General features: G+C 64.5%; 52 protein-coding genes, 1 tRNA gene and 1 pseudogene (2 of these 54 only partly in view). 31 read left to right on the plus strand and 23 right to left on the minus strand.

All coding sequences use genetic code 11. The features are described from left to right. From XH85_RS00795 to XH85_RS00825, 7 genes are all read left to right on the plus strand, one after another. Window positions 1-1,355, plus strand: partial view of a bifunctional diguanylate cyclase/phosphodiesterase gene (locus tag XH85_RS00795; RefSeq protein ID WP_164940267.1) — the 3' end only. The gene continues 1,735 nt to the left of window position 1, outside the view; 1,355 of the gene's 3,090 nt are visible here — the last part of the coding sequence; its start codon lies off the left edge, out of view; it ends in the stop codon at window positions 1,353-1,355. Then, entirely contained in the window at window positions 1,355-2,410 is a 1,056-nt protein-coding gene (locus tag XH85_RS00800) for a sensor domain-containing diguanylate cyclase (RefSeq protein WP_128930336.1), read from the plus strand. The genes XH85_RS00795 and XH85_RS00800 overlap by 1 nt, the downstream gene beginning before the upstream one ends. A gap of 162 nt (window positions 2,411-2,572) precedes the next feature. Further along, a tRNA-Arg gene (locus tag XH85_RS00805) sits at window positions 2,573-2,649 on the plus strand. Between the two features lie 329 nt (window positions 2,650-2,978). After that, window positions 2,979-3,146 (plus strand): DUF305 domain-containing protein, encoded by a 168-nt coding sequence (locus XH85_RS00810; RefSeq protein WP_276486213.1) that lies wholly within the window; start codon window positions 2,979-2,981, stop codon window positions 3,144-3,146. 208 nt (window positions 3,147-3,354) lie between these two features. Continuing rightward, window positions 3,355-4,188 (plus strand): alpha/beta fold hydrolase, encoded by an 834-nt coding sequence (locus XH85_RS00815; protein ID WP_128930338.1) that lies wholly within the window; start codon window positions 3,355-3,357, stop codon window positions 4,186-4,188. A gap of 232 nt (window positions 4,189-4,420) precedes the next feature. Further along, a complete protein-coding gene (gene dinB, locus XH85_RS00820) occupies window positions 4,421-5,521 on the plus strand; it encodes a DNA polymerase IV (protein ID WP_128930339.1) in 1,101 nt (366 codons plus the stop codon). Between the two features lie 103 nt (window positions 5,522-5,624). Then, a complete protein-coding gene (locus XH85_RS00825) occupies window positions 5,625-7,043 on the plus strand; it encodes a sensor histidine kinase (RefSeq protein WP_128930340.1) in 1,419 nt (472 codons plus the stop codon). 614 nt (window positions 7,044-7,657) lie between these two features. Here the strand turns inward: XH85_RS00825 and XH85_RS00830 are convergent. Together XH85_RS00830 and XH85_RS00835 are read right to left on the minus strand one after the other, a co-directional pair. Beyond that, on the minus strand, window positions 7,658-7,951 hold the full coding sequence (locus XH85_RS00830; RefSeq protein ID WP_091898453.1) for a hypothetical protein: 294 nt from the start codon (window positions 7,949-7,951) through the stop codon (window positions 7,658-7,660). Window positions 7,952-8,169: 218 nt separating this feature from the next. Next, window positions 8,170-8,856 carry a DNA-3-methyladenine glycosylase I gene (locus tag XH85_RS00835; RefSeq protein WP_091898451.1) on the minus strand — a complete coding sequence of 229 codons (687 nt, stop codon included), beginning with the start codon at window positions 8,854-8,856 and terminating at the stop codon, window positions 8,170-8,172. 158 nt (window positions 8,857-9,014) lie between these two features. Here XH85_RS00835 and XH85_RS00840 point away from each other — a divergent pair, with 158 nt between their 5' ends. Next, window positions 9,015-9,842 (plus strand): metallophosphoesterase family protein, encoded by an 828-nt coding sequence (locus XH85_RS00840; protein ID WP_128930341.1) that lies wholly within the window; start codon window positions 9,015-9,017, stop codon window positions 9,840-9,842. Here XH85_RS00840 and XH85_RS00845 read toward each other — a convergent pair. The 4 genes from XH85_RS00845 to XH85_RS00860 form a co-directional block, all read right to left on the minus strand. Then, on the minus strand, window positions 9,781-10,266 hold the full coding sequence (locus XH85_RS00845) for a Crp/Fnr family transcriptional regulator (protein WP_128930342.1): 486 nt from the start codon (window positions 10,264-10,266) through the stop codon (window positions 9,781-9,783). The two genes, XH85_RS00840 and XH85_RS00845, sit on opposite strands and share 62 nt — an antisense overlap. Before the next feature lie 83 nt (window positions 10,267-10,349). After that, on the minus strand, window positions 10,350-11,090 hold the full coding sequence (locus XH85_RS00850) for a di-trans,poly-cis-decaprenylcistransferase (protein WP_091898445.1): 741 nt from the start codon (window positions 11,088-11,090) through the stop codon (window positions 10,350-10,352). 26 nt (window positions 11,091-11,116) lie between these two features. After that, window positions 11,117-11,491 (minus strand): transcriptional regulator, encoded by a 375-nt coding sequence (locus XH85_RS00855; protein WP_130212267.1) that lies wholly within the window; start codon window positions 11,489-11,491, stop codon window positions 11,117-11,119. Then, window positions 11,478-12,095 (minus strand): hypothetical protein, encoded by a 618-nt coding sequence (locus XH85_RS00860; protein ID WP_128930344.1) that lies wholly within the window; start codon window positions 12,093-12,095, stop codon window positions 11,478-11,480. The genes XH85_RS00855 and XH85_RS00860 overlap by 14 nt, the downstream gene beginning before the upstream one ends. 195 nt (window positions 12,096-12,290) lie before the next feature. On the opposite strand from XH85_RS00860, the gene XH85_RS00865 reads away from it, so the two are divergent. Next, the gene (locus XH85_RS00865) at window positions 12,291-13,535 is read left to right on the plus strand and encodes a S1C family serine protease (RefSeq protein WP_128930345.1); all 1,245 of its coding nucleotides are present in this window, start codon (window positions 12,291-12,293) and stop codon (window positions 13,533-13,535) included. Window positions 13,536-13,715: 180 nt separating this feature from the next. On the opposite strand, the gene XH85_RS00870 is transcribed toward XH85_RS00865, so the two are convergent. The 5 genes and pseudogenes from XH85_RS00870 to XH85_RS00890 form a co-directional block, all read right to left on the minus strand. Further along, window positions 13,716-14,453 carry a DUF899 domain-containing protein gene (locus XH85_RS00870; protein ID WP_128930346.1) on the minus strand — a complete coding sequence of 246 codons (738 nt, stop codon included), beginning with the start codon at window positions 14,451-14,453 and terminating at the stop codon, window positions 13,716-13,718. Between the two features lie 21 nt (window positions 14,454-14,474). Then, window positions 14,475-14,807 (minus strand): annotated as a pseudogene (locus XH85_RS00875) (SRPBCC family protein); the annotation flags it as partial. Window positions 14,808-14,818: 11 nt separating this feature from the next. Then, window positions 14,819-15,283: an ArsR/SmtB family transcription factor gene (locus tag XH85_RS00880; protein WP_164940266.1), complete on the minus strand. Its 465-nt coding sequence runs from the start codon at window positions 15,281-15,283 to the stop codon at window positions 14,819-14,821. Window positions 15,284-15,390: 107 nt separating this feature from the next. After that, window positions 15,391-15,666, minus strand: a complete 276-nt coding sequence (locus XH85_RS00885; protein ID WP_128930348.1) for a DUF3551 domain-containing protein — start codon at window positions 15,664-15,666, stop codon at window positions 15,391-15,393. A 148-nt stretch (window positions 15,667-15,814) separates the two neighbouring features. Continuing rightward, window positions 15,815-16,789 carry a Bug family tripartite tricarboxylate transporter substrate binding protein gene (locus tag XH85_RS00890; RefSeq protein WP_128930349.1) on the minus strand — a complete coding sequence of 325 codons (975 nt, stop codon included), beginning with the start codon at window positions 16,787-16,789 and terminating at the stop codon, window positions 15,815-15,817. A gap of 125 nt (window positions 16,790-16,914) precedes the next feature. Between XH85_RS00890 and XH85_RS00895 the strand changes: the two genes are divergently transcribed. After that, window positions 16,915-17,325: a VOC family protein gene (locus XH85_RS00895; protein ID WP_128930350.1), complete on the plus strand. Its 411-nt coding sequence runs from the start codon at window positions 16,915-16,917 to the stop codon at window positions 17,323-17,325. A gap of 225 nt (window positions 17,326-17,550) precedes the next feature. Beyond that, a complete protein-coding gene (locus XH85_RS00900; protein ID WP_128930351.1) occupies window positions 17,551-19,131 on the plus strand; it encodes an AMP-binding protein in 1,581 nt (526 codons plus the stop codon). Between the two features lie 52 nt (window positions 19,132-19,183). Here the strand turns inward: XH85_RS00900 and XH85_RS00905 are convergent, their stop codons facing one another. From XH85_RS00905 to XH85_RS00915, 3 genes are all read right to left on the minus strand, one after another. After that, window positions 19,184-20,278, minus strand: a complete 1,095-nt coding sequence (locus XH85_RS00905; RefSeq protein WP_128930352.1) for an HD-GYP domain-containing protein — start codon at window positions 20,276-20,278, stop codon at window positions 19,184-19,186. Window positions 20,279-20,685: 407 nt separating this feature from the next. Continuing rightward, a complete protein-coding gene (locus XH85_RS00910) occupies window positions 20,686-22,971 on the minus strand; it encodes a xanthine dehydrogenase family protein molybdopterin-binding subunit (protein ID WP_128930353.1) in 2,286 nt (761 codons plus the stop codon). Next, window positions 22,968-23,459: a (2Fe-2S)-binding protein gene (locus XH85_RS00915; RefSeq protein WP_036002624.1), complete on the minus strand. Its 492-nt coding sequence runs from the start codon at window positions 23,457-23,459 to the stop codon at window positions 22,968-22,970. The genes XH85_RS00910 and XH85_RS00915 overlap by 4 nt, the downstream gene beginning before the upstream one ends. Window positions 23,460-23,949: 490 nt before the next feature. Between XH85_RS00915 and XH85_RS00920 the strand changes: the two genes are divergently transcribed. The 4 genes from XH85_RS00920 to XH85_RS00935 all read left to right on the plus strand — a co-directional run bounded on the left by XH85_RS00920 (window position 23,950) and on the right by XH85_RS00935 (window position 26,618). Then, on the plus strand, window positions 23,950-24,714 hold the full coding sequence (locus XH85_RS00920) for an alpha/beta fold hydrolase (protein WP_128930354.1): 765 nt from the start codon (window positions 23,950-23,952) through the stop codon (window positions 24,712-24,714). Window positions 24,715-24,738: 24 nt separating this feature from the next. Beyond that, the gene (locus XH85_RS00925) at window positions 24,739-25,074 is read left to right on the plus strand and encodes a hypothetical protein (protein ID WP_128930355.1); all 336 of its coding nucleotides are present in this window, start codon (window positions 24,739-24,741) and stop codon (window positions 25,072-25,074) included. A 169-nt stretch (window positions 25,075-25,243) separates the two neighbouring features. Beyond that, window positions 25,244-25,918: a dienelactone hydrolase family protein gene (locus tag XH85_RS00930; protein ID WP_128930356.1), complete on the plus strand. Its 675-nt coding sequence runs from the start codon at window positions 25,244-25,246 to the stop codon at window positions 25,916-25,918. A gap of 217 nt (window positions 25,919-26,135) precedes the next feature. Next, window positions 26,136-26,618 carry a hypothetical protein gene (locus XH85_RS00935; RefSeq protein ID WP_128930357.1) on the plus strand — a complete coding sequence of 161 codons (483 nt, stop codon included), beginning with the start codon at window positions 26,136-26,138 and terminating at the stop codon, window positions 26,616-26,618. A gap of 168 nt (window positions 26,619-26,786) precedes the next feature. Here XH85_RS00935 and XH85_RS00940 read toward each other — a convergent pair whose 3' ends face one another. The 3 genes from XH85_RS00940 to XH85_RS00950 form a co-directional block, all read right to left on the minus strand. Continuing rightward, window positions 26,787-27,533, minus strand: a complete 747-nt coding sequence (locus XH85_RS00940) for a polysaccharide biosynthesis/export family protein (protein WP_128930358.1) — start codon at window positions 27,531-27,533, stop codon at window positions 26,787-26,789. Between the two features lie 263 nt (window positions 27,534-27,796). Then, complete coding sequence (gene msrA, locus XH85_RS00945) at window positions 27,797-28,453, minus strand: peptide-methionine (S)-S-oxide reductase MsrA (RefSeq protein ID WP_128930359.1); 657 nt, start codon at window positions 28,451-28,453, stop codon at window positions 27,797-27,799. A 158-nt stretch (window positions 28,454-28,611) separates the two neighbouring features. Further along, a complete protein-coding gene (locus XH85_RS00950) occupies window positions 28,612-28,929 on the minus strand; it encodes a hypothetical protein (protein ID WP_091898220.1) in 318 nt (105 codons plus the stop codon). A gap of 361 nt (window positions 28,930-29,290) precedes the next feature. On the opposite strand from XH85_RS00950, the gene rpsT reads away from it, so the two are divergent. The 12 genes from rpsT to XH85_RS01020 all read left to right on the plus strand — a co-directional run bounded on the left by rpsT (window position 29,291) and on the right by XH85_RS01020 (window position 43,961). After that, the gene (gene rpsT / locus XH85_RS00955; RefSeq protein ID WP_027549990.1) at window positions 29,291-29,557 is read left to right on the plus strand and encodes a 30S ribosomal protein S20; all 267 of its coding nucleotides are present in this window, start codon (window positions 29,291-29,293) and stop codon (window positions 29,555-29,557) included. 1,245 nt (window positions 29,558-30,802) lie between these two features. Further along, a complete protein-coding gene (gene dnaA, locus XH85_RS00965) occupies window positions 30,803-32,212 on the plus strand; it encodes a chromosomal replication initiator protein DnaA (RefSeq protein WP_027572414.1) in 1,410 nt (469 codons plus the stop codon). Window positions 32,213-32,601: 389 nt separating this feature from the next. Then, window positions 32,602-33,720, plus strand: coding sequence for a DNA polymerase III subunit beta (gene dnaN / locus XH85_RS00970; protein WP_091898217.1), 1,119 nt, complete (start codon window positions 32,602-32,604; stop codon window positions 33,718-33,720). A gap of 127 nt (window positions 33,721-33,847) precedes the next feature. Continuing rightward, on the plus strand, window positions 33,848-34,213 hold the full coding sequence (locus tag XH85_RS00975; protein WP_128930360.1) for an endonuclease domain-containing protein: 366 nt from the start codon (window positions 33,848-33,850) through the stop codon (window positions 34,211-34,213). A gap of 90 nt (window positions 34,214-34,303) precedes the next feature. Next, a complete protein-coding gene (gene recF / locus XH85_RS00980) occupies window positions 34,304-35,440 on the plus strand; it encodes a DNA replication/repair protein RecF (RefSeq protein ID WP_128930361.1) in 1,137 nt (378 codons plus the stop codon). A gap of 109 nt (window positions 35,441-35,549) precedes the next feature. Continuing rightward, entirely contained in the window at window positions 35,550-36,290 is a 741-nt protein-coding gene (locus XH85_RS00985; RefSeq protein ID WP_128930362.1) for a hypothetical protein, read from the plus strand. A gap of 256 nt (window positions 36,291-36,546) precedes the next feature. Then, complete coding sequence (gyrB, locus tag XH85_RS00990) at window positions 36,547-38,982, plus strand: DNA topoisomerase (ATP-hydrolyzing) subunit B (protein WP_128930363.1); 2,436 nt, start codon at window positions 36,547-36,549, stop codon at window positions 38,980-38,982. A gap of 298 nt (window positions 38,983-39,280) precedes the next feature. Then, window positions 39,281-39,748 carry a hypothetical protein gene (locus tag XH85_RS01000; protein WP_128930364.1) on the plus strand — a complete coding sequence of 156 codons (468 nt, stop codon included), beginning with the start codon at window positions 39,281-39,283 and terminating at the stop codon, window positions 39,746-39,748. 124 nt (window positions 39,749-39,872) lie between these two features. Beyond that, entirely contained in the window at window positions 39,873-41,168 is a 1,296-nt protein-coding gene (gene murA / locus XH85_RS01005) for a UDP-N-acetylglucosamine 1-carboxyvinyltransferase (RefSeq protein ID WP_128930365.1), read from the plus strand. Between the two features lie 266 nt (window positions 41,169-41,434). Beyond that, complete coding sequence (locus XH85_RS01010) at window positions 41,435-42,829, plus strand: MATE family efflux transporter (protein WP_128930366.1); 1,395 nt, start codon at window positions 41,435-41,437, stop codon at window positions 42,827-42,829. Continuing rightward, window positions 42,826-43,314 (plus strand): DUF2867 domain-containing protein, encoded by a 489-nt coding sequence (locus tag XH85_RS01015; RefSeq protein ID WP_091898205.1) that lies wholly within the window; start codon window positions 42,826-42,828, stop codon window positions 43,312-43,314. The genes XH85_RS01010 and XH85_RS01015 overlap by 4 nt, the downstream gene beginning before the upstream one ends. Beyond that, the gene (locus XH85_RS01020; protein WP_128930367.1) at window positions 43,311-43,961 is read left to right on the plus strand and encodes a 2-hydroxychromene-2-carboxylate isomerase; all 651 of its coding nucleotides are present in this window, start codon (window positions 43,311-43,313) and stop codon (window positions 43,959-43,961) included. Before XH85_RS01015 ends, XH85_RS01020 begins: the two co-directional genes overlap by 4 nt. Window position 43,962: 1 nt before the next feature. On the opposite strand, the gene XH85_RS01025 is transcribed toward XH85_RS01020, so the two are convergent. Then, window positions 43,963-45,078, minus strand: coding sequence for an FUSC family protein (locus XH85_RS01025; RefSeq protein ID WP_128930368.1), 1,116 nt, complete (start codon window positions 45,076-45,078; stop codon window positions 43,963-43,965). A gap of 122 nt (window positions 45,079-45,200) precedes the next feature. Here XH85_RS01025 and XH85_RS01030 point away from each other — a divergent pair, with 122 nt between their 5' ends. Next, window positions 45,201-46,571: an MmgE/PrpD family protein gene (locus XH85_RS01030; protein WP_128930369.1), complete on the plus strand. Its 1,371-nt coding sequence runs from the start codon at window positions 45,201-45,203 to the stop codon at window positions 46,569-46,571. Between the two features lie 70 nt (window positions 46,572-46,641). Here XH85_RS01030 and XH85_RS01035 read toward each other — a convergent pair whose 3' ends face one another. Together XH85_RS01035 and XH85_RS01040 are read right to left on the minus strand one after the other, a co-directional pair. Then, the gene (locus tag XH85_RS01035; protein WP_128930370.1) at window positions 46,642-48,066 is read right to left on the minus strand and encodes a serine hydrolase domain-containing protein; all 1,425 of its coding nucleotides are present in this window, start codon (window positions 48,064-48,066) and stop codon (window positions 46,642-46,644) included. A 318-nt stretch (window positions 48,067-48,384) separates the two neighbouring features. Further along, entirely contained in the window at window positions 48,385-49,449 is a 1,065-nt protein-coding gene (locus tag XH85_RS01040; protein ID WP_128930371.1) for an AraC family transcriptional regulator, read from the minus strand. 317 nt (window positions 49,450-49,766) lie between these two features. On the opposite strand from XH85_RS01040, the gene XH85_RS01045 reads away from it, so the two are divergent. Continuing rightward, entirely contained in the window at window positions 49,767-50,684 is a 918-nt protein-coding gene (locus XH85_RS01045) for a pirin family protein (RefSeq protein WP_128930372.1), read from the plus strand. Between the two features lie 61 nt (window positions 50,685-50,745). Then, window positions 50,746-51,660: a phosphoribosylaminoimidazolesuccinocarboxamide synthase gene (locus XH85_RS01050; protein WP_128930373.1), complete on the plus strand. Its 915-nt coding sequence runs from the start codon at window positions 50,746-50,748 to the stop codon at window positions 51,658-51,660. Window positions 51,661-51,824: 164 nt separating this feature from the next. Here the strand turns inward: XH85_RS01050 and XH85_RS01055 are convergent, their stop codons facing one another. Both XH85_RS01055 and XH85_RS01060 read right to left on the minus strand, forming a co-directional pair. Further along, entirely contained in the window at window positions 51,825-53,315 is a 1,491-nt protein-coding gene (locus XH85_RS01055; RefSeq protein WP_128930374.1) for an NAD-dependent succinate-semialdehyde dehydrogenase, read from the minus strand. A gap of 110 nt (window positions 53,316-53,425) precedes the next feature. Beyond that, window positions 53,426-53,746 carry a hypothetical protein gene (locus tag XH85_RS01060; RefSeq protein ID WP_091898185.1) on the minus strand — a complete coding sequence of 107 codons (321 nt, stop codon included), beginning with the start codon at window positions 53,744-53,746 and terminating at the stop codon, window positions 53,426-53,428. 346 nt (window positions 53,747-54,092) lie between these two features. Here XH85_RS01060 and XH85_RS01065 point away from each other — a divergent pair, with 346 nt between their 5' ends. Next, window positions 54,093-55,289 (plus strand): serine hydrolase domain-containing protein, encoded by a 1,197-nt coding sequence (locus XH85_RS01065; RefSeq protein ID WP_164940674.1) that lies wholly within the window; start codon window positions 54,093-54,095, stop codon window positions 55,287-55,289. Between the two features lie 304 nt (window positions 55,290-55,593). Here the strand turns inward: XH85_RS01065 and XH85_RS01075 are convergent, their stop codons facing one another. Continuing rightward, on the minus strand, window positions 55,594-56,547 hold the 3' portion of the coding sequence (locus XH85_RS01075; RefSeq protein ID WP_128930376.1) for an adenosine kinase. 48 nt of this gene lie beyond the right edge of the window; the window shows 954 of its 1,002 coding nt (coding positions 49-1,002); the start codon falls outside the window, past its right edge; the stop codon is at window positions 55,594-55,596.

Here is a 56,547-nt window from a genome sequence, read left to right on the forward strand (position 1 = left end):
TCGATGACGTCACCGAGCGGCGGCGCGCCCACGAGAAGATCGCGCATATGGCGCACTACGATGCGCTGACCGACCTGCCAAACCGCACCCTGTTCCGCGAGCAGATCGAACGCGAGCTGGCGAAGGTTGCCAGCGGCGGGCAGTTCGCGCTGCTTTACATCGACGTCGACGAATTCAAGGGCATCAACGATTCGCTCGGCCACCATGTCGGCGACGAGCTGTTGAAAGCGATCGCGGGCCGTCTGCGCGGCTGCCTCAAGCAGGACGACCTGATTGCGCGGCTCGGCGGCGACGAATTCGCGGTCATCCAGACCGGGATCCAGTCCTCCGCCGACGTGGTGTCGTTCGTGACGCGGATCTACGAAGCGATCCGGCAGCCCTATCACTGTCTCGGCCATCAGCTCTCCACCGACGCGAGCATCGGGATCGCGCTGGCGCCGCAGGACGGCTCCGATCTCGATCAGCTCATCAAGAATGCCGACCTTGCGATGTACGGCGCCAAGGCCGAAGGACGCCGCACCCACCGCTTCTTCGAGCCGGCGATGGACGCCTGCGCCAAGGCGCGCCTGGCCATGGAGCAGGATCTGCGCCAGGCCCTGGTCAACGGCGGCTTCGAGATTCAGTACCAACCGCTGGTCGATCTGCGCTCGGGCGAGGTCTCCGGCTGCGAGGCGTTGCTGCGCTGGCGCCATCCCGAGCGCGGCATGGTGTCGCCGGCGGAGTTCATTCCGGTCGCCGAAGACACCGGCCTGATCAACGAGCTCGGCGACTGGGTGCTGCGCATGGCCTGCAACGAGGCCGCGACCTGGCCTGCGCATGTCCGCGTTGCGGTCAATGTCTCGCCGGTGCAGCTCAAATGTGACACGCTGGCCTTGCGGATCGCCGGCGCGCTCGCCGCCTCCGGGCTCGACCCGCGCCGGCTCGAGCTCGAGATCACCGAGGCCGTGCTGATCCGCGACGACGAAGCGGCGCTCTCGATCCTGCACCAGCTTCGCGCCATCGGCGTGCGCATCGCGCTCGACGATTTCGGCACCGGCTACTCCTCGCTCAGCTATCTGAAGCGCTTCCCGTTCGACAAGATCAAGATCGACCGCTGCTTCGTCGCCGACATCGCGGAGACGAACGGCGCGCCGGTCATCGTGCAGGCCGTGGTCAACATCGCCGCCGCCAGCAGCATGACCACGGTCGCCGAGGGCGTGGAGACCGAGGCCCAGCGTGAGATGCTGCGCAACCTCGGCTGCACGGAGATGCAGGGTTATCTGTTCAGCGCGCCGAAGCCGGCCACCGAAGTGCGAAAGCTGTTCGGCACCGGCGATGGCTTGCCCGGAGTCTTGCCGGTGGCGGCGGTGGCCTGATGGCGAAGCCAGGGAAGACGCTGACCAAGACCGTCGATGTCGCCGATTCCTATGCCGTGCGGCTGATGCAGCATCTGGTGGTGCCGACCTTCGTGATCGACCCGAAGCGCCGCGTCGTGATCTGGAACAGAGCCTGCGAGCGGCTGACCGGCGTCACCGCCTCGGAGGTGATCGGCACCAATAAGCATTGGCAGGCCTTCTACGAGACCAAGCGCCCCTGCCTCGCCGACCTGGTTGCACTGGACCGCCCAGAGCAGCTTCCGGAGTACTATTCGGAATATGCCGCGCGCGGCCATAACGGCCTCGGCTTCAGCGCCGAGAACTGGTGCGTGATGCCGAAGCTCGGCAGCCAGCTCTATCTCGCCATCGACGCCGGCCCAATCCACGACGAGGCCGGCCAGCTGATCGCCGTGGTGGAGACGCTGCGCGACCTCACCGACCAGAAGCGCGCCGAGATGGCGCTGAAGGAGCTCGCCACCAAGGACGGGCTGACCGGCCTGTCGAACCGCCGCGCCTTCGACCAGATGCTGATGAGCGAATGGGCCCGCGCCCAGCGCACGCAGAAGCCGCTGGCGCTGTTGTTCGTCGACGTCGACCATTTCAAGCTGTTCAACGACCGGCACGGCCACCAGAGCGGCGACGAATGCCTGCGCGCGGTCGCCGCTGCCGTCAGCCGCCACGCCATGCGCCCGCTCGACCTCGCCGGCCGCTATGGCGGCGAGGAGTTCGCGCTGATCCTGCCGGACATGGATTGCGATACCGCCTGCGCCGTCGCCGAGGAGATCCGCTGCGCCGTCCTGGCCTTGCAGATCGCCCACGGCGCCATCGGCGCCAGCGAGCACGTCACCCTCAGCGTCGGCGTCGCAAGCCACATTCCCAGTGGTGCCGATGGCGGCCCCGACCGGCTGCTCGGCGCAGCCGACGAGGCGCTCTATGTGGCCAAACGGCTCGGCCGCAACCGCGTCATCTGCGCTGAACGGGTGCTGGCCGAGTTCGCCGCCCTCGGCCGGGAGGCCGCAGCGGTTCCGGCCCCTGTCCGACGCAAATCGGCCTAATGCCATTTCCGTTCCGATGGAATCGGAACGGGCTCTATATTCTTGTTTTGGCGCGTTTTCTTCACGCGAACCGGATCCACTTCGCTCGAAAGCGCTTCTCGCGCGAGCCGGTGAGAACCGGTTGCCCGCCCCTCACCAATCGGCTACATGAAGCCTCGACTAGCACCCGTAGCTCAGCTGGATAGAGCGTTGCCCTCCGAAGGCAAAGGTCACACGTTCGAATCGTGTCGGGTGCGCCAATAAATTCAATTGGTTAGGGGCCGTCCGGCCGTTCGATCTCTTCGCTTGCGTAAGCGATGGGTAAGCAAATCAATGGAATTAGGCTCTTTCGACGATCATCGAGTTTGATCTCCGCCTCCATCGTTGCATCGGTTAATCGCGATCCCAGCAGGCCACTACGAGATCAAAGCTACCACCATCACAGCGGCTATGAAGGCAAAGGCACTCGCCCACCTGTCGCAGAGCTTCCGCCGCGCCAGTCAAGAACCCAACCAATTGTCCGCGGCCCGATGAGTAGCCCAGCATCGAATGCACCGCGCGCGTGGTGCCGTAGTGCGCCGTTTCATGAATCCCCCAACACTCAGGCGCCGTACTCATGTGCCGCAAAGCCAATCTTACCGACGACCGCATCAAGGAGCTCTGCAGCAGCATCACCGAAAGCCAGCTTTCTGAGATTGCCCAGATGAAGGACTTGCTCAACAGCGAGCAGAAATCAGCGCAAAGCAGCTCGCGCTAATCTGCCCATCGGCCCGAGTTCCTTCGTCTTGTGCTCGGCGCGCTGAACCGTGGAACACATCGCGATGTCGATATGTTCTCTAAAGCGGAGTGGCAACCCGCTCCATGTTCCTTATCGAGGTTGTGCTCGCCCACATCAGAACTGACCTCGGCACTCTGGCCGCAGCGTTACCTGAATCGCGGTGACTCCTGGATTCGAAAGGACGGCAATGGCGCGATGGGATTTACGGGATCGGTTCTCATTTGAGGGACAGAGCATCGCCTGGGGCGTTGCGGGCGAGGGGCGGCCGGCCGTTGTCGTGCATGGCTCGCCCTTCTCCTCGCGTGAATGGCGTCGGATTGTGCCCTGGCTCGCTCGGCACCGACGCGTTTTCTACTACGATCTTTTGGGCTACGGCCAATCGGCCAAGCCAGATGCGGACGTCCTCCACGAAGCCCAGAACGGCCTGCTCGCCGCTCTCGCGCGTCACTGGCGCATCGACCGGCCAGACATTATTGCCCATGACTTCGGCGGTTCGGCCGCGCTGCGCGCGCATCTATTGGACGGCGTCGAGTACCGCAGCCTCATGCTGATCGATCCCGTCGCGATCAGCCCGCAAGGCTCGGTGCTCGTCCAGGCAGCGAAGGCGCACCCGGGTGTGTTCTCCGGGTTGCCAGCCTACGTTCACGAGGCGATTCTGCGCGCCTACATAGGCGCCGCGGTGAAGTACCGCCTGCGCGAGGAAGATATGCGGGCCTACATAGAGCCATGGCTTGGCGACGAGGGGCAGAATGCCTTCTGGCGGCAGATCGCACAGATGGACGACAAATATTCGCATGAGGTGGAAGGGCGGTACGGCGAGATCCGGTGCCCCGTCGCCATTCTGTGGGGCGAGGAGGACGAGTTCATTCCATTGGTGGATGGCAAGGAACTCGCCCGACGCATTCCGGACTCTTCGTTCACAGTCATTCCCGATGCGAAGCACCTCGTCCAGGAGGACGCACCGGAGGCGATCGTCGCCGCGGCCCTTGACTTTTGGGGCCGGCTGGACCCGAGGAGCTAACCGCATCGCTGCGAAAGCGCTTGTTTAAAGACCTGTTTGTTCTGAATCGCGTTCCTTGCGAGAGCGCATGCCGCAGGATGAAGTCAGCTTCGGGCACCTGCCGCATCGGCAAACGGCGCACCGGGCTCGAACGGGCCGCAGAAATGCATCATGCGGCACATTCGAAAGCGTCCATTGAAGCGTGGGCACGGGCCACCTCGCGCTTCGCTCCGCTCAATTGTATCATCTTTCCATGAGCGAATCCGACACGGTGACCGGCGAAGCCTCGCCCGTCCGCAAGATCATCCATATCGACATGGATGCTTTCTATGCGTCCGTGGAGCAGCGCGATAATCCGGACCTGCGCGGAAAGCCGGTCGCGGTCGGAGGCTCTGCGGAACGCGGCGTGGTCGCGGCCGCCAGCTATGAAGCACGCAAGTTCGGGGTTCGCTCTGCCATGCCTTCCGTGACTGCGAAGCGGCAGTGTCCCGATCTGATCTTCGTGAAGCCGCGCTTCGAGGTCTACAAGGCAATCAGCCGGCAGATTCGCGATATCTTTGCCGAGCATACGCCCATCATCGAGCCATTGTCGCTCGACGAGGCCTATCTCGACGTGACGGAAAACCTGCAAGGCATCCCGCTGGCGCGGGACATCGCCCTGCGCATCCGCGAGAAGATCAAGGCCGAGACGGGCCTCAACGCTTCGGCGGGCATCTCCTACAACAAGTTTCTGGCAAAGCTCGCCTCCGATCATCGCAAACCCAACGGTCAGTTCGTGATCTCGCCGGAAATGGGCCCCGCTTTCGTCGAGGCGCTGCCCGTTGGCAAGTTCCACGGAATAGGCCCGGCGACGAGTGCGAAGATGAACGCGCTCGGCATGTTCACCGGCCTCGACATCCGCAACCAGACGCTGGAGTTCATGAATGCGAATTTCGGCAAGTCGGGCGCCTATTACTACTGGATCTCGCGCGGTGTCGACGAACGTCCGGTCCGGGCCAACCGGATCCGCAAGTCCATCGGCGCGGAGAACACGTTCTCAACCGATCTCACCGAGTTCGACGCGCTGGCCGCCGAGCTCGAACCTCTCGTCGACAGGGTATGGCGGCATTGCGAGGCCACCGGCAACCGCGGCCGCACCGTCACCCTGAAGATCAAGTTTGCCGACTTCGAGATCATCACGCGCAGCAGGTCCGTCGCAGCGGCGGTTGCAGGACGGGACGATTTGGAACGGCTGGCCTGCGGCCTGCTCGAAGCCGAGATGCCGCTGCCCAAGCGGGTCAGGCTACTGGGGGTCTCGCTGTCTTCGCTCCAGGTCGGCGGCGATTCGGAGCCTCAGCTGACATTGGGTATTTGAACGCGACCGGTGGGCCCCGGCGAACGCGACATCTTTATCCGCGACGCGGCGCCAAACCTGTCGTAGAGACATCAAAACATGCCTTTTCGCGATTGATGTTGGGATGCTTGCCTTATTGATACGCCTCGGACTGCGCTTCGAAGACCGCATCGAGGAGCGGCGGTTTGTCGATCAGTACGTCCGAGGCAGTCTCGGGTGGACGCAGATCGCGATGCTGCTCGGTGCCGCCACCTATGCCGGCTACACCATCTGGGATTGGGTGCTCTACCCCGAAGTCGTTCCGACCACCCTTGCAATCCGCGGTGGCACCGCCCTGTTCGTGCTGCTCCCGCTGACCGCGCTGCTGTCACGGCGATGGATGAAGCCATGGGCAGAGACGATTTTCCTCGTCTACTGCGTCATTCCCGGCTGCATCCTGCCGAGCATTTATCTCGTGCTGCCGTCAGGCTTCACGTTTGCCGCTCCGGGCATGATGATGATCATCCTGTTCGTCTCGACCATGCTGCCATTGCGGATCGGCTCGCTGGCAATTTTCTGCCTGCTGTCGTGGGTGGCGCTGCTGGTCGCCGAGACGTTCGCGCTGACGATGCCGACGGGCCTGCGATTCATCAATCATTCTCTCGTTGGAAACGCCTACGCATTGTCGCTCTATGCCGTGGCTGCGCGCGAGTACCGGGCCCGAAAGCAATTCCGAACGTCCGAGGCGCTGCAACGGGAGAAAGAACGCTCGGAGAAATCGCTACGCGATCTCCGCGCGACCCAAGAGCACCTCGTGCAGGCAGAAAAGCTCGCCTCGCTCGGGCAATTGGTGGCAGGCGTCGCTCACGAGGTCAGCACTCCGCTTGGCCTCGCCTTGACGACCTCGACAGCCATGCAGACTGATCTACAAGCAATGGCTGATGCATTGGGCGGAGCGTCGGTCCGGCGATCCGATCTGACCAAGGGGATTGACCGGCTCAAGCAGGGGCTCAACCTGACCTTCGACAACCTGCACCGCGCATCCGAGATGGTGCATAGTTTCAGGCAGGTCGCCGTGCATCAGGCCGATGAGGACCGGCGCACGTTCGAGCTCAGGGATTGGCTGTCGGAGTTGACGTCCAAGCTCGGGCCGCTGCTGTCGCACCATGGCCTGGCGGTCGACGTACAATGCCCGGCGGGAATCACGCTCAACAGCTATCCCGGAGCGCTTGCTCAGGTGATCAGCAATCTCGCTCTCAACACTGCCGGGCACGCCTATCCTGACAAAAGCGGCGGCAGGTTTGTCATCACGGTGAGCCAGCCGGACCCGAAATCAGTCCGCCTGGTCTGCGCCGATGAAGGCGTCGGAATCCCCGAGCCATTGCAGGCTCACATCTTCGATCCGTTCGTTACGACCAGCCGGGAGCGTGGCAACGCCGGCCTCGGGCTCCACATCGCGTTCAATTTAGTCGCCTCATCGCTCAACGGGCGCTTGCGACTCGAGAACAAGGCGGGTCCGGGAACTCAGATCGCCATCGAGATTCCCGCTGAAGCAACAGTGTAAGAGAACAGCGAAGTCTCGAGGCTTGACGCTATTACGCGCGGTTCCCAATGAGTGAGCCGGCAGGTTTCTTGATGCGGTCAGCCTCTTCTGTAGCTCGAGCTCGGTCTTTTCCCAATCGCCTCTCACGAGGATCCCGCCAGCGCAAGCATCGAACGTCGATGCGAGTGCGTGCGCACGCCCATCCTGTGGTGGCTGATTGGGCGAAGCGGCCCGGTGCGTCATCGAGACCTCATGAAGGTTGTCGGGCCTCACCTCGCCGGTACCCTCGCTTCAGTCGTGACTGTGTCTGCTGCATCGCTGGCTGCTGGCACGTTCGATCGACGAGATTCCCGATTTGGCAGCCTGCTTCTGCCTTTCGTATGCGGTCTCGCTCACGATCATCGCGCTGTTTCCGGCCTGTCGCGGAGAAATGTGGCGCTACGCACGCAGCGTCAGTGGCGGATGACACGATGGGCACCAAGCTCGTTGGCAAGATACTTGTTGACAAGACACGCGTTGGCAAGACAACCCAGCTGATTGTCACGTGACCGGCACGCTAAAGCCGTGCGCCACAGCAGCGAACCGCAGTTCGCCGACCGTGGCGCACGTGTCTCAAAATGTCCCGCTCGGGCCGATCAATGCCTCACATGCTCGAACACCACGATCACGCCGGTCGGTTCCGGCTCGTGCGCCATCAGGCGGGTCAGGTCGGAATCGCCCCAATCGGCGAGGCTGACGACTTCGCCGCTCTCGCGATCGGTACCGAGCGACGGTGTGGGCTCGAGAACTTTGAGGCCCATCTCGTCGACGAAGAAGGTGTGCTCACCGAACATGCTGTTAAGCTGCGGCATGGCGGGATGTTCGTCGGGCAGCACCTGAGCACCGAGTTGGTTGACAGTCTGCTTCACTTGTTCGGATGTGAGCTTCATGAGCTGCTCCGTTCTGTCACGTCGGGTTTCATTGAGCTGAGCCAGAGCGAACGTTCCCTGCGCCGGTGTGCCGCCTGGCTCAAAGTTCGAACAAGTGCTGCGCACAAATGTTCCTTAGAAATGTATTTCGTGATCGAGCGCTGCCTCTGCCGCGCTCATGGCACGGGATCGCCACAGGATGTCCACGATCCGGCGGCCAATGGCCTTCTATCGGCCTGCTACTCGCTCCTGTCCTCACCGATCGACAATGCGCAGATGCGTGACAGATACGTGTAGGGCAGGCCGGTCTCCTCGGACCAGGCGTTGAATTGCGCCTGCACTTTGGCGAGATCGCCCTTCGACTTCACCTCTTCGGCAATGTCGAGACCCGCATCGCGCAGGCAAGCCACCACGTCCTTGGAGGTCACAAAACCGTCCCAGCCGACGAAGCGCAGCAGCATCTGGCCGGTGTTGCCGCCTAACCGGCTGCCGCGCTTGGCGAGGAGATCGAGCAGCCCAATCTCGTCGGACGATGGCCATTTCGCCAGAAACTTGCCGAAGCTGCCGTGTTCCTTCGCGATCTCCTGCACGAAAGCGGCATTGTCGCGCACCGACATGATCTTGGCGCCGTTGCGTACGATGCGTGCATCGCGCAGCAGGGCTTCCCAGTACTCCTCGGGCTGGAAGCTGAGCTTGGCCGGCTGGAAATGCAGGAAGGCGTCTTCGAAACCGTCCCATTTCGTCTCGATCACGCTCCAGGCAAAGCCGGCGCAAAACACTCGCTTCGTCATCTCGGCGAGGATGCGGTCGTCGCCGAGCTTCGCCAGCCGCTTGAGGTCTGGCTTGTTAGGCATCAGCTTCTCCAGCGCCTTAGGCCCGCCCTTGCGTTTCTCGGCGCGGGCACGAATGGTCTTGAAGGGGGTCATGCGGACACGAGCGGTTGAAGGGTGCGCCACGAGATCAGAATTCGATGATCCGGTCCAGCCTGCGCGGATTGATCAGAAGGAGTGACGTGCTGGCCTGCTTCTTGCTTCATGACATTTGGTATTTCCTGACATATTCAATCCTCCGCGGACGGATTTTAATGCGCTGCCTGGTCGTCGCCGACCTGCATTATTCGCTGCCGCAGCTCGACTGGCTGGTCAGCGCCGCGCCGCAATTCGACCTCGTGATCTTCGCCGGCGATGCGCTCGACATCGGCTCGATGGTGGACTTTCGCGCCCAGATCGTGGTGGTGAAAAAGTACCTCGCGCTGCTCGCCGCGAAGACCCGGATGATCCTCTGCTCCGGCAATCACGACCTCGATGAACGCAATGCGGACGGCGAGAAGATCTCGCGCTGGATCTCGGAGGTACGAGAGCTTGGGATTGCCTGCGACGGCGACGGCCTCAGCATCGACGACACCTTGTTCACGGTGTGCCCATGGTGGGATGGACCGCTGATCAAGCAGCGTCTCGTCGAGCAGCTCCGTGACGCCGCCACCAATCGCCCGCGGCGCTGGATCTGGGTGCACCATGCGCCGCCGGCGGAATCACCGACGAGCTGGGGCGGCAAGCGCTTTTTCGGCGACGTCGAGCTGGTGCAATGGATCATGCAGTATCAGCCGGCGATGGTGATCTCCGGCCATGTGCATCAGTCGCCCTTCATCAGGGATGGCTCTTGGTTCGACCGGCTCGGCGAGAGCTGGGTCTTCAACACGGGCCTACAACCCGGCCGGCCGCCGACCTACATCGTGCTCGATCTCGGTGCGGACAAGGCGTTCTGGCTTGCGGCCGGGGAAGCGCAATGGATCGACCTGAGCGCGCCGCTAAAGCGACCCGCCGCGCCCATCGAGACGCCGCCGGGCTGGCTCACATCCTTGGATCGGATTGCCGATCCGAGCCTGGCGAGACCTCCTGCGGCGGCAGGTTGATCATGCTCTGCAGCACCTCGCCGACCATCGTCAGATGGGTCCCGTGGTCGGCATATTGCCGCTTGAGATCGGCCAGATAGGTGTTGGCGGCGTTGAGCCGCTGGGCCAGCATCTTCGCGATCAGAAGCGCCATTCCGGGCTGCTGCTCGAGAAGCGAGGCCGCATCTTCGAATTCGTAGATGACCGCGTCGGAGCAGGCCCGCACCGTCGCGGTATGCGGCTGGCCCAGCAGCACCGACATTTCGCCGAGCACAGCGCCCGGCTCTGTGACGGTGGCAACCACCATCTCGCCCTTGAGCACCTCGAGCTTGCCCTGCATCAGCACGTAGAGATGGCCGCTGGTGCCGCCCTCGGTGATCACCACGGTACCGGCTTTGACCTGCCGCTCCGTTCCGCCGGTGCAATAATCCAGAACTGCGCCCATCGCCAAAGGCTCCCCTCACGGCGACAGTAGAGCATGATCCGCGCCCTACGCTTGCTCAAGATTACAGCAAGTGAAGGCTGGCGTCACGCACGTGAGAGCGCAGGCACTTCCTCGGGCATGATCGCCTGGAGGCCGCCGAAACGGCGTTCGCGGCCATGGAAGGCAGCGAGCGCCTCGGCGAGATCGCCGGCATCGAATTCAGGCCACATCCGCTCGGTGAAGTGCAGCTCGGCATAGGCGCCTTCCCAGAGCAGGAAGTCCGACAGCCGCTTCTCGCCCGAGGTGCGGATGATGAGATCGACGTCGCGCAGGCCGGCCTCGCCGGTGACGAGCTGCGAGAACGCTTCGCGGGTGAGGCTGGTCAGCGCCGCGGCCTTCGCCGCGGCGTTGAGGATGGCGTCGCGCGCGGAATAATCGACCGCGATGCGCAAATGCAGCGTACTGCCTTGGGCGGTCGCCTCTTCGGCGCGCGCGATCGCGCTGGCGATGCCGTCGGGCAGGCGGTCGCGGCGGCCGATCACGGTGAGGCGCACGCCGTTCTTGACCAGGCTCTGCACTTCATTGGAAAGGTAGAAGCGCAGCAGCGTCATCAGCGCGGCGACCTCGGCCTTGGGCCTGCGCCAATTGTCGGTGGAGAAGGCATAGAGCGTCAGCGTGCCAATGCCCTGCTTGGGCGCGGCCTCGACGATGCGTCGGATCGTCTCGACGCCGGCCTCGTGGCCGCGCAGGCGCGACAGACCGCGCCGCGTCGCCCATCTGCCGTTGCCGTCCATGATGATGCCGACGTGAAGCTTGTCGTCGCAGGACACAGGGTTACTTTGCATTACAAAGTCTCCGGTCAAAAGGGGGATCAGGTCGAAACGAAACCGAGGCGTCCGAGCGGCGGCGCCTCGCGGCCGGCGGCCTTGGCGGCATCGCGCACGAGGCGTTCGAGCACGGCGAGATAATCGAGGAAACGACGGCGGCCGGACTTGGTGAGGCGACAGGTCGTGTGCGGGCGATTGCCCTCATAACCCTTGGTCACCTCGACGAGGCCGGCCTCCTGGAGCACGGCGAGGTGCCGGCTGAGATTGCCGTCGGTGAGGCCGCAAAGCTGCTTGAGGTCGGCGAATGCCAGCCCCTTGGGATGCGCCATCAACGAGGTCAGCAGGCCGAGCCTCGCCTTCTCGTGGATGACGCGATCGAGCCCTTCGTAGGAGAACGGCGCGCTGTCAGACTTCGACATCATGGTCTCCGGACGCGACATACAGAATGGCCGCCATCACCGACTGCCCGATCACGAAGGGCAGACCCATGGTCCATGGCGATAGCGTGTGAGTTTGGCTGGCGTGCACCACCACCGCAAAGCCTGACACGAAATACCAGGCGCCGGCGAGCGCGACGGTACGCGGCAGCGAGCGGACGGAGGCGAAGATGCCGAGCGACACCAGGATCTGCCACAAGCCGGGCAACAGCCACAGCGTTTCCGCTGCAAATTTCCACATCACCACCGCGAGCAGCACGCCGGCGATGCCTGCGGGCAGGAAATGCTCGACCGCCTGGTGGATCATGGCATCGGCGAGGCCCGAATGATGGCGGCGCGAGCGCGCGCGCATCTCGATCCCGATGATCAGGCCGGAGAGCACCGCGGCGATGAACCAGCCGATGAAGAAGTCGAGCGGCTCGCTGGTGGGATCGCCGAGCAACCAGAATTGCAGAACCGCGGTGATGAGCGCGACGGCACCTGTCGCCGCCATTGTCGCCGGGCCGTAGCCGCGGAACGCGGTGCCCGCCGCGATCTGGCTGCGGATCGTCACGATGTCGGCCAGCGCCTTGTCGAGATCGCGCATTGGCAACGCCAAAACCTCGTTCCGCCCCTGCTACCCAGAGCCCGGTTACTTTGTATTGCAAAGTATATAGCACTGCAAAGTAATGGCAAGCCCGAATGTCCCGGCAGCCAGCTCGAACTTGAGCGGACAACTGGCGGTTGCGCGCCACCGCGTCCCACAGATAAGATGGAGCGAAAAGCATTTCCGGGGGCTGGTATGTGGCTTAAGTCATTTGTCGTTGCGTCTTTGTTGCACGTGGGTGTCGTCAGCGTCGCGCATGCGGCGGGACCGTTCGGCTCCGTCAATGTCGGCAACTGGATCGGCGGCGCTTTCAGCAATGATGAGACGGGAGCGTTCTCGCATTGTGCGGCCACCGCGCCTTACGCCAACGGGGTGAGTCTCGTCGTCGCGCAGAATGCGGCCGGCTCCTGGCTTCTGAGCCTTGCCAGCCCCGGCTTTCGCTTCAACAAGGGCGATACCGCGCCCGTCGACTTCATCTTCGACGGCCAGGAGCAGGCCAGGTTGTTTGCGACCTCCAACGCCCCCAACATGGTGACGACCATCCTGCCCCTCAATGTCGCTCGCACCTTCCAGAAGGCAAGCCTGATGGTAGTGACGACCAACGGCAGCAAGCCACTCCAGTTCGTGTTGACGTCGACGGCACCCATGGTCGCGGCGCTGGCGAACTGCGTCACGCGGGTGAAGGCGGACGGGCTCAGCAAGGCGGGGGACTTCACCAAGGGTACAGCGAAGCCAGCGGCCACAGCGGACAAGCAGGCGCCACCGCAGGCTAGCAAGTCCGCCAAATCCAAGAGCGGCACCGGCTTCGTGGTCAGCGCCAATGGGCACATCGTCACGAACAACCATGTGATCGAGGGTTGCAGCGACCTCAAGGGCAATCTCACGGGCGAGGCCGCAATGGTGTTGCGCGTCGTATCGAGCGATGCAAACAACGATCTGGCCCTCTTACAGGCGCCGTCGACAGCGACGTTCAAGGAGTTTGCCCGGATTCGCGACCGCTCGATCCGCTCCGGCGATTCCGTCGTCGCGATCGGCTTTCCCTATCACGGGCTGCTGAGCTCGGACTTCACCGTGACCACCGGTATCGTGAGCTCGCTCAGTGGCATGCGCAACGATTCGCGTTTCCTGCAGATCAGCGCGCCCGTGCAGCCCGGCAATAGCGGAGGCCCGCTGTTCGACACCACCGGGCAGGTTGTGGGTGTGGTCACCGGAAAGCTCGACAATCTGCGGATCGCGGTCGCAACCGGGAACATCCCCGAAAACATCAACTTCGCCATCAAGACCGGCGCGCTGCGCGACTTCCTCGACAATTCCGTGGTGCCCTACCAGACCGCCGAGCCGAAGGGCGAGCTCAAGACCACCGACATCGCCGGCAACGCCCGGCCCTATACGATGCTGATCTCGTGCAACGCGACGGAGCAGGCCGACGCGAAGCGGTGAAGGCGGGCACCGACCGCGCCTAACCTCCGACGTCGTCCTGGCGAAAGCCAGGACCCGTTACCCCAACCAGGGGTTTGGCGAAGATTGGTCGTTCGGTACGACAACCGAGCGCCATCGATAGATTCCGCGGTATGGGTCCTGGCCTTCGCCAGGACGACATCGAGAAACGAACCGCTCCCTTCACCCGTGGCAGCACGCCTCCTTGGTCGCCTCCGGTTCGTACTGGTCGCGCAGGCGAACCCAGTCCATCGGATAGGGCAAGCCCTCCTCGTGACGGCCTAGCGGCGTGAGGTCGAGGTATTGATAGGCGGCATTCATCATATCGAGGCCGCGGGCGAAGCATGAGTAGGTGTGGAAGATCTCGCCGGCCTTGTTGCGAAAGAACACGCTGATGCCGGGCAACTCGGGCCCGTAGAACGGTGTGGTGCCGAAATTGTACTTCGGCACGCCCTTGTCGATCTGCTCGGGTGTGAATGAGACTTCGTAATCGTAGTTGAAGTCGTTGCTTCCCGAGGAGACCCAGTCGAAGGTCCAGCCCATCCGCTTCTTGAATGCGTCGAGCTTGGCAACGGGCGCGAGCGAGATCGCAACCATGCTGGTGTCGCGCGCGGCCAGATGCGGCACCATGCGCTCGAAACCGTCGGCCCAGAACGAGCAGCTCTTGCAGGCGGCATCCCAATCGGGTGCGAACATCACGTGCTGCACCACGAGCTGCGGCCGGCCCTTGAAGAGATCGCCGAGCGTCAGCTTGCCGTTCGGTCCGTCGAACAAATAGTCCTTGTCAACCTTGACCCACGGCAATGCACGGCGCTCCTCGGCCAGACGCTCGCGGGCCGCGGTGAGCTCCTTCTCATGGGCGAGATGAGCCTTGCGGGCGGCGATCCATTGCTCGCGCGAGACGATCTGATGTTGCTGCATGGTGTCCTCCTCTGATCGGGATCAGGCGACGAAGGCATCGAGCTTGTCGAAGAACGAGCTCCAGCCGCGCAAATGGTTGTCGCGGGCGGTTTCGTCGAAGAACTGGGCGTGATGGAAGACCATCAAGGTGCCGGCGCTGTCCGGCTTCAGCGTGATCGTCACCAGCGATTCGCGCTCCGGCGTCGAATGCCAGGCCCAGGTGAAGACCAGCCGCTCGTTCGGCACGACGTCGCGATAGGTACCGCCGGCCTCGAAATATTCGCCGTCATCACGGGTGAAGCTGATGCGAAAGCTGCCGCCGGTGCGGACGTCGAGCTCGGCTCGAACCGTCGCAGGCTTCATGTTCGGCGGCCCGAACCATTGCGCTAGCTGCTCGGCTTGCGTCCAGGCCGCGTAGACCTTTTCCGGCCGCGCGCGGAGCCGGCGCGTGAGCGTGAGGCTTGGGCGTTCCGTTGGGCGCTCGGCGGCGCTGAGATCGGCGTTGACGGCTGCGTTGGCCATGTCTCTTCCTCCACGAAGGCGGCAAGGCGATCGAGATTGTCGGACCAGAATTGCGCATAGCGATTGAGCCAGTTCATCGCCTGCTCCATCGGCTGCGCGGTGAGCCGGCAGGCGACCGTGCGCCCGGTCTTCTCCCGCAGGATCAGGCCCGCATCCGTGAGCACGTCGAGATGCTTCATGATCGCCGGCAGCGAGATCGGGAACGGTGCGGCCAGCTCGCTCACCGACAGGCTGTCCTGCTCGCCGAGCCGTGCCAGCAGGGCACGCCGCGTCGGGTCGGATAGCGCCGCAAAGGTCCGGTCCAGCGTCTCGTCCTGATACTTAACCATAAGGTTTAGTATAGGCGCGAGCGCGGATCCGTCAAGCCCGAACCTCCGCACGCGGTTCTGCACGAGCGCGTGATCAGGCAGCGGGTCAGTGGGGAACGTGGGTTGCGCTAGTATGGCGCGACGGCGCGCGTGCGGCGGTGCACTCGCGGCTGAGGTTGCATCTGGCCGTAGCCAAAGCGAGGATTGCGACCGCAGTACAACAGCCGGCCGGAGATGCTGGCCTGGCACTGCTCATAGGTGCTGTAGGCGCATTCGCCGGGATAGTCGTACTCGCCGCCTTGCGCGCACCAGGGATAGTCGCGCGCGGCGGCTGGGAGAATGGTGGCGAAACCGGCAAGGACCGTCACGCCAAGCGTCAGCAGCGCCAATTGGGTGTTGCGCATGATCCAACTCCTCTCTTGCTGGCGTCAGATACGCCACCATCCTCACGAGGTTTCGTCGCGCCGGTTTATTCCAGATCAAGTGTATCGCGCGCGCAAGAAAAAAGCCCTGCCGAACGGCAGGGCTCCAATCACGCTCATCACAAGATCGCTACTCGACCTTCAGGCCGGCGAACTCGACGACCTTCTTCCACTTCTCGGTCTCCGCCTTGATTTCCTCGCCGAACGCCTCGGGCGTCTGCACCCGCGGCTCGCCGCCGAGCTCGACCAGACGCTTGGCCATGTCAGGCTCCTTCATCAGCGTGTTGATCTCGCTGTTGAGCTTGGCGATGATCTCCTTCGGCGTGTTCTTCGGCGCGCCCATGCCGAACAGCGCGCTGGCCTCATAGCCCTTGACGGTGTCGGCAATCGGCTGCACGTCGGGCAATTGCGGCGAGCGTTCCGTGGTGGTGACGCCGATTGCGCGCAAGCTGCCGGAGCGGATGTGCTGGATGATCGAGGGCATGTTGTCGAAGATCACCTGCACCTGGCCGCCGAGCATGTCGGTGATCGCGGGCGCCGCGCCGCGATAGGGCACGTGCTGCATCTTGCAGCCGGTCATGGCCATGAACATCTCGCCGGACAGATGCACCGAGGTGCCGTTGCCGGACGAGGCCATGTTCACCTTGCCGGGATTGGCCTTCACATATTCGATGAACTCGGCGACGTTCTTGGCCGGCACGTCCTTGTTCACGGTCATCACGTTCGGCACGCGCTGGAACGAGGCGACCGGCGCGATGTCGCGCACGAAGTTGAACTTCAGGTTGGCGTAGAGCGAGGCGTTGATGTAGTTGGCCGGGTTGACCAGCTGCAGCGTGTAGCCATCGGGCTCGGCGTTGATGACCGATTCGGTGGCGATATTGTTGCCGGCGCCCGGTTTGTTCTCGACCACGAATTGCTGGCCGAGCCGTTCCGACAGCCGCTGGCCGAGCAGCCGCGCCAGGATGTCGGTGGCACCGCCCGGCGGATAGCCGACCACCCATTTCACTGGACGGGCCGGATAATCGGCGGCAAGGGCCTTGGACAGCGGGGTGGCTGCAAGCGGACTGGCGGCAAGCAGGCCCAGCGCGGTACGGCGAGTGATCATCTCAAGGGTTCTCCCAGTGTTGTTCTTGAAGGCCGGATATCTTGAAAGTTTCGTCGGCGGGGGTTGTAACAAAGCTTGCCGCAGGCGGAAAGTGCACGGGGCGCATCACGACGAAAGGATGAGACATGCCGGTCAAGGTCGAAGCTCTCGATCATCTCGTGATCAACGTCGCCGACGTTGCGGCCACCGCGGAGTGGTACCGCAAGATTCTCGGCATGGAAGTCAAGGTGTTCGACCCCGGCGGCGGCAAAGCGCCGCGGACTTCGCTACAATTCGGTAACCAGAAGATCAACGTGCGGCCGCGCGATGGCGACAAGGTGGAATGGTTCACCGCGGATCACCCAACCGCCGGCAGCGAGGATCTGTGCTTCCTCACCTCCGCCACTCCCGAAGAGGTAGTGGCGCATCTGCAGGCCCATGGCGTCGCGATCGAGGAAGGGCCGGGCCCGAGGCAAGGCGCCCGCGGCACGCTGCGCTCGGTCTATTGCCGGGATCCCGATGGCAGCCTGATCGAGATCTCGTCGTACGAGGGTTAGGGCCTGACGGCCGGCCTCAAGCACCGTCATTGCGAGCGAAAGCGAAGCAATCCAGAAATGCATCCGCGGAGGGACTCTGGATTGCTTCGTCGCAAGGGCTCCTCGCAATGACGGAGGAGAGAGCGAGCGCCCCCGCGCCATTTGCTTCCCGCGCCATCGGGTGGCAGGAAGACGCAATAATCCAAAGACAGCCACCATCAAGATGCAGGCTGCACGGGAGGACACATGCCCATTCAACAGACCGCCGCCGGAATCGTGGGCCCTTTCGACGGGCTCGACGTGCCATGGCTCCTGAAGCTGCGCGCCGAGGTGCGCGGCACACATCCGTTCCTGATCTGGGCGCCGTTCGATGCGCCGGCGCGGCGCTGGAGCTATGGCGAGTTTCACGAGCGGGTCGGCGCCCTCGCTGCAGGCCTCGCAAGGCGCGGCGTCAGGCCGGGCGAATATCTGCTCATCCATCTCGACAATTGCATCGAGGCGATGCTGGCGTGGTTTGCCTGTGTCGAGCTCGGGGCCGTCGCGGTGACCACCAACACCCGCTCGGCGCCGGCCGAGATCGCGTACTTCGCCGATCATTGCGGCGCGGTCGCCGCGATCACGCAGCCCGCCTATGCGGAAGTTGTCGCGCAGAACTGCCGCAACATACGCTGGATGGCGGTGACCTCGCACGATGCGGGCACAGCGCCGGCGCAAGCGGTCGCGCGGGGCGACAGTTTCGAGTCCCTGTTCACTGAGAGCGCAGATCGCCCCAGGCGCGCCACCGATCCACTCGCGCCGTGTAGCGTGCAGTACACATCAGGCACTACGTCGCGCCCAAAGGCGGTGCTGTGGACCCACGCCAACGCGCTGTGGGGCGCCAAGATCAACGCCGCGCATGAAGACCTTCATGCCGGCGACGTGCACCAGACCTATCTGCCGCTATTCCACACCAATGCGCTGGCCTATTCCATGCTGGCGACGCTGTGGGTCGGCGCCACCTGCGTGATCCAGCCACGCTTCTCCGCCAGCCGGTTCTGGCGCGTCGCGCGCGAGCACGGTTCGACCTGGACCTCGACGATTCCGTTCTGCATGAAAGCGCTGCTCGAGCAGGAGATCCCTAACGACCACAAATTCCGCCTGTGGGGCAGTGCGATCAACGAGCCGCCGGCCTTCGCCGCGTTCGGCGTCAAGATCATCGGCTGGTGGGGCATGACGGAGACCATCACCCACGGCATCGTCGGCGAGGTCGACCAGCCCAACATCCCGATGTCGATCGGCCGCGCGGCGAGTGAGTATCAGATCCGCATCACCGACGACGACGGCCGGCCGACGGACGTCGGCGGCACCGGCAATCTCTCGATCAAAGGCATCCCCGGCCTGTCGCTGTTCGCCGAATATCTGCACAACGAGAAGGCGACGCGCGAGAGTTTTGACGAGCACGGTTTCTTCCTCACCGGCGACCGCGTCGAGCGGCTTCAGAACGGCTACATCAAATTCGGCGACCGCGCCAAGGACATGCTGAAGGTCGGCGGCGAGAACGTCGCGGCCTCCGAGATCGAGCAGGTGATCGCGCTCGTTCCCGGCGTGCGCGAGGCGGCGGTGGTGGCGAAGACGCATCCGATGCTGGACGAGGTGCCGGTCGTCTTCATCATCCCGCAGGGCGGCGTCGCGGGTGCTGCGCCCGACCTGCATGATCGCGTGATGGCGGCCTGCCGCGCTGGCCTTGCCGACTTCAAAGTGCCGCGCGAGATCAGGCTCGTCGACGACATGCCGCGCTCGACGCTGGAGAAGGTGGCGAAGGCGGAGCTAAGGAAGATGGTGGGGTAGCGCGAGCTCTTGCAACAACGTCGTCCTGGCGAAGGCCAGGACGACGATGAAATCAAAACGACCCCAGCGCCACCGGGCGGAACGCCTGCAACAGTTGCTGGTCGAGCTTGCCGCCCATGCCTTCCATCATCGTGAACGCACGCGAGTGGGTGAAGGGCATGCGGTAGGCACGCTTCTCCACCAGGGCGGCGTAGATGTCGACGATCGTCGTCAGCCGCACGATGTCGCTGATCTGGTTCGACGACAGGCCATTGGGATAGCCCGAGCCGTCGAGGAATTCGTGGTGATGCAGGATGACGTCGAGCATCTCCGGCGGGAAGCCGCCTTGCGCGGCGAGCGCATCATAGCCGCGGCGCGGATGCTGGCGGACCTCGGCCATCTCCTCGTCGGTGAGCTTGCCGGGCTTGTCGAGCAGCGCGGAGGGAACGAAGGCCTTGCCGACGTCGTGCAGCAGCGCGGCGCGGGTCAGGCGGCGCTGGTCGTCCTCGCGCATGCCGAGATGCTGGGCGAAGGCGACGGCGAAACCGGTGACGAACAGGCAGTGGCGATAGCTGCCGACATGATGGCAGCCGACCGTGGTGAGCCATTCGCGCAGCGAGGAGTGCTTGATCGCCTTCAGGATCTTGCTCTCGGCGGCAATGACGTCGTCGAAGGTCAGCGGCACGCCGAGCGGCAGCTTCTCGAACATCTTGGCGAGGACCGCATGCGCCGCCTCGACGCCGCGGTTGAGCGTCTTGCCGCGGTCGGTCGCGTCATAGACGGCGGTGTCCGGGAAGGCGGAGCGGATGCGCTGAAGGATGGCGTCCGCCTGCAGCGGGCGCGAGATGGTGTCGGTGGCGCCCAGCGCCCAGGCCTGCATGGTGCCGTGATGCAGGGCGTCGGCGAGCACGAACAGTCGCGGCATCGACCGATAGGCATCGCCGCGCAGCTTGTTGCGTACCCGCTGCACGCTCTCGGGCGAGCGCAAATTGATGTCGACGACGAGGCCGGAGAGATCGCGCGACGGCTTCTCGGGAATGTCCTGGGTCGTGACCGTCGACACCTCACCGACCGCTTTCAAGATGCTGACGAGCTCGCTGCTCTCGTCGCTCCGGTCGGAAGCGAGCAGAAGCCGGCGTTTGGCGGCGGGTTTGGCTGAGGCGTTCATGAACTTCCCCAAAAGGAACCGAGAGCACGACTATTGGCCTTAAGCCTAAGCCGGATCAGGTTCTCTGGCTCTTAAGAGGCGTGCTCAATGGAACCCTGCGGAATTGAGCGCAATTTGAGGGATTTCCGCTATGGGCGGCTCCAAACAAAAAGTCGAAAAAACAACCCCATGCACAGTAGCCGGACCATTGATAACAAAGAGGGATTTTTAACCCTGACAGTCTCCGTCATGGCCGGCCTTGTCCCGGCCATCCACGTCTTGCCCGCGGCACGCAGAACGTGGATGCCCGGGACAAGCCCGGGCATGACGGCGAGTTATGGAGATGCAGGGGACCCCAAAGGAAATCCGCCGGAGGTTGCCCTCCGGCGGACCATCTCATGCAGCCTTGTCGAGCAGCCTGCCCCGCCTCACGCCTTCATGCTCGCCTTCACGGCTTCGGCCGTGATCGGCAGCGCCCGGACGCGGGCGCCGGAGGCGTTGAAGATGGCGTTGCCGATGGCGGGGGCCACCACAGTCACCGCGGGCTCGCCGACGCCGGTGGCCTTCTCGCCATTGGCAATCACGGCGACGGCGACCTCGGGCGTCTGGCTCATGCGCAAGGGCGTATAGCTGTCGAAATTGGTCTGCTCGATGCCACCGTCCTTGAGTGTCGCTTTCTCATACATCGCCAGCGACAGGCCCCACAGCGCCGCACCCTCGACCTGGGCGCGGATGTTGTCGGGATGCACCTGGGTGCCGACGTCGGTTGCGACCGTGAGCTTCTTCACGGTCACCGCGCCCGACGGCGCCACCGCGACATGGGCAACGCACGCCGTCCAGCTCGCAGTCGCCCGTTCCTGCGACGAGACGCAGGCCACGCCCATGCCTTCTCCCTTGGGGAGTTGCTTGGTGCCGTAGCCGGACAACCCCATCGCGGCGAGCAGCGTGTTGCGTAGCCGCTGCGCGCCGCCGTCGTTCTTGCCCGCGCCATCGAGCAGCGAGATGCGGAACTGCGCCGGATCCTTGCCCGCCGCCGCCGCGATCTCGTCGATCATGCTTTCGACCGCCCAGAAGGTCCAGCCCGGCGCCACCGAACGGAGCTGGCCCGACGGCGTGGCGTTGTGCGCGAGCTCGTTCTTGATCGCGCGCACATAATGGTTGGGCACGGTGTAGAAGAAGTCGGCCCCGTTCACCGTGAAGGAATCGAGCGGACCTTTCTTGTCGACCGACGGCGTCAGGAAGTCGGGGATTCCCCAGCGCGCGGTCGGCCAGGCCGAGACCACGTCGTGGCTGATCGCAATGAGCTTGCCATCGCCGTCGACGCCGGCCTTGACCTTTTGATAGGTGAGCGGGCGCGAGAAATCCATCGTCATGTCGTTCTCGCGCGAGTAGATCACCTTCACCGGCTTGCCGACCGCCTTCGCCGCCTGCACCGCCGGAATCATCATGTCGGCATCGAGCCTGCGGCCGAAGCCGCCGCCGAGCCACATCTGGTGCATGACCACGAACTTCGGATCGATTCCGGCCGCGCCGGCTGCGATCGCGCCGGAGCGCGTCGCGAACTGGTTGCCGGAATAGATGTGCAGGATGTCGCCCTTGAACTCCGCAGTGGCGTTCATCGGCTCCAGCGGCGCGTGGATGTTGATGCTGGTGGTGTATTCCGCCTCCAGCACTTTTGCCGCCGAGCCGAACGCAGCGTTGGGATCGCCGTCCTTGACGAAGAACTGGCCGGAATCCTCCAGCTTCTGAAGCCGCATGGCTTCATCGAGCAACGACTGGCTCGACAGCTTGGCGTTGGGACCGCCGTCATAGGCGATCTTCAGCGCCTGCGCCGCCTTCTTGGCGTTGGCGTAGGTGCTGGCCACCGCGACGACCCAGCCCGACGTCGTTCCGGTCTTGTCGTCGAGCGTGACGGCCTTGATGAAGCCTGGCACCTTCTTGGCGCCGCTGTCGTCGACCGATTTCACCGTGGCGCCGAAGCGCACCGGCGGCGTGACCACCGCGCCATAGGCCATGCCCGGCAGCATCACGTCGATGCCGTACTTGGCCGTGCCGTTGGTCTTGGAGGGGATGTCGAGCTGCGGCACCGAGACGCCGATCATGGTGTATTGATCCGGCGTCTTCAGCTTGATCGCCTTCAGCTCATCCGGCGTGAAGGTTTTCGTCGCTTTGCCGCTTTTCACGATTTCGGCGAACGACATCTGCTTCTTCGACTTCGGATGCACGATCATGGAATCGCGCACCACGAGCTCGCTGGCCGGCACACCCATCGCGGCGGCCGCGCCTTCCGTCAGTGCCATGCGGCCCGCGGCGCCGGCGCGGCTCATGGCGTCAAAGTTCATCATGGTCGACCAGCTGCCGCCGGTGATCTGCGCGCCCAGCACGGGATCGTTGAACTTCGGATCGTTGGAGGCAAGTGCGACGCGCATGTCGCTCCATTTCGCGCCCAACTCCTCGCAGACGATCTGCGCCATGGTGGAGGCGATGTGCTGGCCCATATCGGCCTTGCCGCAGGTCACGGTGACGAGACCGTCGGGCGAGATCGCATACCAGACGCTCGGCTCGAAACTGGCCGGCGCCGCAGCCGCCGCAGAATCGATGCCGGGCACGCCGGCATAGCCGAGCACGAGGCCGGTCGCGGCGGTGCCGACCAGGAAGGAGCGGCGGCTGAGATCGGTCGTTTCAAGGGCGACGTTTTTCACATGCTCGTTCATGTGGGCCTCCGCTCGCTGGAGGTGGCGGACGCGGTGCGCATCTCGGATGCGGCGCGCATGATCGCCTTCTGGATCCGCGAATAGGTCATGCAACGGCAGAGATTGCCGTCCATATGCGCCACGACCTCTTCCTTGGTCGGATTGGGATTCTTCGCAAGCAGCGAAGCCGCCTGCATGATCTGCCCGGACTGGCAGTAGCCGCATTGCGGCACCTGCTCGGCGATCCACGCCTTCTGCAAGGGATGATCGCCCTTGGCGGACAGGCCTTCGATGGTGGTGATCTTCTTGCCGGCGACGTCGCCGACCATGGTCTGGCACGAGCGCACGGCTTCGCCGTTGACGTGCACGGTGCAGGCCCCGCACAGCCCGGCACCGCAGCCGAACTTGGTGCCGGTCATCTGCAATTGCTCGCGGATCGCCCAGAGGAGCGGCGTGTCGTTCGCCGCATCCACGGACAGACTCCGCCCGTTGATGGTGAGAGTTGGCATAGGCGTCTTCCCCTGCCGGTGCATGAAGCCGCTTACGGCGGCAACTTGTCTGGCGGACGCCCACCGGGCTGGCGTCCCGCCTTGGCGGCGAGCATGATCGCGTTCACGCGCGGAGGCAAATGCAATTTGAAAGCAGTCGAAAAGCTAGCTCTGCACTTGCTCGTTGTGCGCCGCGCCAACGGCGCGACGCAGCCACTGGACACAACAGCACGTGTATCTGACATGCATGCCATCGCGTTCAGGCAGTTTCTTCCAGGTAACTTGGCGGACTAGACTGTGAGGAAGTGAGCTGAAGTCACAGCGGCGCCACGAACGTCCCTTCTCCCCTTGCGGGAGAAGCGCGAAGCGCCGGATGAGGGGTTCTCTCCACTCGCGAAACCATTCGTGAGGATAGAGACCCCTCACCCGGCTTCGCTTCGCGAAGCCACCCTCTCCCGCAAGGGGAGAGGGTGCAGCGACGCCCGCGGCGAGAAACAGAAGGGTAGGAGACATGCCGAAGATCAATCGGGACGGCGTCGGGATCTATTACGAAGTCCATGGCGAGGGGCCGCCATTGCTGCTCACTCACGGTTATTCCTCGACGTCGGCGATGTGGCACGGGCAGATCGATGCGCTCGCGAAGAACCACAAGCTCGTGCTGTGGGACATGCGCGGCCACGGCCAGTCCGATTACCCCGACGATCCCAAAGCCTACAGTGAAGCGCTGACTGTCGGCGACATGGCGGCGATCCTCGATGCGGTCGGCACTGAGCGCGCCATCATCGGTGGTCTCTCGCTCGGCGGCTACATGTCGCTCGCGTTCTATCGCGCGCATCCAGAGCGCGCCCGCGCGCTGCTGATCATCGACACCGGCCCCGGGTTCAAGAAGGACGACGCCCGCGAGGCCTGGAACGCGCGGGCGCTTGCCACCGCCGATCGGCTGGATCGCGAAGGCCTCGAAGTGCTGAAATCAGCAACGCGCGAGCGCGCCAGCGCCAGCCATCGCAACGCCAGGGGGCTGGCGCTCGCCGCGCGCGGCATGCTGACCCAGCGCGACGCGCGCGTGATCGAGCTGCTGCCCGAGATCAAGTTGCCCAGCCTGATCGTGGTCGGCGCCGACGACACGCCGTTCCTGGCGGCGTCCGATTACATGGCGGCAAAGATCCCCGGCGCACAAAAGGTCGTGATCCCCGCCGCCGGACATGCCGTCAACATCGATCAGCCCAAGGCTTTTGTTGACGCGGTCGAGCCTTTCCTGAAGAACTTGCCGGGATAGGCCGATCAAGCAAGGACGTGGGCGATGAAGCTGATGATGCTGGCTGCTGGCATGATGTTGCTATCGATGTCTGCGCAGGCCGAGCCGTTCGGCACCATGCCGCCGCGCCGGCCCTTCGTCGCGAGCTTGTCGAACAATACGCCGCTCGCCTTCGGCATGGATGCCGAACAGACCGCGCGCGCTCTCGGGCAGCCCCTGCAATATGTGCGAGGACGTCCCGGCAACGAGATCTACCTCGCTTTGCGCAACATCGGCGGTAGCGGCTTGATCCCCTATCGCCACCGCCTGTTCCTGCAATTCCGCCATGGACGCTTGGCAGGATGGAAGGAGGATTACGGCGAGAACTGGATGTGGGAGTGAGAGCGGCTGCGCGCCGACAATTCCGGATCGTCATGGCCGGGCTTGTCCCGGCCATCCACGTTCTTCCGCGCTGAGACAAGACGTGGATGCCCGGGACAAGCCCGGGCATGACGAGTTTGTGGAGCAATCCGAACTCTCAATCAATGATCAACCGAGAAGGGCAACCCGCGTGGGACAAGACATCAAGCTGACGGCTTCGGACAATTTCCAGCTGGGCGCCTATCGCGCCGATCCCTTGGGCACGCCGAAAGGCGCGGTGGTGGTGATCCAGGAGATATTTGGGGTCAATCACCACATCCGCTCGGTCTGCGACCGTTTCGCAGGGGAAGGCTATGTCGCGATCGCGCCGTCGATCTTCGACCGGACCGCGCCCAATTTCCAGTCGGGCTATTCGCCCGACGAGATCGCGGAGGCGCGCAAATTCGTCGCCAATCCGGACTGGGCCGCGATGCTGCGCGACACCCAGGCGGCGATCGACGCGGCCAGAAGCGTCGGCCCCGTCGGCATCATCGGCTTTTGCCTTGGCGGCAGCGTGGCCTTCGTTGCGGCGACGCGACTGTCGGGCCTCAAGGCCGCGATCGGCTATTACGGCGGCGCGGTCGAGCGCTTTGCCGATGAGACGCCGAAGGTGCCGACGCAGCTGCATTTCGGCGAGAAGGATGCCGGCATTCCCCTGACCGACGTCGAGACCATCAGGACGAAGCGGCCCGATGTGGAGGTCTTCGTCTATCCGGGCGCGCAGCACGGCTTCCATTGCGACGAGCGGGCGAGCTATGACAAGGCCAGCGCCGACATCGCCTGGCCGCGCAGCATGGCATTTTTCGCGAAGCATTTGACGAAGTAGCGCGCCGTCATTCCGGGATGCGCCGCGAAGCGGTGCAGGCCCGGAATCCATTGGGCGTCAGAGCTAGCGGGTCGATGGATTCCGGGTTCGCGCTAAGGCGCGCCCCGGAATGACTGGGAGACAGTTGCGCTGCCCCGCTTCGCAGAAATCGGGTGGCTGCATCATGCCGCGCGGCGATAGAGCTGGCGGATCAAGCAACTCGCGCCGGAGCTTCGTCATGCAGCAAGCCATCACGCACCTCGTCCTCCGCAATCCGTTTGGAACCATGGACGTTCCGTCGCCTGACGATTCCGAGGTGCGGGCCTATTCCGCGACAGCATCGCTGTCCGGCGATGCAGCCGACGTCAACGCAGCCGCATGGGCATCCGTGGCTGCGCCCTCTGATCCGCTCGAGGGCTGGTGGCAGAGCCGCTGGAACGGTGGCGCCGATCCGACCATTGCGGGCGATGCGCCGGACAGATGGAAACAGGGCCGCGCGGAAATCCGCGTCACGGGAAGCCGCATCTATCTGCGCTTCGATTGGGACAATGGCCGCCGGCACGGACTGATCGACGCGGCGCGCGAGGGCGCGGATCGCCTGGTCGGCAAGTACATCAACCTGACCACGCCGGCGATCACACGGCCATGGGTCGGGCGCGTGGTGGATGCCACACGGATCGACGGGTGTTTTCCGAACGGGCGGCTGGATTTTCGAAGGTAGGTCGCGGGCGGAGAAAAATCGTCGATACGACCTAAGCTGTCATTCCGGGACGCGCGTAGCGCGGGCCCGGAATCCATCGTGCGGCAGAGTTGGTGGAGGAATGGATTCTCTGATGCGCAATTGCGCATCATAGCTCCCGCTTACGCGCGCCCCGGAATGACAGGAAGCCTAGAACCAGCGCTCGCCGACGAACACGGTGTCGCCCGGCGCAAGCGGCGTGCCGAGGGGGACGACCGCGCGCATCGCGCCGCCGGCTTCGGTGTGCGTGACGGTGACCACGTCGCGCTTGGCGCGGGGCGAGAAGCCGCCGGCGATGGCGACCGCGCTTTCGACCGTCATGTTCGGCACGTAAGGATATTGGCCGGGCGCGAGGACCTCGCCGAGAATGAAGAACGGGCGATAGGCCTCAATCTCGACGGCGACCGAGGGCTCGCGGATATAGCCGTTGCGCAGGCGTGCGGCGATTTCGCCGGCGAGGCCCGCCGTGGTGCGGCCGCGCGCGGGCACCGCACCGATCAGCGGCATGGTGATGGAGCCGCCGGCGTCGATCGCATAGCTGTTGGTGAGACCTTCCTGGCCGTAGACCACGACGCGAAGCCTGTCGCCGGCGTCGAGATGATAGGACGAGTCATAGCGCACCGGCGCCGCCATTGGCGCGGCGTAGCCGACCGGCATGGGCGCGGGCGAAGAGGCAAAGGAATTGCGCAGCGCGCCGATGGCGCCGCCACCGTCGGCAACGACGACCGGCTGCGGCGCGCTGTAGGGCTGACCATAGGCCATGGAGTCGAGATCGGCGCGCGGCTGCATCACCGCGACGGGGCCGGCGGTCTGCATGCAGCCGCCAAGGGCAAGCGCGGCGGACGCTGCCAGGGACGCTGCCAAGATCGACCATCGAAACGCGCGTGCAACCGGCACCGGACTTATCCCTCGAAACGAGACGGCTCCAGTCTTGCACCGGTTATGGTTAATAAAGCGTTGCGCGGGTTGTTCGACGCATGAGTGCGACAAGGACCCTGGTGCGCTCCCTCTCCCGCTTGCGGGAGAGGGCCGGGGTGAGGGTGTCCCCACAGAGGGATTCCCGACGAGGAAAGAGCCCTCACCCGCATTGCATCTGCGATGCAATGCGACCTCTCCCGCAAGCGGGAGAGGTGCAGCGAGCCTGTCGCAGCAGTGAACGCTTACGCGCTCACACCAACTCCGATCGGGCAGGCCACGCCGGTGCCGCCGAGGCCGCAATAGCCGGCGGGATTCTTCGCCAGATATTGCTGATGGTAGTCTTCGGCGAAGTAGAATTCGCCGGCGGGCGCGATCTCGGTGGTGATGGCACCGATCCCCTTTGCGGCGAGCGCCTTCTGATAGAGCGCTTTCGATTCCTCTGCGGCCTTCTTCTGCGCGTCGCTGAAGGTGTAGATCGCGCTGCGGTACTGCGTGCCGACGTCGTTGCCCTGGCGCATGCCCTGCGTCGGGTTGTGGCTCTCCCAGAACGTCTTCAAGAGCCTCTCGTAGGAGATCTTGTTCGGATCGAACACGACCAGCACCACTTCGGTATGAGCGGTGCGGCCCGAACAGACCTCTTCATAGGTCGGGTTCGGCGTGTGACCGCCGGCATAACCGACCGCGGTGGCGTAGATGCCGTCGCCGAGCTCCCAAAACTTGCGCTCGGCGCCCCAGAAGCAGCCGAGACCGAACACCGCCTGCTCGAGACCGGCGGGATAAGGCGGCTGCAGCTTCGCGCCGTTGACGAAATGGGTGGTCGCGGTGGGGATGGCTTGCGCACGGCCGGGCAGCGCCTCAGTTGCGCTCGGCAACGCGGTGGTCTTGCGCATGAACAGCATGATTGGTCTCCGAAACGAGCTGTCCGTCGCGTGAGCGAGCTCAAGAGGTCGAGCGCTCAGGCGGCGTGCTCGCGATCAGGTGGGAATATAGGCATCTACGCAACGACAGGCAGCTTTGTTACGCGGCCCGCGCGCGCTCAATCCCCGGAATTGAAAGCTCAATCCCGGGAATAGCCGATCAGCGGTTTGCGCGGGCGGAACAGGATCATCAGCAAAATGCCGAGAATGCCGAGGACCGCGAAGACCGGCTGATCCAGCACCAGGCGGATCACCGAAGTCCAGAGCCAGGGCGCCTTGGCCTCGACCCAGGTCCGGAACGCGGTCTGGCTGGCCTGATTGATGTCGTTCCAGAACTGGCCGAACCGGGTGAATTTGAGGGTCTGGTCGGCCACCCAGCGGGCGCCGTCATAGACCATGAAGATGAACCCGCCGGCGAGCAGCAACAGCCCAATCAGTCGGAAAAAGCCGCGGATCATGCCTCACCTGCCATGGTCGTGCGATCGGACGACCCTCCAGAATGTTGCCAGCCAATAGCCGGGCGACGGCAGAAATTCAACCTCTTCAGGGCGTTACGGCCCGCCTCCAGCCCGTTCAGGCCGGTTTTCCAGCTCCCGAAAGCGTTGACGGTGCGAAAGACCCTCTCTATAAGGGCGCCAACTGGCGGTGGGCGCAATCCTGCCGCCGCTGTTCTTTGAGCAGGTGCAGGCTCTTTGAGGCCTCATGTTCCCGGGACAGCCCAGCAACCGAACACCCTAAATCCGAGCGTCGATTCAGCGGTCAAGCAGCCGGCGCTACCCCGACCAAGACGCGACCGGTACCGCAAAGGACATTGAGACCATGGCCAATACCACTTCCGCCAAGAAAGCGACGCGCAAGATCGCCCGCCGCACCGCCGTCAACAAGTCGCGCCGCACCCAGATGCGCGGCGCCGTGCGCACCGTCGAGGAAGCCATCAAGACCGGCGATCGCGCCGCTGCCGTCAAGGCGCTGGCGAATGCCGAGCCGGCCTTGATGCGCGCCGCCCAGCGCAACATCATTCACAAGAACAACGCCAGCCGCAAAGTCTCGCGCCTCACCGCGCAGATCGCCAAGCTCGCGAAGTAATCTCGCACCATCATCCGATCGGTCGATCCGATCGGCGCGCCAAACAGCCCGGCATCGCGCCGGGCTTTTTTGTTGGCTGTCATATTCACGCAAGCAGCCACGGCACGTTCGATCTTTGGTTTGGAAGATCTGCAACGTCTGCGCTATTCTTCGTTCCGTAGTTTTACTGCCGAAATTTTGCAACAGCGGAAACTTTCACCGCGTTGCAAAAGCCCTTGTGCTGCGGGCTCGAATTGAATCCGCGGGCGACGAAACTTCTGCACACCGTAGATTCACAGGAACGCGTCTCGGCGTGGAGTTACCCTGCAAAACGAGTCTCGAAAAGCGATGACTCAATAATCACTTATCAACATAGCAACGACAAGCATTTGGAAAATTCGCTCGCGCGTCGGGTGCGTGACGAATTTTTTAAAGTTTTTTGGCGTAGGCGGAGAATTGTCACACGAGGCGCGGCATTTTCGATTCTGCGCACGAATCCAAAAACTTGCTTCGGAGCCTGTGAACAACTCGCGCGCGGCGTTAACGCAGATCAAGTTTTTTGGTGCCTCAAGTGTGAATCAATTTCGTTGCGAGTCTTTCCGCTTAGTGTATTCCTTAAGTCGTTCGCGGCGCCCACGATCTTGAGACCAGCGCGGTTTTGGAAACGGGGCGAGCGTGCAAATCGGCGGCGGTGTGCACGTAGGCGACGCTTCAACAAGCGATTGTCGGTTCGAAACCCATAGCAATGTGGGAATGGTAGCTCTTTGTCTGAATGTCTCCAAGCGGGATCTCAACTGTCCCGCTCGCGCCAGGCGCAAATGAGAGACGTCGTAAAGCTACCCCGATAGACGCGAGGCGAAGCCGAACGAACGGCGAGTACAGACGGGCAGGGCATTCGCGACTGGGGCTTTCAGGGGCGGCTGTCTTTTCACACGCAGGACCTTGTCGTGAGCAATCACGGCGGGACGGGGAGGTATCATGTCCTACGGATTCAACGCGGTATTGACACAGTTTCGTTCTTTCGACGATGCCGTCTCCGATCCGTCAAGCGACCAGCCTCCGACGTGTGAGGGCGCGCAGAGTACGCGCTGACCTCGCGACCCCTCCATCTCCGACATCGCTGATCTGACCCGCGGCATTTCCGCCGAACGGTCGAGCCATGTCTGATGATGGACTCGCTTGAGGTCGCGCCACCCAGGGATTTCGGCAGGAACCCTGCATGGCGCTCACAACGCAACCTTATCTCTCAAGAGAAGTTTTCTGACGATGACAATGGAACAGGATCGCTGGTCACGCGTGAAGGGTCGGCTGCGCTCGAGCGTCGGCGAAGACGTTTACACGAGCTGGTTTGCGCGCATGGATCTGGAAGGCGTGCAGGACGAGAGCGTGCGACTCTCGGTGCCGACGCGCTTCCTGAAGAGCTGGATTCAGGCCCATTATGCCGAGCGCGTGCTGTCGTGCTGGCAAGCCGAGATGCCGGAAGTGCATCGTATCGATCTTACGGTCCGCTCGGCGGTGCGCCCGGTCGCGCAGCCGAAGGAAGCGCCCGCCCCGGTCGAGGCGCGCCGCGCGCCGACCCCGGAGCTGCGCTCGACCGCAACCGCACCGGTCTCGGCCAATCACGACGCGCTCGGCGGCTCGCCGCTCGATCCACGCCTGACCTTCGCGAGCTTCGTCGTCGGCCGCTCCAACACGCTGGCGCATGCGGCCGCGCGCCAGGTCGCCGAAGGACGCCGCGGTGATCCCGTGATGTTCAACCCGCTCTACATCCATGCCGGCGTTGGCCTCGGCAAGACGCATCTCTTGCAGGCGGTGACCTGGGCCGGCAATTCCGGCAACGAGCGCAAGGTGCTGTATCTCACTGCGGAAAAATTCATGTACGGCTTCGTCGCCGCGCTGAAGACGCAGACGGCGCTGGCCTTCAAGGAAGCGCTGCGCGGCATCGACGTGCTCGTCATCGACGATCTCCAATTCCTGCAGGGCAAGTCGACCCAGGCCGAGTTCTGTCACACCCTGAACGCGCTGATCGACGCCGGCCGTCAGGTCGTGATCGCGGCCGACCGTCCGCCGTCCGATCTCGAGAGCCTGGACGATCGCGTCCGCTCGCGGCTCGCCGGCGGCCTCGTGGTCGAGATGGGCTCGCTCGGCGAGGAGCTGCGGCACGGCATCCTCAAGTCGCGCGTTGCCGCGGCCCGCGCCCACCATGCGACGTTCGAGGTGCCCGAGGAGGTGCTGCATTATCTGGCGCGCACCATCACCCATAACGGCCGCGACCTCGAAGGCGCGATCAATCGTCTGCTCGCGCACTCGAAACTCAACAACCGGCCGGTGACGCTGGAGATGGCCGAGCACGAGGTGCGCGACCTGGTCCGGCCACAGGAGCCCAAGCGGATCAAGATCGAGGACATCCAGCGCGTGGTGGCGCGACAGTACAACGTCAGCCGCTCCGATCTGTTGTCCTCGCGCCGCACCGCCAACGTGGTGCGCCCGCGTCAGGTGGCGATGTATCTCGCCAAGACGCTGACCCTGCGCTCGCTGCCCGAGATCGGCCGCCGCTTCGGCGGACGCGACCACACCACCGTGCTGCACGCCGTGCGCAAGATCGAGGCCCTGGTCTCCAAGGACACCGCGCTGTCCGAGGAAGTGGAGTCGCTGAAGCGCCAGCTTCAGGAATAAACGCCTATTTCTTTCACCTCTCCCCCGCTTGCGGGGAGAGGTCGGAATGCGCGCGCAGCGCGGATTCCGGGTGAGGGGGGACACTCGGCGTGTCCAACTCTCACCTCCCCTGTGGAGACTCCCCCTCACCCCAACCCTCTCTCCGCAAGCGGGGCGAGGGAGCAGATCTATGCCTGGGCGGCGGCCTTCGTTTGGGCGGTAAATCGTGGGGAACTGCCTTCGATCCCTTGAATCCGGGGGCCATCCGCGCCACCTTGCGCGACCCTGACAGCTTTGATCATATCGGCAGGAATGATCCGGCTTTTCGGGGTCTTCGGTGCCGTGGCGCGCGTCCCGCTGCCCGGCCTTCTCAACGCTGTGTTTTCCTTGGGGATCGGGCGAGTAGTGCAATGAAGGTTACGGTCGAACGCGCGCAACTGCTGAAGTCGCTGGGCCATGTCCATCGCGTGGTCGAGCGCCGCAACACGATTCCGATCCTCGGCAACGTGCTGGTCCGCGCCGAGAACGCGAAATTGTCGCTGAAGGCGACCGACCTCGACCTCGAGGTCACGGAGACGCTGCCCGCGGAAACCGCGACCGCGGGCTCCACCACCGTGCCGGCGCACATGTTCTACGACATCGTCCGCAAGCTGCCGGACGGCTCGCAGATCGTGCTCGAGGCCGACGGCGACCGCGCGGTGCTGGCGATCCGCGCAGGCCGCTCGCGCTTCACGCTGCAGACCCTGCCGGAGAATGATTTCCCGGATCTGGCCGCCGGCGACATGTCGCACTCGTTCTCGCTCGCCGCCAAGGACGTCAAGCGGCTGATCGACCGCACCCAGTTCGCGATCTCGACCGAGGAGACGCGCTATTACCTCAACGGCATCTATCTGCACGCCGCCGGCACCGCCAAGGCGGCGACCCTGCGCGGCGTCGCCACCGACGGCCACCGCCTCGCCCAGCTCGACCTGGTCCAGCCCAAGGGCGCCGAGGGCATGCCCGGCGTCATCGTGCCGCGCAAGACTGTCGGCGAGGTGCAGCGCCTGATCGAGGACACCGAGGCCGAGATGACGATCGAGCTGTCGCAGGCCAAGATCCGCTTCACCATCGGCAATGTGGTGCTGACCTCGAAGCTGATCGACGGCACTTTCCCCGACTACGGCCGCGTCATCCCGCAAGGCAACGACAAGGAGCTCGTCGTCGACAAGAAGGATTTTGAGAACGCGGTCGACCGTGTCTCCACCATCTCCAGCGAGCGCGGGCGGGCGGTGAAACTGTCGCTATCGGCGGGCAAGCTGGTGCTGTCGGTGACCAATCCGGATTCCGGCAGCGCGACCGAAGAGCTGGAGGTCGAATACGCCTCCGACGCCCTCGATATCGGCTTCAACTCCCGCTACCTGCTCGACATCGCCGCCCAGATCGAAGGCGACGTCGCAACCTTGAGGCTGGCCGACCCCGGCTCGCCCACCCTGGTGCAAGACCGCGACGACAAGAGCGCACTGTACGTGCTGATGCCGATGCGGGTGTGAGGGAGGTGCTCCCTCGCCAACGCAGACTGCCTTTAGAGCCGAACGCGATGCGCATTGCGATGCCCCCTCCCCTTGTGGGAGAGGGCAGCTCCGCTGGAGGAGACACAGTCGGTCGGGTGAGGGGTTAGTGCCGCAAGATCCGTCCCATCGGCCAGTCCCCAAACGTCTCCGCCAATTTGCGAAGAATATGCGGCACGAACCGACGGACGCGGAAGCGGCCATGTGGCGCTTGCTCAGGGATCGTCGGCTCTCCAGCTACAAGTTTCGCCGGCAAGTTCCATTCAAGAACTACGTTCTCGATTTCGTCTGTTTCGACAAGCGCCTCGTGATCGAGATTGACGGAAGTCAGCATGCGGGATCGCAGCGTGATGCAGTTCGCGAAGCCGCACTTTTCGCAGAAGGTTTCTCGGTCGCGCGCTATTGGAACAACGACGTTTTGCAGCAATCCGTGTCCGTATTGGAGGATATTCTTGCAAAGCTTGCCGGGCGGTAAGATACCCCTCACCCGTCGCCTCACTGCGTGAGGCGCCACCCTCCCCCACAAGGGGGGAGGGAAAGCAAAGCCCGGCAATGACGAGCTGATATGACCCCCTCCCGCATTCATCGTCTGACGCTGACGCAGTTTCGCAATTATCGGGCGGCGGGGCTCGAGACGGCGGCTGACATGGTGGCGCTGGTCGGGCCGAATGGGGCGGGCAAGACCAATTGCATCGAGGCGATCTCGTTCCTGTCGCCGGGGCGGGGCTTGCGGCGCGCGACGCTGGAAGACGTCGCCGACAACCAGGGCGACGGCTCCTGGGCGGTGTCGGCGCAGGTCGAGGGCGCACTGGGGCTGGCGACGCTCGGCACCGGCATCGATGCGCCGCGCACTGACGCCGCCGTCAGCCGGCGCTGCCGCATCGACCGCGAGCCGGTCAATTCCGCCGCCGCCTTCGGCGACCACATCCGCATGGTGTGGCTGACGCCGGCGATGGACGGGCTGTTCATGGGCGCGGCCTCGGAGCGGCGGCGCTTCTTCGACCGCCTGGTGCTCGCCATCGACAGCGACCATTCCAGCCGGATCAACGCACTGGAACGCTCGCTTCGCTCGCGCAACCGCCTGCTCGAGACGCGCAATTACGACGATCATTGGTGTGACGCGATCGAGCGCGAGACCGCCGAGCTTGCGGTCGCGGTCGCCGCAACGCGCGGCCAGACCGCGGCGCGGCTGACCGGCATGCTCAATACGCGCGCGCAAGCCTCGGCGTTTCCGTCGGCACAAATCGCGCTCGACGGCTGGATGGAGAACGCGCTGCTTCAGGAGACCGCGACGTCGGTCGAGGACCGCTACCGCCAGATCCTGCGCGACAACCGTCCGCGCGATGCCATCGCCGGCCGCACCACCGACGGCCCGCATCTCACCGACCTCCAGGTCGTCTATGCGCCCAAGAGCATGCCGGCGCGCGATGCCTCCACCGGCGAGCAGAAGGCGCTCTTGATCGGCTTGGTGCTGGCGCATGCGACGCTGGTGGCCGAAATGACCGGCATCGTGCCGCTGCTGCTGCTCGACGAGGTGGTCGCCCATCTCGATCCGAACCGGCGCGCGGCGCTGTTCGAGGAGCTGAAGAAGCTCGGCGCGCAAGTGTGGTTGACCGGCGCGGACCCCGCTGCCTTCGCCGAGATCGGCGCGGGAGGCGAGATCTTTGACGTCGAGAGCGGACGCGTCTCCGCCCGAAGGTAGGCCGCCACATTGAACCCGCCCGGTTCCGTCAGCGACTAGCTGCCTGAGGCCGCGAGAAGCGGCCGTCGCGCAAGATTTCCAACTCGCGCGATATCCTTGGAGCGTGAGCATGACGACGGTGAGGCCTGGGGTGCGAGCTCCGGCACGATGGCAAGTTTTTGCGTGCTGCCTTGCTCTCTTCGCGAGCTGCCTGCTCGCGGCAAGCGCCGGCGCCTTTGTGTCGAATCTGCCGCCGCTATTTTCTGCCGCGCTCACGCTGGATCCGGATGCCAAGCTGCCTGCGCCGACCCGCTACAGCTATCGAGGGATCCACACCACCGTGATGCCGGGCATCGAAGCCCCGCTCCGGACCAGGCTCGAAGCCACCGTGCCCGCACGGCTCAGCGACGTCCTCGTGTTCTATCGCACCGAGCTCGGAAAGCTCGGCTGGCAGGAACAGGATGGCACGGTGGTCACCGCCGACCACGTGCGCCTCGACTTCGTCTCCCCAATCGGGCCGGCAGCGCTGGAGCTCGACCGCAAGGCCGGCAGCACCTCGGTCCACCTCGTGCAGAAGAATTCGGATGCGGCGACCCGGGCAAACGTCCTGCCCGCACCCGGCCAGGCGAAGCTCGTGTTCAGCAATATCGGCGAGCAGGAAGCCGTGCTCACGATCAACGAGCGGACCATCCCGCGCCCCGCCGGCGCGAACGCGGTCGCGCTGGATCTCGGGCCCGGCAAATACTCTTACAGCCTGAGCGTGCCGGGCCATCCAGCCACAGCGAACAGTCTCACCATCGCCGCCGGCGATACCTGGGAGCTCACGGTCGGGCGCGACGGTGAGGCGTGGCCGCCGCTCCAGCTGTATTGAAGGGCCCTGGAACTGACCTTTCCGTTCCCACAAATTCAACGGTTTTTGGAGATGCAAACCGGCCCTCGAATCGTGCTTTTTGCAGCGCCCTGAATCGGCTTTCGAAAGCCTTGAAAATCGGTCCAAAAACCCTATCTTCCCAAAGGGTTGCGAGGAGATACTTTGCGCTAGGCGCAAACCCTCTTTCGTGGCACAAATAGCCTACAAATCAGCGCCTTTTGCGCCGCTGATTCGGGCGACATCTCAAAGGCCTCTCATGACAGAACCTGCTCGGCAGCCGCGTGCCGAAAACGAGCCCTCCAACGCGAGCGACTACGGCGCGGAATCGATCCGCGTGCTCAAGGGTCTCGATGCCGTCCGCAAGCGCCCGGGCATGTATATCGGCGATACCGACGACGGCTCGGGCCTGCACCACATGGTGTACGAGGTCGTCGACAACGCCATCGACGAGGCGCTGGCGGGCCACGCCACGCGCGTCGACGTCATCCTCAACGCCGACAATTCCGTCACGGTGCGCGACGACGGCCGCGGCATTCCGGTCGACATCCACAAGGGCGAAGGCATCTCCGCGGCCGAGGTCATCATGACCCAGCTGCATGCCGGCGGAAAGTTCGACCAGAATTCCTACAAGGTCTCCGGTGGCCTGCACGGCGTCGGCGTCTCCGTCGTCAACGCGCTGTCCAGCAAGCTCGGCTTGCGGATCTGGCGCGACAACAAGGAGCACTACATCGAATTCGCCCATGGCGATGCCGTGGCGCCGCTGAAGATCGTCGGCGATGCGCCGGGCAAGCGCGGCACCGAGGTGACGTTCCTCGCCTCGACCGAGACGTTCAAGAACGTCGAATATGATTTCGCCACGCTCGAGCATCGCCTGCGCGAGCTCGCCTTCCTCAATTCCGGCGTCAACATCATCCTCTCCGACACGCGCCATGCGGTCGAGAAGCGCGAGGAGATGCACTATTCCGGCGGCGTCGAGGAGTTCGTCAAATATCTCGACCGCAACAAGAAGGCGATCGTGCCGGCGCCGATCATGGTGCGCTCGGAAGCCAACGGCATCGGCGTCGAGGCCGCTTTGTGGTGGAACGACAGCTACCACGAGAACGTGCTGTGCTTCACCAACAACATCCCGCAGCGTGACGGCGGCACCCATCTGGCCGGTTTCCGCGGCGCGCTGACGCGCCAGGTCAACGGCTATGCCGAGGCCAATGCGAAAAAGGAAAAGATCGCACTGACCGGCGACGACTGCCGCGAAGGCCTCACCGCCGTGCTGTCGGTGAAGGTGCCGGATCCAAAGTTCTCGTCGCAGACCAAGGACAAGCTGGTGTCCTCGGAAGTGCGCCCCGTGGTCGAGAACGTCCTCAACGAGGCGCTCCAGGCCTGGTTCGAGGAGCACCCGAGCGAAGCCAAGATGATCGTCGGCAAGGTGATCCAGGCCGCCGCAGCCCGCGAAGCCGCACGAAAGGCGCGCGAGCTGACGCGCAAGAGCCCGCTCTCGGTGTCCTCGCTGCCGGGCAAGCTCGCCGACTGTCAGGAAAAGGATCCTGCAAAATCCGAGCTCTTCATCGTCGAGGGTGATTCGGCAGGCGGCAGCGCCAAGCAGGGTCGTAATCGCGAATTCCAGGCGGTGCTGCCGCTGCGCGGCAAGATCCTCAACGTCGAACGCGTCCGCCCCGACAAGATGCTGTCGTCAGAGCAGATCGGCACGCTGATCACCGCGCTCGGCACCGGCATCAGCGACGACTTCTCGGTCGAGAAGCTGCGCTATCACAAGATTATCGTGATGACGGACGCCGACGTCGACGGCGCCCACATCCGCACGCTGCTGCTCACCTTCTTCTATCGGCAGATGCGCGACATCATCGACGGCGGCTATCTCTACATCGCCCAGCCGCCGCTCTATAAGGTCTCCAGAGGCAAGTCCGAGCAATATCTGAAGGACGAGCGGGCGCTGGAGGATTATCTGATCAACGCCGGGCTCGACGATTGCGTGTTCGTTCCCGGCACCGGCGGCGACCGCACCGGCCGCGACCTGCGCTCGCTGGTCGACGACGCCCGCGTGGTTCGCAGCATCCTGCGCAATCTGCACAGCCGCTATAACCGCAAGGTGGTCGAGCAGGCCGCCATCACCGGCGTGCTGAACAAGTCGATCTACGGCAATCCCGAGAACGCCGCGGCCGCCGCGCAATACATCGCGAGCCGGCTGGACAACCAGGCCGAGGAGGTCGAGCGCGGCTGGGTCGGTCAATTCGTCGAAGGCCAGGGGTTCCTGTTCGAGCGCACCGTGCGCGGCGTCAAGGAAGCGGCTGTCATCGACGATGCGCTGCTCGGCTCGGCCGAGGCCCGCAAGCTCGACGAGTACACGACGAAGCTGCAGGACGTCTACGCCCGCTCCGGCAAGCTGCGGCGCAAGGACAGCGAGCACGTGGTGCACGGTCCGGTCGATCTGTTCGAGGCGGTCACCGATTCCGGGCGCAAGGGCATCGCGCTGCAGCGCTACAAAGGTCTCGGCGAAATGAACCCGGAGCAGCTCTGGGAGACCACGCTCGACACCGAAGCGCGCTCGCTCTTGCAGGTGAAGGTCAAGGAGGTCGACGAGGCCGACGACATCTTCACCAAGCTGATGGGCGACGTGGTCGAGCCACGCCGCGACTTCATCCAGGAACATTCGCTGAGTGCGACGATCGATATTTGATCGCCGGTGGTTTTGGGTTTGATCTGCTAGCCACGCACTCGCTGCACCTCTCCCGCTTGCGGGAGAGGTCGACGTGCTCGCAGAGCACGGCGGGTGAAGGCTCTCTCCTCTCATCTCAGGGACTGTCTCGATCGTGGAGACACCCTCTCCCCAACCCTCCCCCGCAAGCGGGGGAGGGAGGGCACCCGACTCGTGGCAAGAGGACCTGTTCCCATTGCCTCCCCTGAACCTTACCTCCCGCCATCGCGACGAAGTGGCATGAACCCGCGGGCCATTCCGGCCGGGAAGCGCTCACGCCATGACCAGCTCCGCAATGACCAGTTCCACCGCGCCATCCCGCCGGCTCGGCATCATCGGCAGCATCGTCGGCGTGCTGGCGCTGATGGCCGCCGTGCTGCCGCGTTGGGTCGTGCCGATCGTGTTTCCGCCGCCGCCAGCGGAGCAGGTCATCGTCGACACCGGACATCGCATCAAGGACCGCGTGATGGCGCGGGTGAAGGGTGTCGAGTATCAGGCTCCCAGGATCGAAAGATCCGCGGCGCGAAGCTGGAGTGAAACCGCATCAGTCACCGCGATTTCGCTCGGCCTGCTTGCCATCCTGCTCTCGGTGCTCGCGCTCATCTTCCGTGAAGAGCGGCTCCTCGCCGCCGTGGCTGCCACGCTCGGCACCGGGGCCATCGCGATCGAAATTTCCTTCGTCATGATCGGCGCGCTGATCCTGATTGCCATCCTTTACGTGGTCGGAAATATCGTCGGGTTGTTCTAAGGGCCGCCTGTCACAAGCTCCCGAGGGACGGGCTCGAGCCACGGCCATCACAATTGCTCCCGCGCTCAATTCTCTGTAGTTTCCGCCTCCGAAACAGCTCCACCAACAGGACAGCGAGAACCCCGTGGCGCCCATCCAATACATCGTCGAGGGCGGTCACCGGCTCTCGGGCTCGATCGAGCCGTCCGGCAACAAGAACTCGGCGCTGCCGATCATCGCGGCGGCCCTGCTCACCGAGCATCCGGTGACGCTTCAGAACGTGCCGCGGATCCGCGACACCGAGACGCTGGTCGAGCTGATCCGCTCGGTCGGCGCCGCGGCGGAGTGGACCGCGCGCAATACGCTGCGCATTCATGCCAAGAGCATCCGCGCCGCCGATCTCGACCCCGAGCTGTGCGTGCGCATCCGCGCCTCGATTCTGCTCGCGGGCCCCCTGCTCGCCCGCTGCGGCGAAGTGATGCTGCCGCCACCCGGCGGCGACGTCATCGGCCGCCGACGGCTCGACACCCATGTGCTGGCGCTGGAGCAGCTGGGCGCAAAGGTCACCGCGACCGACCGGCTCGAATTCCGTGCGCCGAAGCTCGCCGGTGCGGACGTGTTCCTGGACGAGCCGAGCGTCACCGCGACCGAGAATGCGCTGGTTGCAGCGGTCGCCGCCGACGGTGTCACTTACCTGCGCAATGCTGCGTCCGAGCCGCATGTGCAGGATCTCGCCAATTTCCTGGTCGCGCTCGGCGCGAAGATCGAGGGCATCGGCACCAACACCATGATCGTGCACGGCTCGGCGACGCTGGGGGAAGCGACCTACTCCATTCAGCCCGACCATATCGAGGTCGGCTCGCTGATCGGCCTTGCCGCCGTGACGCGCTCGCCGTTACGCATCGTGCGCGCCGGTGTCGAGCACCTGCGCTCGATCCGCATGGGATTCGAGCGGCTCGGCATCGTCTGCCGCGTCGAGGGCGACGATCTCATCGTGCCCTCGAACCAGACGCTGAAGATCCAGGACGATTTCGGCGGCCACGTGCCGAAGCTGGAGGACCAGCCCTGGCCGGCCTTCCCGGCCGATTTGATGTCGATCGCGATCGTCACCGCCACGCAATGCGAGGGCGTGATCCTGATGTTCGAGAAGATGTTCGAATCGCGGATGTTCTTCGTCGACAAGCTGATCGCGATGGGCGCGCGCATCGTGCTGTGCGATCCGCACCGCGCCATCATCGCCGGCCCCAGCCGTCTGCGCGGCGCACCGATGACCTCGCCCGACATCCGCGCCGGCATGGCGATGCTGCTCGCCGCGGTCTGCGCCGAGGGCACCTCGACCATCAACAACGCCGACCAGATCGAGCGCGGCTACGAGCGCATCGAGGAACGGCTGAACGCACTGGGTGCGAAGATCAAGCGCGTGCCGGAACGGAAGGGCTGAGGGCTCTTTCTTCCTTCTGCCCTTGTGGGAGAAGGTGGCATAGGCGGCCTTCGGCCGCCGTTCTTAAGAACGCCGAAGCAAAGCTTCGGCTATGGCGCCGGATGAGGGGTTCTATCCACTTGCAAGATCGCTCGTGAGGATAGAGACCCCTCACCCGTCTCGCCGCTACGCGGCGGCGAGCCACCCTCTCCCGCAAGGGGAGAGGGTGAAGAGGCATCTCGCTCGCGGGCCATGTTTTCGACGTGCGGCTGTGCTAAGGACCGGCCATGCTCGACACCGTCCAACGTCATTCGCAGCCGCAAGCCGGCGTGCCGCAAAATCATCTCGCCGATGAATTCGCCGAGACGCTGCGGCTGGCCGTGCCGATGATGCTGACGCAGCTCGGGCAGATCGCGATGATCACGACCGATCTCGCGATGATCGGCCGGCTCGGCGAGGACGCAGTGGCCGCGGCTGCGCTGGCGCATACGGTCTATTTCGTCAGCTTCACCTTCGGGCTCGGATTGATGTCGGCGGTGTCGCCGCTCGCTGCGCAGGCCTTCGGCGCCGGCGACATCAGGCTGATCCGCCGTTCCTTGCGCGTCGGGTTGTGGGTCGCGCTGCTGATCTCGCTGCCGATGATGGCCTCGCCGCTCTATGGCGAGCAGATCCTGCTCGCGCTCGGACAGGCGCCGGATTCCGCCGCGCTGGCCCAGCGCTACCTCCACGGACTGGCCTGGGGCATTGCGCCGGCGCTCGGCTTCATCGCGCTGCGCAGCATGATGAGCGCGGTGAACCGGCCGCAGGCGCCGCTGTGGATCACGCTCGCCGCGATCCCCGCCAATGCCGCGCTGGTCTATGTCCTGATCCACGGCCTGTTCGGCGTGCCGAAGCTCGGCCTGTTCGGCGCGGGGCTTGCGACCACGCTGGTCAATCTCGGCACCTTCCTCGCCGCGCTCACTATTGCCGCATGGCGAAAGCCGTTCGCGGACTATCACCCGCTCGCCCATTTCTGGCGGATCGACTGGCCCCTGATGCGCCAGCTCATCGCGATCGGCGCGCCGATCTCGTTCTCGCTGCTGATGGAATACGGCCTGTTCTCCTCGGCGGCGCTGCTGATGGGGCTGATCTCGACCACCGCGCTCGCCGCACATCAGATCGCGCTCCAGGTCACCGCCGTGCTGTTCATGGTGCCGCTCGGCATCGGCATGGCCGCCACCGTGCGCGTTGGCCACGCCTTCGGCCGCAACGAGCCGGCCGGCGTCCGGCGCGCGGGGCTCGTTGCCGCCGTGCTCGGCATTGCGTTCGTCGCGGCTCTGACTGTCGCGATCATCCTCGGCCGCTATGAGCTGGGACGGCTGTTCTTCGGCAGCAGCGAGGCCAGCGCGCCGACCGTCGCGCTGACCGCGACACTTTTGCTGGTCGGCGCGACTTTCTTCATCGCCGATGCGCTCCAGACCATCATGGGCGGCGCCCTGCGCGGCATCAATGACACCCAGATGACGCTTGTGTTCGCAGCAACAGGCTATTGGTGCGTCGGCTTCCCGATCGCCTGGGTCCTCGCCTTCCACGCCAGCCTCGGCGCGGTCGGCGTCTGGATCGGGCTGTCGATCGGATCGTTCGTTTATGCCGGCCTGTTGATCTTGCGCTTTGGCATGCTGACGCGCAAACTGGCGGGATGACAGGCTCGGTTCGCGAAGTCACACCCGATGTCGATGCCGGCGCTGTGCTATCAGGCGCGCAGTTCATCGATGCCTTTCGTGTAGAGGTCGGCGCGACGCAATTGAGCGCCCGCGAGGCCTGCACCCGAATGGTGCTGCACGGGCCGCGCTGGATCGATGCGCTGACGCGCTTGCGCAACATCCTGGTGAAACCCTTCGGACTGAAGACGTCAGGCGAAGGTGCTCCGGCTCCGTACGGGATGATCGGCCTGTTTCCAGTGCTGAGCGAAACGCCGGAGCAGCTCATCGCCGGGTTTGACGACTACCATCTCGATTTCCGCGTCGTGGTTGACGTCGCCGGCGACGGGGCGGACCAGCAGGTGACATTGACCACGTTGGTGCGGACCAACAATCTGCTCGGGCGTACCTACCTCACGCTGATCGTACCGTTCCACAAGCTCGTGGCCCGCAGCATGATGGGAGACATCGTGGAGCCGGCCCGATGACGCTGTCCGTCGATCTCTTCTGCTCCTACCGAAGTCCCTTCAGCTATCTGGCCCTGCCCAAGACACTGAAGCTCGTCGCCGAGTATGACCTCGCGGTCAACCTGCGGCCGGTCTACCCGCTCGCGGTCCGCGTGCCCGGATTCTTCAAGAAGGCCAGCCCGAACTTCATTCGCTATGTGGTGCTCGACAGCACGCGCGTGGCGCAGCACGAGGGCATTCCGTTCCGCTTCCCGAGGCCCGATCCGATCGTGCAGGACAAGACAACGCTCGACGTTGCGGTGGAGCAGCCTTACATCCACCGCCTGACCCGGCTGGGCGCGATGGCGCAGCTCGAAGGACGCTCGCTCGAATTTACAGACGCGATCGCGCGCGTGCTATGGGACGGTTCGGTGGCGGGATGGAACGAGGGCGATCATCTCGCGCGCGCGGCCGAGAAGGCCGGCTTCGATCTTGCCGCCATGGACGCCGCGATCACTGCCGATCCGGATCGCTATGAGCACGTGATCGCGGAGAACGAAAAGGACCACGCCGCCTCCGGCCATTGGGGCGTGCCGACCTTCGTGTTCGAGAACGAGCCGTTCTTCGGCCAGGACCGCATCGACCTCCTGCTCTGGCGCATGCAGGGCAAGGGACTGAAGCGGCGCTAGCTCACTCCGCCACCCGCGCGGGCTTGTCGGCCGCTGCCTCCGACCATTCGCCGACGACGCGATCGAGATCGCAGAGGTTCTGGTGCATCTGCTCCAGCGAGAAGCCCAGCGCGAAGAAGCGCTCGGCGGTGTCGCTGGGCTGGCCGCGGATCAGACCGTCGTGACGGACGGCGGCGACCGCCTCGGCGTAATGCTGGAGCGCAACGTGGACCGGATGGAGCGGCGGCGCGCCGGCGCCCTCCCGCAAGGCTGCGGCGGCCGAACGCAGGAAGCGCGCGATCACCATCGAGACCTCCGTCAGCGGACCTGCGAGCCGCGTCTGCACCTCGGCCGGCAGCGGCACCACGGTGGCGCGGCCGATCATCACGACGTCATGCCGCAACCGCAGGATGGTTCGCAGCAAGGGACCGGTATCCGGCCCGCTCGACAGGCGTGCGGCGCGCTCGCGCTCGGCTTCTGAGCCAATCGCGTTGAGGCTGACCATGGCAGTGCCGATGCCGTCCTGGATCCGGTGCAGCGCGTCGTTGTCGCGGCCGCGCGTGAGGCCCGCGAGCAGTTCGGTGAAGGCATCGGCGATCAGTTCGAGCAGTCTTGCTGCGCTGGCGCGGATCTGCCGCACCGCGCGCGAGGGCAGCACCAGGAAGGAGACGAGCAGGCCCGTGATGGCACCGACCGCGACCTCGCTGACGCGATCGATCGCCGAGGTCATGGGATCGGAGTGATGCATGGTCGGAACCAGGAGCACGATCACGGCGGTGACCGTCGCGGCACTGAGGCTCGGATTGATCGCGGCGATGAAGGCGAGCGGGGCGACCGAGAGCACCAGAAGCCCCAACAGGCCCGCTTCACCGGAGTACGGGATCAGGATCGCGATGGCGCCGCCATAGATGGCGCCGCCGATAGTGCCGAGCATGTAGTCGCGCGTCGCCTTCAGCGAGCGGCCGACGCTCATCTGGGTCACGATCAGCGAGGTCAGCACCGCCCAGAGCGGCAAGAGCAGATGCAGCGCGGTGGCGATGGCATAGGCTGCGACCGCCGCCACGGTGACCCTGATCGCCAGCCCCAATTGCGTCCGTCGCGCCCGGATCCGGTCGAGCAGCTCTCTTGTGCGTGTCATCGTCAACGTCCCGGTCCGATCTTCTTGAGCCAGGCAAAAGCATGGCTGATGCCCGCCCCCGCAAGGCCGCTTGAAAGGCGCAATCAGCCCGCCTAACTTGCCGGCCAAAACGAGGAAACACGATGGCCCACGAAACCGCAACGCTCGCCGCCTATGTCTTCAATCTGAAGTACCAAGATATTCCGGCGGAGGTGCTGGATCGCGCCAAAGTGCTGACGCTGGACTTCCTCGGCAGCGCCATCCGCGCCCGCAGCGAGGCGGAATCGACCCCGTCGATGCTGAAGACGCTGGAAACGCTTGCGCTCGATGCCAAGGGCGAATCCACCGTGTTCGGCGATGCCAAGACCTGGACGCCGGCGGTGGCGGCCCTGCTCAACGGCGCGCTGGGACATTCGCTCGACTTCGACGACACGCACGCCGATTCCTCGCTGCATCCGAGCGCGCCGGTGGTGCCGGCCGCCTTCGCGGTCGGCGAGATGGTCGGCGCGTCGGGCCGCGACGTGCTGACCGCGATCGTTGCGGGCTATGAAGTCTGCTGCCGGCTCGGCAATGCGCTCGACCCGACCTCGCACTACGCGCGCGGCTTCCATCCGACCGCGACCGCCGGCACCTATGGCGCGGCCGCGGCCGCCGCAAAACTGTTCGGCCTCTCCGAGCAGCAGATCATCGCCGCCTTCGGCGTCTCCGGCAGCCAGGCTGCCGGATCGCTGCAATTTCTGGTCAACGGCGCCTGGAACAAGCGCTACCAGGTCGGCGCCGCCGCGATGAACGGCGTGATCGCCGCGACACTGGCGCGCAACGATTTCGTCGGCGCGACGGAATCGGTCGAGGGCAAGCACGGCCTGCTCGCCGGCTACACCGACGATGCGCATCCGGGCAAAGCGGTGGCCGAGCTCGGCAAGAGCTACGAGACGATGAAGATCGGCGTCAAACCCTATCCGAGCTGCCGCTACACCCATGCGGCGATCGACGCGCTGATCGCCATGCGGCGCGAGCACAATCTGACGCCGGACCAGGTTAAGCGCGTCGAGATCGGCCTGCATCGTAACGGCATCACGCTCACCGGCGATGCCGCGACCAAGCGGCATCCGACCTCGATCGTCGGCGGCCAGTTCTCGATGTTCTTCACCGGCGCGCTCGCGCTCGACCAGGGCTCATTCGGCTGGGACGATTACAACCGCCTTGGCGATGCCGCCATCGACGCCCTCGCCGACAAGTTCGACGTGGTGCAGGACGACCGCCTCGAAATCGGCCGCACCCATCCGTTCGGCGCCCGCGTCAGCATCACGACGGACGATGGCGTGCATGAGCGGCTGTATGCCGATCCCTCGGGCGAGCCGAATTCGTTTCCTGACACGAAGGCGATGCAGCAGAAGTTTTTGACGCTGGCGCGGCCCGTGCTGAACGCACGCGCGGAGAAGTTTGCGGATGCGATCATGACGCTGGAGCGGTTCGACCGCGTGGCGAAGGCGACGGAGCTAGGGAGGCAATAGCTCGAGCGCGCATGCTCACCCTCCCCTGGAGGGCCCCTCCAGGGGAGGGTAAGAAGAGCCGCCGCTGCTCTCAATCCGCCCCGGCTATCTTCCCCTTCTCGCGCGTTGCGGCCACCACGTCGCGCACGAGGTCGAACACGCCATCTGCTTCCGGCGGCCAGTTCGGCGAGCGTCCCATGCGCACGATCACCAGCCGCTCCGAGGGGATCACGATCGTGTACTGCCCGATCGTGCCCTTCGCGAAGAAGGCATCGCGCGGCCAGCCGTGCGCGATGCGAAACTTCGCGCCAAAGCTGTCGCCCTGGTTGGTCCAGAAGCCGGCACCGATGCCGACCCAGGCATTCGGCGTGGGCGAGGACGAATAGCTCACCCACCCCTCGGGCAGGATGCGCTTGCCGCCCGCGACGCCGTCATTGAGATAGAGCTGGCCGAAGCGCGCCCAGTCCCGCGCCGATGCCAGCATCTCGCTCGAGCCCTCGATCGTGCCTGAAGCGTCGAGCTGGAGCGTGACATGGCGCATGCCGAGTGGAACGAACAATTCGCGGCGCGCGAAGTGCAGTGCAGCTGCGGGATGTCCACCGGCCGCATTGCGGATCAGATGCGAGAGCAGGATGGTGTTGCCGTCATGATAATTCCACGCCGTGCCCGGCGCGGTCGCAAGCGGCATGCTCGCGGCATAGGTGGCCATGTCGGCTTCCACGAACTTCATGCGGTTGACCGGCTCGAAGGCGGAGCCGAGCGAGGCCTGCAACGAGCTGCCGAGCGCCAGCCCTGCGGTGTGGCGTAGCAATTGATCGACGCTGATGGCATGGCGCGGGTCATCCGGATGCTTCCAGGCGGCGACCGGCGCGGGCCCGTCGAGCTTGAGCTTGCCCTGACGCACCAGCACGCCTGTCAGCGCCGAGATCACCGATTTGGTCATGGAGAAGCCGAGCAGCAGCGTCTCCGGTCCGATGCCGTAGGCGTAGCGCTCGGCGATGACGCGGCCCGCCTTCATCACGACGATCGCGCGGGTGCGGCGATAAGGCGGCTGTGCCGGCTCGTCAAAGGCGCGGTCGAGCGCGGTAGCAAGCTCGGGACTTTGCGGCGGCACGATCGCCGGACCGGCGATCTCGGGCAGCAGCGCGGGCTGCCTGTCGTCCGGCGGCGGCATGACTTCGGCGAGCGGCTCGCCATGCGCGAGCGTGCAGCCGAGCCCCTCGCGATAGACGGCATGGCTGCGGCCGAGGCCAAACAGTGTCACCGTAACGTCCTTGCGCACGCGATCGACGCGATACTCCATCGCCCAGCTGATCAGGCCGGTGCCGGGCATCGCATCGTTGGTCTCAGTGAACGTGCGCCGCGGATCGAGGCCGGAGACGAAGGTCTCGGAGCACAGGATGCCGGCGACAAAGCCAGTGGCGACCTTCGGCACGTCGCCGGCGCGGGCTGCGCCGAGCGCGAGACCGGCACAGGCGATGGTGGTGAGGAGGACGATCTTGCGGCGGCGGGTCACGGGTTGTCTCCGGCTTGGGGGCGTGAGCCCAAGACGAAGCAGGAGGCGTGGGATATGTGCTCGCCGGATCTGGAAAATGGCGTGGCTGGATTTGGCCGGGACTGATCGATTCTGAAATAACGCAACAGATCCAACAGCTTGAAAATTGGGCTGGTCTGTCGCGCCGGGGACGGTGGACCCCCTCGCCCCGCTTGCGGGGAGAGTGAGGGGAGTCTCCGCAGGGACGGTGACAGACGGGCTCGCGGAAGCTCCCCCTCACCCGAAATTTGCTCCGCAAATTCCGGCCTCTCCCCGCAGGCGGGAGAGGCGAAGAGCCCATCACGCCGTGCTCGCTTTAAGCCGCCGATATTCCGTCGGGGTCACGCCGGTCACCGCCTTGAAGGCGCGGTTGAAGGGGCCGAGGGACTGGAAGCCGGCATCCATGGCGATGGTGATGACGGGGACTTCGGCCTGGGCGGGATCGGCGAGCGCGGCCTTGGCTTCCTCGATCCGGTGATTGTTCAGGAACACATTGAAGTTGCGATAGCCGAGGCGCTGGTTGATCAGCCGGCGCAGCCGGTATTCGGGAATTTTCAGCCGGTTCGCCAGCACGCCGATGGTGATGTTCTCCTGGCGATAGATCCGCTCGTCCGCCATCAGCCGCATCAGGGCATCGATGAGCTTCTGGTCGGCGGCGTCCTCTGACGCCGGGACTTGGCTCAAAACCAGCGGCGGCGCGGCCTCCGCGGCCACCGGAAACAGCTCGGCGCCATCGACGCGCATCATCGCATAGGCGATGGCCGCAACGATGCAGACGAGCACGCCCGCATTGATCGTGTCGGCGATATCGCCAACCTCAATTCCGGTCACGACAATCTGGAGCAGCGCGTTCGCCCCGCCATAGAGCGCGGCCGTGCAGACGATGAAGACGCGAACGCGGCGGCGGCGCTCGACCAGATCGGCCGACCACGAATTGATCGTCTGCACCACCGCAAGCGCAATGAAACCGAGCACGATCAGATTGACGATGGTGACGGCAAGCCGAACGTTTCCGCCCGGTGCGATCCAGAGACAGTTGACGAAGCTGAACGCGGTCACCAGTCCCCAGATCAATCCGTGCCACCAGCGCAGACGAAACTCGTCGTCGAACAGCGCGCGCGTGAACAGCCAGAACACCACGATGTTGCCCGTCGACAACGCAATCAGCGGCGCATGCCAGGCCGGCACCAGCGACGACACGCCGACCGAATAGCTCGCCGCATGCGCGGCCGAGCCGATCGCGAAGCCAGCACCGAGCCGGGCTGCCAGCACGTGTCCGAAATCAGAGACGAGCGACGCGCCTAGCACAAGCAGCAGCGCCACGGACGCGGCGCGAAATGCCAGTTCTGTTGCAGCAAATGTCATCGGGCGATGCGACGGTCGCGATTGAAATCAGCCGAACATCCTTCGTCAGGCGTATTTTTTCAAGGACCATCCGCACCACAACTGTCATCGCCCGGTTTGACCGGGCGATCCAGTACTCCGAGACGACAGTGATTAAACCGATGGGCCGCAGCGTACTGGATTCCCCGCTTTCGCGCGGAATGACAGCGGTGGGTGAGGCGATGATAGTTCTGCACATGGCGCTATTGCGGTCCGCGACGTTGAGCCCCGGCTTTGTCGCGACGGCGCTGCAAATTCCTGCTAGTCTCGCATCCAACAAAGCCAAAAGGAGCCTACCCATGAGCTGGCAACCCTCCAACGATCCCGTGCTCGGCGATCCCATGTCCTGCGATGCGCTCGATCTCGTCATCGTGCCTCGCACGCGCGATCTCGGCGACGGATTTGAGGTGCGGCGCGCATTGCCGCACGGCAAGCGGCAGATGGTCGGGCCGTTCATCTTCTTCGATCATTTCGGACCGGTGCAGTTCGTCTCCGGCAAGGGCATGGACGTGCGGCCGCATCCACATATCGGGCTTGCCACCGTCACCTACCTGTTCGACGGCGCGATCATGCATCGCGACAGCGAAGGCAACGTCCAGGAGATCGCGCCCGGCGCGATGAACCTCATGACCGCCGGGCGCGGCATCGCCCATTCCGAGCGCACGCCCGACGCGCAGCGCGCCTCCGGCCAGAAGATGCTGGGTTTGCAAAGCTGGATCGCGTTGCCGTCGGGATCCGAGGAGATTGCGCCGTCGTTCCAGCACTATGCGGCGGGCGATTTGCCGATGATCTCCGAGCGCGATTTTACCGCGCGGGTGATCGCGGGCTCTTCGTTCGGCATCGCCTCGCCTGTCGCGATGGTCTCGCCCTGGTTCTACACCGAGGTCACGGCGGCGGAAGGCGCGAGCGTGCCGCTCGATCCCGATCAGGAGGAACGTGCGATCTACCTGGTCGACGGCGAGGTCGAGATCGCGAACGAGCGCTACGAAGGCCCGCGGCTGCTGATCTTCCGTCCGGGCGACCGCATCACCGTGAAGGCACTGAAGGCCACCCGGATGATGTTTCTCGGCGGCGATGCACTGGAGGGCCCGCGCCACATCTGGTGGAATTTCGTCTCCTCCAGCAAGGAGCGGATCGAGCAGGCCAAGCAGGACTGGAAAACCGGCCGCTTCGCGGCAGTTCCGCAGGAACATGAGTTCATTCCGCTGCCGGAATAGGCTAATCGGGTTTCCGGCCGCTGTCAGCCGCGGCCGGATTCCTTGCGTGAAGGCTTTGCCGATGACCACCATGCTCTCCAGCGACCTGCCCCTCCCCAAGATCGGACGCGGCAAGGTGCGCGATATCTACGCCGTCGACGACGACCGCCTGCTGCTCGTCACCACCGACCGCATCAGCGCCTTCGACGTCGTGATGGGCGAGACCATCCCGATGAAGGGCGCGGTGCTGACGCAAGTGAGTGCGTTCTGGTTCAACGAGCTCGAAGGCGTGGTGCCGCATCACATGATCAGCGCCGACACCGACGCGATCATTGCGGCCGTGCCGGCCTTGACGCCCCACCGCGCCGAGATCCTCGGCCGCGCCATGCTGTGCAAGCGCACCACCGTATTTCCGATCGAATGCGTGATCCGCGGCTACCTCTCGGGCTCGGCCTGGAAGGAATATGCCGCGAGCGGCACGCTGGCCGGCGAGAAGCTCAAGGCCGGCCTCGTCGAGAGCGAGAAGCTCGAGCCTGTCATCTTCAGCCCGGCAACCAAGGCCGAGAGCGGCCATGACGAGAACATCACCATCGCGAAGATGCGCGCGGTGGTCGGCGACGAGGTCGCCTATACGCTGGAGAGCATGACGCGCGCGATCTATACACTTGGCGAGGAGCTGGCGCGCGAGCAGGGCATCATCATCGCCGACACCAAGTTCGAGTTCGGCCGCGACAAGGACGGCCGCATCATCCTGATAGACGAAGTCATGACCCCGGATTCCTCGCGCTTCTGGGCGGTCGATGCCTACAAGCCCGGCCAGCCGCAGGCGAGCTTCGACAAGCAACCCTTACGCGATTATCTCGACGTCGAGCGCCGCGCCGGCCGCTGGAACGGCGATGCCCCACCGCCGCCACTGCCCGCCAGCGTTGTGGATGCAACCAGCAAGCGCTATCTCGAAGCTTACAGGCGCGTGACGGGGAAAGAGCTGAAGATTTAGCTCCAGCTGTTGCACCTCACTTCGTCATTGCGAGGAGCCCTTGCGACGAAGCAATCCAGACTGCCTCTGCGGAAAGATTCTGGATTGCTTCGCGGAGCCTGTCATCGGGCCGCGCTTTGCGCGGACCCGGTGGCTCGCAATGACGCGGAGAGACTGATGCGCCCTCACACCCCTGCCATCATCACGTATTTGATCTCGACATACTCTTCCATGCCATGATGCGAGCCTTCACGCCCGAGGCCGCTCTCCTTGACGCCGCCGAAGGGGGCGACTTCCGTGGTGATGAGGCCGGTGTTGACGCCGACCATGCCTGATTCCAGCGCCTCGGCGACGCGCCAGACGCGGCCGAGATCGCGGGAGTAGAAGTAGGAGGCAAGGCCGAACGGCGAGGCGTTGCACATCGCGATGACGTCGGCTTCGTCCTTGAAGCGGATGACGGGCGCGAGCGGGCCAAAGGTCTCCTCCTGCGACACCAGCGAGTCCGGCTTGACGTCGGCCAGCACGGTCGGCTCGAAGAATGAGCGCCCGAGCTCGCTGCGCTTGCCGCCGGTGACGATTTTGGCGCCGCGCTTGATGGCGTCGGCGATGTGGCGCTCGACCTTGTCGATCGCCTTCATGTTGATCAGCGGGCCCTGCGTGACGCCGCTCTCGGTGCCGTCACCGATCTTCATCGCCGCGACCTTCTTCGACAGCTTCTGCACGAACTCGTCGTAGATGCCATCCTGGGCGTAGAGGCGGTTGGCGCAAACGCAGGTCTGGCCCATGTTGCGGTATTTCGAGACGATAGCGCCTTCGACCGCGGCGTCGATGTCGGCGTCGTCGAACACCACGAACGGCGCGTTGCCGCCAAGCTCGAGGCCGAGCCGCTTCACGCCGACGGAAGCCTGCTGGTAGAGGATCTTGCCGACGGCGGTCGAGCCGGTGAAGCCGACGAAGCGAACCGCCGGATGCTCGCACAGCACTTTGCCGATCGGCGGTGCGTCACCGGTGATGATGTTGAATACGCCCTTGGGCACACCGGCCTTCTCGGCAAGAGCCGCGAGCGCGAGCGCCGACAGCGGCGTCTCATTGGCGGGCTTCAGCACCACGGTGCAGCCGGCCGCCAGCGCCGGCGAGACTTTTCGCGTGATCATCGAGTTCGGGAAATTCCACGGCGTGATCGCGCCGCAGACGCCGATCGGCTGCTTGATCGCGAGCAAGCGCGCATCGCTCCGCTGCGTCGGGATGGTCTCGCCATAGACGCGCCTCGCCTCCTCGGCGAAGAACTCGACGTAGGCGCCGCCGATATCGACCTCGCCGAGCGCCTCGGTGAGCGGCTTGCCCTGCTCGGAGGTGAGGATCAGCGCGAGATCCTCGCGATTGGCGACGATCAGCTCGAACCATTTGCGCAAGATGTTGGAGCGCTGCTTGGCGGTGAGCTTGGCCCAGGCCGGGAACGCGCGCTCGGCGGCTTCGACCGCTTTGGTGGTATCGTCCGCGCCGAGCTGCGGAACCTTGGCGAGCTCGACGCCGGTCGCGGGATTATTCACGGCGAAGACCGGCGAGCCGACCCAGGCGCCGTCGATGTAACAGGCTTCCCTCAGCAGCGACGGGTCCTTCAACCGGTCGCGCAGATTGGACGAGGCTTGCGGGGCGCGGGCGGCAGTCGGGGTCATGGCGTTACTCCTCAGGGCGCGATCGGATCGGCCCGGAATATAGGGATAGACGGCGCGCAATGCACCGCCCCGCAACGCACATCTGCCTTCAGCTAAACGGGAGCGCGACCTCAGGCCGCGCCGCTCAGATAGGTCTCGCGGCGGCCGATCATGCGCTCGGCGGCGGCCTTGGCGTCGGCCTTCGAGGAGGTCGCGCAGGTGCGGTATTCGAGATCGGGCACATCCGAGGTGTCGCGGCGGCCGAACCATGACTTCGAACCGACCGGCAGCAATGCCAGCGCCTGCGCCAGATTGTCGACCGCGCCGAAGGAGTACAGCGCGCCGGTGCCGGCGATGCGAACCTCGTAAATGCCGGGCGAGATCGGCGCCTCCAAATTGTCGCCCCGTCCGGGACGGGGATAGCGCTTCCATTCACTCCAGGTCGAAATCATTTGAGGTCCCCTCGCGGCCGATCAGCAGCCGCCAATTTGCATTAAGTCTTAACGTCACCGGCCAATTGGCCGCGTGCTGAAGCGCCGCAACGCACAAAATGCTTCAGGTGAGTCAAACACGCGAAACATACCGCCAGCGCCCATTCACGGCCACGGCGAGATGCAGCCATCCACCGCAGGTTGTGAAAGAGTGTTGCAGTTCAGCTCCGTTGTCGTCCTGCGTGGAACGCCGACCGTCAAGTCACGACATCGCGACCGGCACAGGTACATGGATGCGCTTGCCGCGCCGAGCATGCGGGAGGACAATCAATCACTTCCAACAATAATCAAACCGGAGGAAACACGCATGCAAAGCCGAGCCCAGATCGACGAACTTCTGCGCCAGAAGAGCGACGCAAAGGAAATTCCCGGAGTCGTCGCCATCGCCGCCAGCGGTAAAGAAGTGCTGTATCAAGGTGCGTTCGGCAAGCGCGACCTGTCCAAGCCCGATGCGATGACCGCGGACAGCGTGTTCTGGATCGCCTCGATGACGAAGGCGGTGACATCAGCCGGCGCGATGCAGCTCGTCGAACAGGGCAAGCTGTCGCTGGATGCGCCGATCGGTGAAGTGCTGCCCGATCTCGCCACCCCGCAGGTGCTCGAAGGCTTCGATGCCAAGGGCGAGCCGAAGCTGCGGCCTGCGAAGGGGCCGATCACGCTGCGCCACCTCATGACCCACACGGCGGGCTTCTGCTACAACATGTGGAACGGCGATCTCGCGATGTATCTGGAGAAGACGGGGATCCCCGCCATCACCACCTGCCAGAATGCGGCGCTGAAGACGCCAATCATGACCGATCCCGGCACGCGCTGGGAATACGGCACCAACATCGACTTCGTCGGCAAGGCGGTGGAGGCCGTCAGCGGCAAGCGGCTCGATGCGTATTTGCGCGACAATATGTTCGCGCCGCTCGGCATGAGCGACACCGCTTTCAAGATCACCGATAGCATGCGCAAGCGTCTGGTCGGCATGCATGCGCGCGGCGAGGACGGCCAGCTCGCATCGATCCCGTTCGAGCTCGAGCAGGAGCCGGAATTCCACATGGGCGGCGGTGGCCTTTACTCGACCGCGGGCGACTACATCAAGTTCACCCAAATGATTCTCAACAAGGGCCGCGGCAACGGCAACCAAGTGCTGAAGGCGGAGACGGTTGCGACGATGGGACAGAACCACATCGGCGATCTCGCCATGGGCAAGATGACGACGGCGGCGCCGATGTACACCAACGACGTCGATCTCTATCCGGAGCAGGTGAAGAAGTGGGGGCTGAGCTTCCTCATCAACACCGCCAAGACCGCGGAAGGGCGCAGCCCGAACAGTCTCGCCTGGGCGGGCCTCGCCAACACCTATTACTGGATCGACCCGTCGCGCGACGTCACCGGCGTGATCCTGATGCAGCTGTTGCCGTTCGCCGATGGAAAGTGCCTGGAGGCGTTCGCGGGATTCGAACGCGGGATCTATGCTGGGCTCGATGCTGCTGGAAGCGGGCAGAAGGCAGCGTAAGGGGCGCGCACGGCCGCGCAGCTCTCACCACACGACGACTGTCATCCTCCGCGAAGGCGGGGGATCCAGTACGCCGCGGCCTCTCGGTTCAATCACTGCCGTCTCGGAGTACTGGATCGCCCGCCTTCGCGGGCGATGACAGCTGAGAGTTTGGCGCGCACCTGAATCCACATCGTCATTGCGAGCCACCGGGTCCGCGCGAAGCGCGGCCCGATGACAGGCTCCGCGAAGCAATCAAGTCTGCCGCCGCGGAAAGATACTGGATTGCTTCGCTTCGCTCGCAATGACGGGGAGTGAGCGAAGCCTACCCCGTCAGCCCGCGCTGCTCGGCGAGCTCCTTCAGCGACACCTGGGGCCGCGCCCCGATGTGCTGGATCACTTCGGCCGCCGCAAGCGCGCCGAGCTCGCCGCACTGCTTGTACGCGAAGTTGCGCGCGAGGCCATACAGGAAGCCGGCGGCGAAGAGGTCGCCGGCACCGGTGGTGTCGATGACCTTGTCGACCGGGAATGCCGGCGCGGCGACGGCGTCTTCCACTGAGACCACCATGCAGCCCTTCTCGCTGCGGGTGACGACGCCGAGATTGACGTCGTTGCGCAGCTGCTTCAGCGCGGTGTCGAAGTCCGAGGTCATGTAGAGCGAATGCAGCTCGGCCTCGTTGGCGAACACGATGTCGACAGTGCCGTTGCGCATCAAGGACAGGAACTCGTCGCGATAGCGGTCGACGCAAAAGGAATCCGACAACGTCAGCGCCACCTTGCGCTTGGCATCGTGGGCGATCTTGGCCGCCTTGACGAAGGCGTCCTTGGCGTTCTTGGGGTCCCAGAGATAGCCTTCGAGGTAGACGATGCCGGCGCCGGCGACCTCGGCCGGATCGATGTCGGCCGGCGACAGATCCTGCGCCGCGCCGAGATAGGTGTTCATGGTGCGCTCGCCATCGCCTGTGACCAGGATATAGGAGCAGCCGGTGGCAGGGCCGTCCGTTGCGGCCGGCGTGTTGAAAGCGACGCCGGCGGCGCGGATGTCGTGGACATAGAGCTTGCCGATCTGGTCGTCCTTGACCTTGCCGACATAGGCGGCGCGTGCCCCTAAGCTGCCGATGCCGACGATGGTGTTGGCGGCAGAGCCGCCCGAGACTTCCGTCGCCGGGCCCATGTCCTTGTAGATGGCGGCCGCCCGTGCCTCGTCGATCAGGGACATGCTGCCCTTGGTCATGCCATGCTTGGCCAAAAAGGCCTCGTCGGTCCTGACCAACACGTC

It is taken from the genome of Bradyrhizobium zhanjiangense, from assembly GCF_004114935.1.
GTDB classification, from domain to species: domain Bacteria; phylum Pseudomonadota; class Alphaproteobacteria; order Rhizobiales; family Xanthobacteraceae; genus Bradyrhizobium; species Bradyrhizobium zhanjiangense.

Bases quoted from the DNA above. Each gene is read 5' to 3' on its own strand.
- XH85_RS00800 (WP_128930336.1), top strand. From the start codon at position 1,355: ATGGCGAAGCCAGGGAAGACGCTGACCAAGACCGTCGATGTCGCCGAT.
- XH85_RS00815 (WP_128930338.1), top strand. From the start codon at position 3,355: ATGGCGCGATGGGATTTACGGGATCGGTTCTCATTTGAGGGACAGAGC.
- dinB (WP_128930339.1), top strand. From the start codon at position 4,421: ATGAGCGAATCCGACACGGTGACCGGCGAAGCCTCGCCCGTCCGCAAG.
- XH85_RS00825 (WP_128930340.1), top strand. From the start codon at position 5,625: ATGCTTGCCTTATTGATACGCCTCGGACTGCGCTTCGAAGACCGCATC.
- XH85_RS00830 (WP_091898453.1), bottom strand. From the start codon at position 7,951: ATGAAGCTCACATCCGAACAAGTGAAGCAGACTGTCAACCAACTCGGT.
- XH85_RS00835 (WP_091898451.1), bottom strand. From the start codon at position 8,856: ATGACCCCCTTCAAGACCATTCGTGCCCGCGCCGAGAAACGCAAGGGC.
- XH85_RS00840 (WP_128930341.1), top strand. From the start codon at position 9,015: ATGCGCTGCCTGGTCGTCGCCGACCTGCATTATTCGCTGCCGCAGCTC.
- XH85_RS00845 (WP_128930342.1), bottom strand. From the start codon at position 10,266: ATGGGCGCAGTTCTGGATTATTGCACCGGCGGAACGGAGCGGCAGGTC.
- XH85_RS00850 (WP_091898445.1), bottom strand. From the start codon at position 11,090: ATGCAAAGTAACCCTGTGTCCTGCGACGACAAGCTTCACGTCGGCATC.
- XH85_RS00855 (WP_130212267.1), bottom strand. From the start codon at position 11,491: ATGTCGAAGTCTGACAGCGCGCCGTTCTCCTACGAAGGGCTCGATCGC.
- XH85_RS00860 (WP_128930344.1), bottom strand. From the start codon at position 12,095: ATGCGCGATCTCGACAAGGCGCTGGCCGACATCGTGACGATCCGCAGC.
- XH85_RS00865 (WP_128930345.1), top strand. From the start codon at position 12,291: ATGTGGCTTAAGTCATTTGTCGTTGCGTCTTTGTTGCACGTGGGTGTC.
- XH85_RS00870 (WP_128930346.1), bottom strand. From the start codon at position 14,453: ATGCAGCAACATCAGATCGTCTCGCGCGAGCAATGGATCGCCGCCCGC.
- XH85_RS00880 (WP_164940266.1), bottom strand. From the start codon at position 15,283: ATGGTTAAGTATCAGGACGAGACGCTGGACCGGACCTTTGCGGCGCTA.
- XH85_RS00885 (WP_128930348.1), bottom strand. From the start codon at position 15,666: ATGCGCAACACCCAATTGGCGCTGCTGACGCTTGGCGTGACGGTCCTT.
- XH85_RS00890 (WP_128930349.1), bottom strand. From the start codon at position 16,789: ATGATCACTCGCCGTACCGCGCTGGGCCTGCTTGCCGCCAGTCCGCTT.
- XH85_RS00895 (WP_128930350.1), top strand. From the start codon at position 16,915: ATGCCGGTCAAGGTCGAAGCTCTCGATCATCTCGTGATCAACGTCGCC.
- XH85_RS00900 (WP_128930351.1), top strand. From the start codon at position 17,551: ATGCCCATTCAACAGACCGCCGCCGGAATCGTGGGCCCTTTCGACGGG.
- XH85_RS00905 (WP_128930352.1), bottom strand. From the start codon at position 20,278: ATGAACGCCTCAGCCAAACCCGCCGCCAAACGCCGGCTTCTGCTCGCT.
- XH85_RS00910 (WP_128930353.1), bottom strand. From the start codon at position 22,971: ATGAACGAGCATGTGAAAAACGTCGCCCTTGAAACGACCGATCTCAGC.
- XH85_RS00915 (WP_036002624.1), bottom strand. From the start codon at position 23,459: ATGCCAACTCTCACCATCAACGGGCGGAGTCTGTCCGTGGATGCGGCG.
- XH85_RS00920 (WP_128930354.1), top strand. From the start codon at position 23,950: ATGCCGAAGATCAATCGGGACGGCGTCGGGATCTATTACGAAGTCCAT.
- XH85_RS00925 (WP_128930355.1), top strand. From the start codon at position 24,739: ATGAAGCTGATGATGCTGGCTGCTGGCATGATGTTGCTATCGATGTCT.
- XH85_RS00935 (WP_128930357.1), top strand. From the start codon at position 26,136: ATGCAGCAAGCCATCACGCACCTCGTCCTCCGCAATCCGTTTGGAACC.
- msrA (WP_128930359.1), bottom strand. From the start codon at position 28,453: ATGCTGTTCATGCGCAAGACCACCGCGTTGCCGAGCGCAACTGAGGCG.
- XH85_RS00950 (WP_091898220.1), bottom strand. From the start codon at position 28,929: ATGATCCGCGGCTTTTTCCGACTGATTGGGCTGTTGCTGCTCGCCGGC.
- rpsT (WP_027549990.1), top strand. From the start codon at position 29,291: ATGGCCAATACCACTTCCGCCAAGAAAGCGACGCGCAAGATCGCCCGC.
- dnaA (WP_027572414.1), top strand. From the start codon at position 30,803: ATGACAATGGAACAGGATCGCTGGTCACGCGTGAAGGGTCGGCTGCGC.
- dnaN (WP_091898217.1), top strand. From the start codon at position 32,602: ATGAAGGTTACGGTCGAACGCGCGCAACTGCTGAAGTCGCTGGGCCAT.
- recF (WP_128930361.1), top strand. From the start codon at position 34,304: ATGACCCCCTCCCGCATTCATCGTCTGACGCTGACGCAGTTTCGCAAT.
- XH85_RS00985 (WP_128930362.1), top strand. From the start codon at position 35,550: ATGACGACGGTGAGGCCTGGGGTGCGAGCTCCGGCACGATGGCAAGTT.
- gyrB (WP_128930363.1), top strand. From the start codon at position 36,547: ATGACAGAACCTGCTCGGCAGCCGCGTGCCGAAAACGAGCCCTCCAAC.
- XH85_RS01000 (WP_128930364.1), top strand. From the start codon at position 39,281: ATGACCAGCTCCGCAATGACCAGTTCCACCGCGCCATCCCGCCGGCTC.
- XH85_RS01010 (WP_128930366.1), top strand. From the start codon at position 41,435: ATGCTCGACACCGTCCAACGTCATTCGCAGCCGCAAGCCGGCGTGCCG.
- XH85_RS01015 (WP_091898205.1), top strand. From the start codon at position 42,826: ATGACAGGCTCGGTTCGCGAAGTCACACCCGATGTCGATGCCGGCGCT.
- XH85_RS01020 (WP_128930367.1), top strand. From the start codon at position 43,311: ATGACGCTGTCCGTCGATCTCTTCTGCTCCTACCGAAGTCCCTTCAGC.
- XH85_RS01025 (WP_128930368.1), bottom strand. From the start codon at position 45,078: ATGACACGCACAAGAGAGCTGCTCGACCGGATCCGGGCGCGACGGACG.
- XH85_RS01030 (WP_128930369.1), top strand. From the start codon at position 45,201: ATGGCCCACGAAACCGCAACGCTCGCCGCCTATGTCTTCAATCTGAAG.
- XH85_RS01040 (WP_128930371.1), bottom strand. From the start codon at position 49,449: ATGACATTTGCTGCAACAGAACTGGCATTTCGCGCCGCGTCCGTGGCG.
- XH85_RS01045 (WP_128930372.1), top strand. From the start codon at position 49,767: ATGAGCTGGCAACCCTCCAACGATCCCGTGCTCGGCGATCCCATGTCC.
- XH85_RS01050 (WP_128930373.1), top strand. From the start codon at position 50,746: ATGACCACCATGCTCTCCAGCGACCTGCCCCTCCCCAAGATCGGACGC.
- XH85_RS01055 (WP_128930374.1), bottom strand. From the start codon at position 53,315: ATGACCCCGACTGCCGCCCGCGCCCCGCAAGCCTCGTCCAATCTGCGC.
- XH85_RS01060 (WP_091898185.1), bottom strand. From the start codon at position 53,746: ATGATTTCGACCTGGAGTGAATGGAAGCGCTATCCCCGTCCCGGACGG.
- XH85_RS01065 (WP_164940674.1), top strand. From the start codon at position 54,093: ATGCAAAGCCGAGCCCAGATCGACGAACTTCTGCGCCAGAAGAGCGAC.